This is a genomic window from Micromonospora inaquosa (assembly GCF_003857055.1).
GTDB lineage: Bacteria > Actinomycetota > Actinomycetes > Mycobacteriales > Micromonosporaceae > Micromonospora > Micromonospora inaquosa.
On record NZ_QGSZ01000394.1, the window covers coordinates 1 to 45,665 of the forward strand.

At 71.7% G+C, this 45,665-nt stretch carries 48 protein-coding genes; 24 read left to right on the top strand and 24 right to left on the bottom strand.

The window, feature by feature from the left end:
* The 5 genes from DLJ59_RS35175 to DLJ59_RS35195 all read right to left on the bottom strand — a co-directional run.
* The coding region (locus DLJ59_RS35175; protein WP_425271483.1) for a serine/threonine-protein kinase at positions 1–717 on the bottom strand (717 nt) is incomplete at its 3' end.
* A 110-nt stretch (positions 718–827) separates the two neighbouring features.
* Positions 828–1,031 carry a hypothetical protein gene (locus tag DLJ59_RS35180; protein WP_167493928.1) on the bottom strand — a complete coding sequence of 68 codons (204 nt, stop codon included), beginning with the start codon at positions 1,029–1,031 and terminating at the stop codon, positions 828–830.
* 2 nt (positions 1,032–1,033) lie between these two features.
* Positions 1,034–2,077, bottom strand: coding sequence for a LacI family DNA-binding transcriptional regulator (locus DLJ59_RS35185; protein ID WP_244236395.1), 1,044 nt, complete (start codon positions 2,075–2,077; stop codon positions 1,034–1,036).
* A 138-nt stretch (positions 2,078–2,215) separates the two neighbouring features.
* Entirely contained in the window at positions 2,216–3,097 is an 882-nt protein-coding gene (locus DLJ59_RS35190; protein WP_425271484.1) for a helix-turn-helix domain-containing protein, read from the bottom strand.
* 150 nt (positions 3,098–3,247) lie between these two features.
* Positions 3,248–3,487 (bottom strand): DUF397 domain-containing protein, encoded by a 240-nt coding sequence (locus DLJ59_RS35195; RefSeq protein WP_124778421.1) that lies wholly within the window; start codon positions 3,485–3,487, stop codon positions 3,248–3,250.
* Between the two features lie 264 nt (positions 3,488–3,751).
* Here DLJ59_RS35195 and DLJ59_RS35200 point away from each other — a divergent pair, with 264 nt between their 5' ends.
* Positions 3,752–4,402, top strand: coding sequence for a GGDEF domain-containing protein (locus DLJ59_RS35200; RefSeq protein ID WP_124778422.1), 651 nt, complete (start codon positions 3,752–3,754; stop codon positions 4,400–4,402).
* Between the two features lie 5 nt (positions 4,403–4,407).
* Here the strand turns inward: DLJ59_RS35200 and rox are convergent, their stop codons facing one another.
* Entirely contained in the window at positions 4,408–5,835 is a 1,428-nt protein-coding gene (gene rox / locus DLJ59_RS35205) for a rifampin monooxygenase (protein ID WP_124778423.1), read from the bottom strand.
* 164 nt (positions 5,836–5,999) lie between these two features.
* Positions 6,000–7,022: a phosphotransferase enzyme family protein gene (locus DLJ59_RS35210; protein ID WP_124778424.1), complete on the bottom strand. Its 1,023-nt coding sequence runs from the start codon at positions 7,020–7,022 to the stop codon at positions 6,000–6,002.
* Positions 7,023–7,031: 9 nt separating this feature from the next.
* Between DLJ59_RS35210 and DLJ59_RS36520 the strand changes: the two genes are divergently transcribed.
* Positions 7,032–7,172, top strand: coding sequence for a hypothetical protein (locus DLJ59_RS36520; protein WP_158630952.1), 141 nt, complete (start codon positions 7,032–7,034; stop codon positions 7,170–7,172).
* Positions 7,173–7,233: 61 nt separating this feature from the next.
* Here the strand turns inward: DLJ59_RS36520 and DLJ59_RS35215 are convergent, their stop codons facing one another.
* Positions 7,234–7,725 (bottom strand): type II toxin-antitoxin system PemK/MazF family toxin, encoded by a 492-nt coding sequence (locus tag DLJ59_RS35215; protein ID WP_124778425.1) that lies wholly within the window; start codon positions 7,723–7,725, stop codon positions 7,234–7,236.
* A 50-nt stretch (positions 7,726–7,775) separates the two neighbouring features.
* Between DLJ59_RS35215 and DLJ59_RS35220 the strand changes: the two genes are divergently transcribed.
* Positions 7,776–8,291: an NUDIX hydrolase gene (locus DLJ59_RS35220; RefSeq protein WP_124778426.1), complete on the top strand. Its 516-nt coding sequence runs from the start codon at positions 7,776–7,778 to the stop codon at positions 8,289–8,291.
* 26 nt (positions 8,292–8,317) lie between these two features.
* Positions 8,318–9,550 (top strand): serpin family protein, encoded by a 1,233-nt coding sequence (locus tag DLJ59_RS35225; protein WP_124778427.1) that lies wholly within the window; start codon positions 8,318–8,320, stop codon positions 9,548–9,550.
* A gap of 130 nt (positions 9,551–9,680) precedes the next feature.
* On the opposite strand, the gene DLJ59_RS35230 is transcribed toward DLJ59_RS35225, so the two are convergent.
* From DLJ59_RS35230 to DLJ59_RS35250, 5 genes are all read right to left on the bottom strand, one after another.
* Entirely contained in the window at positions 9,681–10,196 is a 516-nt protein-coding gene (locus DLJ59_RS35230) for a DUF2267 domain-containing protein (protein WP_124778428.1), read from the bottom strand.
* Between the two features lie 40 nt (positions 10,197–10,236).
* Positions 10,237–10,635, bottom strand: a complete 399-nt coding sequence (locus tag DLJ59_RS35235) for an NUDIX hydrolase (RefSeq protein WP_124778429.1) — start codon at positions 10,633–10,635, stop codon at positions 10,237–10,239.
* Positions 10,636–10,686: 51 nt separating this feature from the next.
* Entirely contained in the window at positions 10,687–11,973 is a 1,287-nt protein-coding gene (locus DLJ59_RS35240) for an MGH1-like glycoside hydrolase domain-containing protein (RefSeq protein ID WP_124778459.1), read from the bottom strand.
* A gap of 92 nt (positions 11,974–12,065) precedes the next feature.
* Entirely contained in the window at positions 12,066–12,887 is an 822-nt protein-coding gene (locus tag DLJ59_RS35245; RefSeq protein ID WP_124778430.1) for a sugar phosphate isomerase/epimerase family protein, read from the bottom strand.
* Positions 12,888–13,925 carry a zinc-dependent alcohol dehydrogenase gene (locus DLJ59_RS35250; RefSeq protein WP_124778431.1) on the bottom strand — a complete coding sequence of 346 codons (1,038 nt, stop codon included), beginning with the start codon at positions 13,923–13,925 and terminating at the stop codon, positions 12,888–12,890.
* 115 nt (positions 13,926–14,040) lie between these two features.
* Here DLJ59_RS35250 and DLJ59_RS35255 point away from each other — a divergent pair, with 115 nt between their 5' ends.
* The 4 genes from DLJ59_RS35255 to DLJ59_RS35270 are packed head-to-tail and all read left to right on the top strand — an operon-like array spanning position 14,041 to position 17,914.
* Positions 14,041–15,435 (top strand): ABC transporter substrate-binding protein, encoded by a 1,395-nt coding sequence (locus tag DLJ59_RS35255; protein WP_124778432.1) that lies wholly within the window; start codon positions 14,041–14,043, stop codon positions 15,433–15,435.
* Positions 15,432–16,388 carry a carbohydrate ABC transporter permease gene (locus DLJ59_RS35260; protein ID WP_124778433.1) on the top strand — a complete coding sequence of 319 codons (957 nt, stop codon included), beginning with the start codon at positions 15,432–15,434 and terminating at the stop codon, positions 16,386–16,388. Before DLJ59_RS35255 ends, DLJ59_RS35260 begins: the two co-directional genes overlap by 4 nt.
* Entirely contained in the window at positions 16,388–17,254 is an 867-nt protein-coding gene (locus tag DLJ59_RS35265) for a carbohydrate ABC transporter permease (protein ID WP_124778434.1), read from the top strand. The genes DLJ59_RS35260 and DLJ59_RS35265 overlap by 1 nt, the downstream gene beginning before the upstream one ends.
* A gap of 54 nt (positions 17,255–17,308) precedes the next feature.
* A complete protein-coding gene (locus tag DLJ59_RS35270) occupies positions 17,309–17,914 on the top strand; it encodes a class I SAM-dependent methyltransferase (RefSeq protein ID WP_124778435.1) in 606 nt (201 codons plus the stop codon).
* A 22-nt stretch (positions 17,915–17,936) separates the two neighbouring features.
* On the opposite strand, the gene eccB is transcribed toward DLJ59_RS35270, so the two are convergent.
* On the bottom strand, positions 17,937–19,322 hold the full coding sequence (gene eccB / locus DLJ59_RS35275) for a type VII secretion protein EccB (protein ID WP_124778436.1): 1,386 nt from the start codon (positions 19,320–19,322) through the stop codon (positions 17,937–17,939).
* 129 nt (positions 19,323–19,451) lie between these two features.
* Between eccB and DLJ59_RS35280 the strand changes: the two genes are divergently transcribed.
* A complete protein-coding gene (locus tag DLJ59_RS35280) occupies positions 19,452–20,171 on the top strand; it encodes a polyamine aminopropyltransferase (RefSeq protein ID WP_124778437.1) in 720 nt (239 codons plus the stop codon).
* 96 nt (positions 20,172–20,267) lie between these two features.
* Complete coding sequence (locus DLJ59_RS36765) at positions 20,268–20,444, top strand: hypothetical protein (protein ID WP_167493929.1); 177 nt, start codon at positions 20,268–20,270, stop codon at positions 20,442–20,444.
* Positions 20,445–20,460: 16 nt separating this feature from the next.
* On the opposite strand, the gene DLJ59_RS35285 is transcribed toward DLJ59_RS36765, so the two are convergent.
* A complete protein-coding gene (locus tag DLJ59_RS35285; RefSeq protein ID WP_124778438.1) occupies positions 20,461–22,263 on the bottom strand; it encodes an acyl-CoA dehydrogenase in 1,803 nt (600 codons plus the stop codon).
* A gap of 281 nt (positions 22,264–22,544) precedes the next feature.
* Between DLJ59_RS35285 and DLJ59_RS35290 the strand changes: the two genes are divergently transcribed.
* The 3 genes from DLJ59_RS35290 (at position 22,545) to DLJ59_RS35300 (ending at position 25,103) form a co-directional block, all read left to right on the top strand.
* The gene (locus DLJ59_RS35290; RefSeq protein ID WP_124778439.1) at positions 22,545–23,582 is read left to right on the top strand and encodes an SMP-30/gluconolactonase/LRE family protein; all 1,038 of its coding nucleotides are present in this window, start codon (positions 22,545–22,547) and stop codon (positions 23,580–23,582) included.
* Positions 23,583–23,682: 100 nt separating this feature from the next.
* Positions 23,683–24,282 carry a DUF4291 domain-containing protein gene (locus tag DLJ59_RS35295; protein WP_124778440.1) on the top strand — a complete coding sequence of 200 codons (600 nt, stop codon included), beginning with the start codon at positions 23,683–23,685 and terminating at the stop codon, positions 24,280–24,282.
* Positions 24,283–24,407: 125 nt separating this feature from the next.
* Positions 24,408–25,103 (top strand): alpha/beta fold hydrolase, encoded by a 696-nt coding sequence (locus DLJ59_RS35300; protein ID WP_124778441.1) that lies wholly within the window; start codon positions 24,408–24,410, stop codon positions 25,101–25,103.
* A 5-nt stretch (positions 25,104–25,108) separates the two neighbouring features.
* Here DLJ59_RS35300 and DLJ59_RS35305 read toward each other — a convergent pair whose 3' ends face one another.
* From DLJ59_RS35305 to DLJ59_RS35315, 3 genes are all read right to left on the bottom strand, one after another.
* Entirely contained in the window at positions 25,109–26,365 is a 1,257-nt protein-coding gene (locus tag DLJ59_RS35305) for an MFS transporter (protein WP_124778442.1), read from the bottom strand.
* Positions 26,362–26,958 carry an ArsR/SmtB family transcription factor gene (locus DLJ59_RS35310; protein ID WP_124778443.1) on the bottom strand — a complete coding sequence of 199 codons (597 nt, stop codon included), beginning with the start codon at positions 26,956–26,958 and terminating at the stop codon, positions 26,362–26,364. Before DLJ59_RS35310 ends, DLJ59_RS35305 begins: the two co-directional genes overlap by 4 nt.
* A gap of 64 nt (positions 26,959–27,022) precedes the next feature.
* On the bottom strand, positions 27,023–28,603 hold the full coding sequence (locus tag DLJ59_RS35315; RefSeq protein ID WP_124778444.1) for an LLM class flavin-dependent oxidoreductase: 1,581 nt from the start codon (positions 28,601–28,603) through the stop codon (positions 27,023–27,025).
* A gap of 113 nt (positions 28,604–28,716) precedes the next feature.
* On the opposite strand from DLJ59_RS35315, the gene DLJ59_RS35320 reads away from it, so the two are divergent.
* Positions 28,717–29,313: a MarR family winged helix-turn-helix transcriptional regulator gene (locus DLJ59_RS35320; protein ID WP_124778445.1), complete on the top strand. Its 597-nt coding sequence runs from the start codon at positions 28,717–28,719 to the stop codon at positions 29,311–29,313.
* An 89-nt stretch (positions 29,314–29,402) separates the two neighbouring features.
* Here the strand turns inward: DLJ59_RS35320 and DLJ59_RS35325 are convergent, their stop codons facing one another.
* Together DLJ59_RS35325 and DLJ59_RS37820 are read right to left on the bottom strand one after the other, a co-directional pair.
* A complete protein-coding gene (locus DLJ59_RS35325; RefSeq protein ID WP_124778446.1) occupies positions 29,403–30,914 on the bottom strand; it encodes a CehA/McbA family metallohydrolase domain-containing protein in 1,512 nt (503 codons plus the stop codon).
* A 131-nt stretch (positions 30,915–31,045) separates the two neighbouring features.
* On the bottom strand, positions 31,046–31,708 hold the full coding sequence (locus DLJ59_RS37820) for a hypothetical protein (protein ID WP_244236396.1): 663 nt from the start codon (positions 31,706–31,708) through the stop codon (positions 31,046–31,048).
* 424 nt (positions 31,709–32,132) lie between these two features.
* Between DLJ59_RS37820 and DLJ59_RS35335 the strand changes: the two genes are divergently transcribed.
* On the top strand, positions 32,133–33,095 hold the full coding sequence (locus DLJ59_RS35335) for a helix-turn-helix transcriptional regulator (protein WP_124778447.1): 963 nt from the start codon (positions 32,133–32,135) through the stop codon (positions 33,093–33,095).
* Between the two features lie 41 nt (positions 33,096–33,136).
* Here the strand turns inward: DLJ59_RS35335 and DLJ59_RS35340 are convergent, their stop codons facing one another.
* Positions 33,137–34,525 carry an aminotransferase-like domain-containing protein gene (locus tag DLJ59_RS35340; protein ID WP_124778448.1) on the bottom strand — a complete coding sequence of 463 codons (1,389 nt, stop codon included), beginning with the start codon at positions 34,523–34,525 and terminating at the stop codon, positions 33,137–33,139.
* On the opposite strand from DLJ59_RS35340, the gene DLJ59_RS35345 reads away from it, so the two are divergent.
* On the top strand, positions 34,524–35,480 hold the full coding sequence (locus DLJ59_RS35345; protein WP_124778449.1) for a DMT family transporter: 957 nt from the start codon (positions 34,524–34,526) through the stop codon (positions 35,478–35,480). The genes DLJ59_RS35340 and DLJ59_RS35345 overlap by 2 nt on opposite strands.
* On the opposite strand, the gene DLJ59_RS35350 is transcribed toward DLJ59_RS35345, so the two are convergent.
* Positions 35,477–35,872, bottom strand: a complete 396-nt coding sequence (locus DLJ59_RS35350; protein WP_124778461.1) for a winged helix-turn-helix transcriptional regulator — start codon at positions 35,870–35,872, stop codon at positions 35,477–35,479. The genes DLJ59_RS35345 and DLJ59_RS35350 overlap by 4 nt on opposite strands.
* A 96-nt stretch (positions 35,873–35,968) precedes the next feature.
* On the opposite strand from DLJ59_RS35350, the gene DLJ59_RS35355 reads away from it, so the two are divergent.
* The 7 genes from DLJ59_RS35355 (at position 35,969) to DLJ59_RS35385 (ending at position 42,310) form a co-directional block, all read left to right on the top strand.
* Positions 35,969–36,826 (top strand): SDR family oxidoreductase, encoded by an 858-nt coding sequence (locus DLJ59_RS35355; protein WP_124778450.1) that lies wholly within the window; start codon positions 35,969–35,971, stop codon positions 36,824–36,826.
* Positions 36,827–37,002: 176 nt separating this feature from the next.
* A complete protein-coding gene (locus DLJ59_RS35360) occupies positions 37,003–37,479 on the top strand; it encodes a GNAT family N-acetyltransferase (RefSeq protein ID WP_158630953.1) in 477 nt (158 codons plus the stop codon).
* A 206-nt stretch (positions 37,480–37,685) separates the two neighbouring features.
* Complete coding sequence (locus DLJ59_RS35365) at positions 37,686–38,633, top strand: ion transporter (protein WP_124778451.1); 948 nt, start codon at positions 37,686–37,688, stop codon at positions 38,631–38,633.
* A 77-nt stretch (positions 38,634–38,710) separates the two neighbouring features.
* The gene (locus DLJ59_RS35370) at positions 38,711–39,880 is read left to right on the top strand and encodes an acyl-CoA dehydrogenase family protein (RefSeq protein ID WP_124778452.1); all 1,170 of its coding nucleotides are present in this window, start codon (positions 38,711–38,713) and stop codon (positions 39,878–39,880) included.
* Positions 39,880–40,725, top strand: a complete 846-nt coding sequence (locus DLJ59_RS35375) for a phosphate/phosphite/phosphonate ABC transporter substrate-binding protein (protein ID WP_124778453.1) — start codon at positions 39,880–39,882, stop codon at positions 40,723–40,725. The genes DLJ59_RS35370 and DLJ59_RS35375 overlap by 1 nt, the downstream gene beginning before the upstream one ends.
* Positions 40,722–41,933 carry a ferritin-like domain-containing protein gene (locus DLJ59_RS35380; RefSeq protein ID WP_124778454.1) on the top strand — a complete coding sequence of 404 codons (1,212 nt, stop codon included), beginning with the start codon at positions 40,722–40,724 and terminating at the stop codon, positions 41,931–41,933. Before DLJ59_RS35375 ends, DLJ59_RS35380 begins: the two co-directional genes overlap by 4 nt.
* A gap of 23 nt (positions 41,934–41,956) precedes the next feature.
* Positions 41,957–42,310 (top strand): TraR/DksA family transcriptional regulator, encoded by a 354-nt coding sequence (locus DLJ59_RS35385; RefSeq protein ID WP_124778455.1) that lies wholly within the window; start codon positions 41,957–41,959, stop codon positions 42,308–42,310.
* A gap of 26 nt (positions 42,311–42,336) precedes the next feature.
* Here the strand turns inward: DLJ59_RS35385 and eno are convergent, their stop codons facing one another.
* Entirely contained in the window at positions 42,337–43,602 is a 1,266-nt protein-coding gene (gene eno, locus DLJ59_RS35390; RefSeq protein WP_124778456.1) for a phosphopyruvate hydratase, read from the bottom strand.
* Between the two features lie 118 nt (positions 43,603–43,720).
* Between eno and DLJ59_RS35395 the strand changes: the two genes are divergently transcribed.
* Positions 43,721–44,635, top strand: a complete 915-nt coding sequence (locus DLJ59_RS35395; protein ID WP_124778457.1) for a MerR family transcriptional regulator — start codon at positions 43,721–43,723, stop codon at positions 44,633–44,635.
* Here DLJ59_RS35395 and DLJ59_RS35400 read toward each other — a convergent pair.
* The gene (locus DLJ59_RS35400; protein WP_124778458.1) at positions 44,632–45,627 is read right to left on the bottom strand and encodes a ribonucleotide-diphosphate reductase subunit beta; all 996 of its coding nucleotides are present in this window, start codon (positions 45,625–45,627) and stop codon (positions 44,632–44,634) included. The genes DLJ59_RS35395 and DLJ59_RS35400 overlap by 4 nt on opposite strands.
* Between the last annotated feature and the right edge of the window lie 38 nt (positions 45,628–45,665).

The following is a 45,665-nucleotide window of genomic DNA, read 5'->3' on the forward strand; positions in this document are numbered from 1 at the left end:
GTGCAGAGCTGGGAGGACGCCCTGGAGGTGCACCGGGGTGCCCCGCCGGTGCACCTCCAGGGCGTCCTCCCAGCTCTGCACGGGCAGTGGCGCCTGCCCGGTGAGGGTGCGGTAGAGCAGTGCGCCGAGGGCGTACACGTCGCTCGCCGGGTCGGGCGGGCCGGCGGTCAGCCGTTCCGGGGCGAAGTAGGCGGGGGTGCCCATCAGTGGTTCACCGGACTGGCTGTCGAGGCCGCCGAGCGCGGCGATGCCGAAGTCGAGCACCTTGGCACCGGTGTCGGTGAGCATGACGTTGCCGGGTTTGACGTCGCGGTGCACGACGCCGATGCGGTGCGCGGCGGCCAGCGCGGCGGCGATCTGCCCGGCCACCCGGACCGCCTCCGGCCAGGGCAGCGGCCCGGTCCGCAGCCGGTCGGCCAGGTTGTGACCGTCGACGAGTTCCATCACCAGGTACGGGACCACGACGCCGTCGGCCAGGGTCGCCTCGGCGTAGTCGTACACCTGGGTCACGTGTGGGTGGGTCAGCCGGGCGGCCGCGCGGGCCTCGCGTTGGATGGTGGCCCGCAGCTGTGGGTCGGTGGCGAACTGCCCCGCGAGCACCTTGATCGCGACCGGCCGCCCCAGCACCTCGTCGTCGCCGCGCCACACCTCGGACATGCCGCCGAGACCGATCCGCTCGTGCAGTACGTAGCGGTCGTGGAGGCGGAGAGTGGGCATGAGCGGCGACATGGCTTCACCAGTCTGCCTGGCAACGCCGCCTTCGACCACTCTGCGTGCCCGACCCCACACTGTTCGTCCCGTGCGTACCGGAATGGGGTTGGGTTTGGTCAGGAGCAGCGGGGGGTGCCGGGCAGCGGTCGCGGTTGGATGCGGTCGGCGAGCCGGCGCAGGGCGAGGGCGGTGGCCCGGCGGGTCGGCGCGAGCAGGGCCGGGCGGGGGTGTTCGACCTGGACCGGAGCGTCCGGTCGGGCCGAGTTGACGTGCCGGTTCATGGCGTCGAGCGCGGTGATGTAGCCGGTGGGAAGTTCCATGGTCAACTCCTCGGGACAGGTCCGGTGGAGTCCCGGACGACGAGTGCGGTGGGCAGTAACACGTGACCGGCCGCGGCGTCCGCGGGCGGGTCGAGCAACAGTTCGGCGGCGATCCGGCCCTTCTCCTCGGCCGGCTGCCGGACGGTGGTGAGGCCAGCCGCGGCGGCCTCAGGAACGTCGTCGAAGCCGGTCACCGAGACGATTGGACGATCATGGGCCGGCCGCGCGGCCAGGGCGTCCAGCACACCGAGCGCGAGGACGTCGGAGCCGGCCAGCACGGCGGTCGGCGGTGCGGGTTGGTCGAACAGCCCGGCGATGGCCGCGGCTGCCGCCGGGCGGTTGTTGCCGGGCGCGTTGACCAGGGTCAGCTCGGCCCAGCCGACGCCGACCTCGGCGAAGGCGTCGGCGAACCCGGTGAGCCGACCCCGGGTGGTCGGATACGGCACCTGGTCGACCCCGGCCAGGGCGAGCGGGCCGGCCGGCGCGTCGGGCAGCACGGAGTCGGCGAGCAGCGCCACCCGACGGTGCCCGAGCCCAGCGACGTGCGCCGCGGCACTGCGCGCGGCGGCCCGCTCGTCGATGCCGACGAACCGCTCGTCGTCGCCGGCGTTGTCACGGGGGGCCGTGCTGACAAACGGCAGCCCGCGTTGACGGATCACGTCCAACGCCCATTGCTCGTCGGCGACGCAGTAGACGCAGAACCCGTCGACCGCGGCGTTCTCCACGGCCCGTCGGGCGTCGGTCACCCCCGGCGGCAGCGGCACCAGCAGCAGGCTCGTGCCGTGCCGCTCGGCCGCCGCGCCGACACCGGCGAGGAAGCGGACCGCGAACGGGTCGGTGAAGGCGTACGACAGTTGCGAGGTGAACAGCACCCCGATCGACCCGACGAAGCCTCGGCGCAGGGAGCGCGCGGTGGGGTTGGGGCCGGGGTACCCGAGTTGCCGGGCGGCGTCGAGGATCCGCTCGCGCAGGCTGGCGGAGAGTTGGTCGGGGCGGCTGTAGGCGTTGGACACGGTGCTGCGGGAGACGCCGACGGCATCGGCCACGGCTTGCAGTGTTGGCTTCACCGGCACCTCTCTGCATCGATCCAGTCTGAATCGATACAGAGGCTAACCCGACCAGTCAGCATCGGTCAAATACGTGAACTGAGAGCCCCCGCCGGCGGGGGCCTACGCGGGCGCGGGTCAGGCCGGGTAGGTGTCGTCCAGCAGTCGGCTGAGGATCTCCGCCGTACGCTCCGGCGGCTCGGCCTCGACACAGAGCCGCTCCATCGCCACCGCGTAGTAATCCAGGTCGTCGCGCTTGTCGAGGTAGATGGCGCTGGTGAGCTGTTCGATGTAGACGATGTCGGGCAACTCCTGGTCACCGAAGCGCAGGATGGTGAAGGCGCCCCCGGCGGCGGCGTGGCCGCCGGCGGCGAACGGAATCACCTGGAGCCGGATGTGGGGCGACTTGGTCGCCTCGATGAGCGCGGTGAGCTGGCCGCGCATGACGTCGGCGCCACCGATGGGCCGGCGCAGCGCCGCCTCGTCCACCACGGCCCAGAGCTGCGGCGGGCTCTCCCGGTGGAGCAGCTGCTGGCGCTGCATCCGCAGCGCGACGCGCCTGTCGATCTCGCCCGGATCAGCCGCGCCGTGCCCCAGCAGCACGACCGCCCGGGCGTACTCCCGGGTCTGCAACAGACCGGGCACGAACTGCACCTCGTAGCTGCGGATCAGCGCGGCGGCGGCCTCCAGGCCCAGGTACGACTGGAACCACTGCGGCAACACGTCGCCGTAGCGGTGCCACCAGCCGGGGCTGTTCGCGTCCCGTGCGAGTTTGAGCAGCGCGTCGCGCTCGTGTTCATCGGTGACGCCGTAGAGGGTCAGCAGGTCCGCGACGTCGCGCTCCTTGAAGCCGACCCGGCCCAGCTCCATCCGGCTGATTTTGGATTCGGAGGAGCGGATCTCCCAACCGGCGCCCTCCCGGGTCACCCCGCTGGACTCCCGGAGGCGACGCAACTGGGCGCCGAGCAGCATGCGCAGCACGGTCGGCCCGCTTGTCGGACCGCCGTCGGCGGGAACCATCGTCACGTGCGGACCTCCGGACACCGACCCACGACGGCCGGGCGCCCCGGCCCGACCGACGTGTAAGCATGCCATGGACCGACAGTGAGGTGAACTCCTCCGCATCGGTGAATAAGTCCCGTCCCCGGGACGACCTACCCCCCCGGACGGTCAGTTGATCAGATGGTCGAAATCCCCGTCCCGCGCACCGAGAACGAAGGCGGCGATCTCATCCACCGTGTAGATCAACGCTGGCCCCTCCGGGTGTCGTGAGTTGCGGACCGCGATGCCCGTTCCCCCGGGCAGTTCGGCGAGTTCGACGCAGTTGCCGCTGGGATTGCTACGGCGGCTCTTCTGCCAGCTCAGCGGGGGCAACTGATGGATCGGTACGCCATTGGGTGGCTGATGCATGGAGGCGTCTTTCTGTTACGAGCCCGCCGGTGGCCGTGGGAGGAGCGGTGACGGCGAGGGGGTGCGGTATCGACATTGGACGGTTCTGCACGTGCATCTGCTATTGCATCTGCATCCGACGGCGAGCATGATAACGCACATGATCGGTGCCCATCCGTTCACTTTGCGTTACCCCCACACGGGCAACGATCAGGCAAAACTGGGCCCGACGCGGCGCGCCGCGTCAACCGAAGACTGGAGGCGGTCGCGGCGATGGGAGGGTTCGTGCCGGATCCGATGAGTGTCGCCTCCGGCGTCTGCGCGGCCGGCGCACTGCTCTCCTCCTGGCAACTGCGCCGACGGGCGGTGCGCGCCGAAGCCGAGATCGGCCACCTGCAGGCCGAGTTGGCCGCCGAACGGCACGCCGCCAGTCACGACCCGCTCACCGGGCTGCCCAACCGACGTGCCTTCTACCGCCTGGCAGCCGCCCTGCTCACCGACGCCGCCAGCCAGCCGCTGATCGCCGTGGTGCTCGACCTGGACGACTTCAAGCAGATCAACGACCGGTACGGGCACGCCGCCGGAGACCAGGTGCTGATCAGTGTGGCCGAACGGCTCGCCGGCTTCGCCGGGGACAACCTCGTCGCCCGCCTCGGCGGTGACGAGTTCGCCGGCCTGCTCTCCAGCCCCACCGTCGACCGCCGCTGGATCGAGCACTCCACCCGCCGACTCAGCGAGACCGTCGCCGCGCCGATCCGGCTGAGCGGGTGCAGCGTCCGGGTCACCGCCTCCGTGGGGCTCGCCCCGGTGACCGGCCCGGCCCAGCTCACCGACGCGCTCAGCCGCGCCGACGCCGCGATGTACCAGGCGAAGAGCCTCGGCGGCGCCCGATCGCCCCGCCAACTGGTCGACAGCGCGTTCCTCGGCGAGCGCTGACCGTTTCAGCTGACCGGCGCGCCGAACCACCTGAGCAGCTGGCTGAGCAGGTCGGTCTGGTCGTCGCCCACCCACGCCACGTGACCGTCGGGCCGTAGCAGCACGGCGGGCACCTCCAACTCCTCGCTGACGTCGACGACGTGGTCGACCCGCTCCTCCCAGCCGGCGACCGAGAGCTGGCCGGTCTGATCGAGCAGCAGGCCGCGGCCGCCGTGCATCAGCTCGTAGAGGCGCCCCCGCGCCAGCCGTACGTCACGCATGTGGCGCCCGAGCATGTCGTGGCCCGCGCCGAAGTCGTAGCGGACCCCGATCGCGGTGATCTTCTCGATCAGGTACCTGTTGACGTCCTCGAAGTCCAACAGCTCGGACAACAGTTGGCGCACGGACCGCGGCCCCGGCTCGGGTGAGAGCAGCAGCATCTGCGCCCGGGTGTTGTTCAGCACGTCCGAGGCCACCGGATGCCGTTCGCTGTGGTAGCTGTCCAGCAGTCCCTCCGGCGCCCAGCCGTTGAGCTCGGCGGCCAGTTTCCAGCCGAGGTTGAAGGCGTCCTGGATACCGAGGTTGAGACCCTGCCCGCCGGTCGGCGGGTGGATGTGCGCCGCGTCGCCGGCCAGCAGCACCCGGCCGACCCGGTAACGCTCGGCCAGCCGGGTGGCGTCACCGAAGCGGGAGAGCCAGCGCGGTGAGTGGACACCGAAGTCGGTGCCCGCGTACACCCGCAGTTGGTGTTTGAAGTCGTCGATGGTCGGCGGGACCGTGCGGTCCTCCACCACCCCCTCGGCCGGAACGAGGACGCGGTACACCCCGCCTCCGAGGGGCCCAAGACCGAATCGGAGATGGGCCTTGCGGACCTCGGCGACCACGTCGGCCACTGTCTCTGGCGGCACGCCCACCTCCATCTCGCCCAGCAACGTCTCGACGCTGCTGGGCTCGCCGGGAAAGCCGACACCGAGCAGCCCGCGTACTGTGCTGCGACCGCCGTCGCAGCCGACGAGGTAGCGCGACCGCAAATGCGTCCCATCGGCCAGCCGCACCGTCACCCCGTTGTCGTCCTGCCTCAGCCCGACGAGTTCGCTGCCGCGCCGGATCTCGACGCCGACCTCGCCGGCGTGCTCGCTCAGGAGACGGTCGGTGGTGGTCTGCGGAATGCCGAGGACGTACGCGTGTGCGGTGTCCAGCCCGCCCGGCGACGGCTTGGGAATCGCGGCGAAGAAGCCCCCGACCGGGTGCTGCTGTCCGAGGGCGAGGAACCGCTCCAGCAAACCTCGCTGGTCCAGCACCTCGATGCTGCGTGCGTGCAGGCCGAGCGCGCGGACGTAGCTGGTCGGCTCGGCCTCCTTTTCGAGCACGAGCGCGTGCAACCCGTGCAGCCGCAACTCACTGGCCACCATCAAGCCAGTCGGTCCGCCGCCAGCAATGATGACATCGATCATGGAATCTCCCGATTTCCCCAAATTTGGGCGTCGGCTGGAGATTCTGGGGCACCACCCGGGTCTTGCCGCAAGGCCCCCGGTGCGATATATGTTGGAGGTGGCAGAGAGCGGATCCGCTCTTTGCCTTACTTTTTGTCCGGTGCAGACGACGAGCCGGTCGCCGCTCAGAGCCGCCGGTCACTGTCGCGCAACGCCGCGTGGGCCAGAGTGACCAGATCCACCTGTGACACCAGCCCTCGCACGATCCGCGCCGCCCGGCCCCGGTCGGCCGCCTCGGCGTCGAGGTCCAACGCCTGGCGGGTCCAGTCGCTGAGGTCGTCGAGCGCGCGGACCGCGAGGAACCAGGCCAGACGCACCGGGTCGACGTCGGTGGTGCCGTAGCCGGCGAGCACGGCCTGCTGCTGCTCGGCAGTGATCGGCGCGAAGGCGAGCACCCCGCCGAGGACGAACATGAGGTCGCACTCAGGCGGGGCGAGGACCGCGTCGTCCCAGTCGATCAGCCAGACCTGCCCGTCCGCGCCGAGCAGCAGGTTGCCCAGGTGCGGGTCGCCGTGGCAGACGACTGCCGCGCCGGGCCGGTCGTACTGGTCAACGGCGCGACGCTCGACCTCGCGGGTCAGCACCCCCAGCCGGTCGGCCACCGCGGACCACACCCCTGCCAGTTCCGCGACCAGCGGGTCCGCGAGATCGGCCGGGTCCGGGTCGCGCAGCCGCGCGGCCGTCGCGCGGGTCGCGGTCACGATCGACTGGTACGCGGCACCGCCCGCCGGTAGCAGCCGGCTCAGCTCGTCGGTCACCGGCACCTCGTGCACGGCGGCCAGCACCTCGCCGTACGCGCGCCAGTGCGCACTGGTCATCGGGCCGTCGAGCGCCCGCTGGCCGGAGACCCACGGCACCACAGAGAGGCGGCGGCCGTCGTGGTCGATCGACAGCCGTCCGTCGTCGGCCCGCAGCGGCGCGACGATGCCCGGCACACGCCGCTCGGCCAGGTACGCCGTCACGACCAGGCCGGCCGGGGTGCCGCCACCGCTCAGCTTGACCGCGTACCGACAGCCGTCGGCTGCCTGAGCCAGCCACAGTCGGGCATGCTGGTCAGCCCCGGAGGTGACCCGCTCCATCATGGACAGGCGCAGGCCGAAGCCCGTCCGTACCTGTTCGGCCACCTGCCGTGCGACGTCCTGCACCATGCGGACACCATGCCAGCGCTCCGGCCACCGACCCGGCGGTTTTGCTTTCTGGCCGGCAAACCCAGCCAGGTGCTGATCATCGTCACGCCGATCTGGCTCGGTCAGCCGCCGGACGCGAAGGGTGCCGCGGGCGACCCGAGCAGGGAGTGAACCTGACCGCCCGACGCGTCACGGTCGGGCTGCCCCACCGCTGGGGGCAGCCCGGCGGCGGTCAGCGCCAGCCGTAGCCGGCGCGCAACGCCTGCCCGACCCGGTCGAACCGGGGCCGATCCAACACGGCACCCTCCCGGCGGATGCTGTCCTCGCGCATGGTGAGCACCCGGTCCAGCCGGACCCAACTCGGCCGGTTGTCGCGGTCCCACTCCCCCGGCCCCAGCGCGAACCAGTGCCGCTGCCCGTCCCGATCGCTCTGGCTGGACAGCATCAACCCGAACAGCGTCCGGCTGTGCCGCCCGACGACCAGCACCGGCCGGTCCTTGCCCTGACGGGGGTCGTCCTCGTACGGCACCCACGTCCAGACGATTTCACCCGGGTCGGCCTGACCGTCCCGCTCCGGAGCGTAGGTCAGCTCCCGACGCTGCAGCGCGCTCACCTGACGGCGGCGGGCCACCTGCGCGGGCGCCGGCCCGGTGCGCCGGGGCGACGGGATGACCGCGCCGACCCGGGAGATACGAGCCGCGACATTCCTCAACAGACCAGCCACGGCGGGCAGCCTACCCGCCGCCATGGCGGGCGGTGCGACAGACTGGCCCGATGGACGAGCTCCCCCGCGACCTGCCGATCCTCAAACGACGCGCCGTGCGGGTGGTGGTCACCGACGGCACCGAGCGGGTGTTGCTGTTCCACACCCAGGACCCGGACCACCCCCGGCTGGGCACCTGGTGGGAGCTGCCGGGCGGTGGCATGGATCCCGGTGAGACCTATCGCGACACGGCGGTGCGGGAGCTACGGGAGGAGACCGGCATCGTGGTCACCGCCGACCAGGTGGGCGCGCCGACCTGGCGACGGCGGGCGAGCTTCCTGCACCGCCAGGTGCGGCACCTCCAGGACGAGGTGGTGGTCACCGTACGGCTGGCCGGCCCCGGCCCGGACGTGGACGAGGCGCACCGGCTCGACTACGAGCGGGAGGACTACTTCGGCTTCCGCTGGTGGCCGTTGCGGGAGGTGGTTGCCAGTCAGGAGCGGTTCTACCCCGGGCAGCTCCCCCGGCTGATCACCCCGTTTCTGGCCGGCACGGAGATCGACGAGCCGTTCGAGCTGTGGTCGTGAGCCAGGCCGGCGGGCAGAGTGGGGGCATGAGGACCGATCTGCACGGGCCGCTATCCGCGTACGCCGCTCGGCTGCACGCCACGGCCGGCGACCGACACCACGTCGCCTCCCCGCTCGGCGCCTGGCTGCTGCTCGCGGTCGCTGCCACGACGGCCGATCAGGCCACCGCGGAGGGAGCAGCCGCGGAGCTGGCGCAGGCGCTCGGCACCGACCTGCCGAGCGCGGCCGAGGTGGCCCGAACGCTGTTGGACGCGCCGCACCCGCTGGTCGGGTCCGCCACCGCGCTCTGGCACCGGCCGGGGCAGGGCGACGGCGGGCCGGCGGCGTGGCGGGCCGGGCTGCCCAGCACGACCGAGGTCGGCGTCCTGCCCGATCAGGCCGGGTTGGACGCCTGGGCGCGCGAGCACACCCTCGGCCTGATCGAGACGTTTCCCCTGCGGGTCGGGCCGGACGTGGTGCTGGCCCTGGCCAGCGCGTTGGCCACCCGGGTGTCCTGGGCGACCCCGTTCGACGTCGCCGACGCACGCGCTCTCGGCGCTGGCAGCCCGTGGGCCGGTCGACTGCGGCAAGCACTGCGCAGCCCGAGCCAGGGCCACCGCTGCGCCATCGTGTCCACCGCGCAAGCCGGTGACGTGATCGTGCACGCCGCACCAGCCCAGACGACCGACGGCGCGGGGCTGGTGGTCCTCTCGGTGGCCGCCGCGCCGCAGGTGCCGCCGGCCGAGGTGCTGGCCGTCGCGTACGACCTCAGCGCCGGCGCGGCCGACGGCGCGCAACCGGCGGGCAGCCGCTCGCTGTTCGACCTGCCGCTCGGCGAGGCTCCGCTGTGGACGCTGACCGAAGAGCGGGTACGCACCCGGGCCCGCGACGGCCGCGAAGAGCGACACAGCGCCGTCCTCCCCTGCTGGTCGGCCCGGAGCGACCACGACCTGACCGCCCCGGCGCTCGGCTTTCCGGCCGTGGCGGCCACGCTGGCGACGGCGATGGCGCTGCCGGTGGAGCGCTTCGAGGCACGGCAGACGGCGGTGGCCCGGTTCGACAGGTACGGCTTCGAGGCGGCGGCCGTGACCGCCATGTTCGGGCTGACCAGCCTGCCACCGGAGGGCGTGGCCCGCACCGCCGAGCTGCGCTTCGGCCACCCGTACGCGGTGGTGGCTGTCGCCACCGACGCCCGGGGCGGCGGTGCCACCGGGCCCTGGCACGGGGTGCCGGTCTTCTCCGCCTGGGTTGCCGAGCCTGAGGAGGTGTCCGAGGCGTGAGTCAACCCGCAAAGGACCAGGCGACGCCGGGTCGTGGGCACCGGGTGGCCCCGGATTTCAATGGACGCGAGTGGATCTCGCCGGGCCAAGCCGAGGCGAGCCCGATCCAGCCGGCAGTGGCTGGCCCAGGTCAGCCCCCGCCGTCGCGGGGCAGTCGCGCCACCATCTCCCGGAATTCCCGTACCGTCATCGCCTTTCGCAACGTCGCGAAGACGGCCCCGGTTCCGGCCCGGGCGGTGGCCGGATCCACCCCGGCGCGCTGTTCCACCCGACGAAGGAACTCCGTCGGGCCGGCCTCCATCGGGGTCGCGCCGGCACCGCCGACCTCCAGGCCCACCCCGCTGGTCAATCCATCGGCGCCGGCATCCGGGCCGAGGGCCGCGGCCGGGTCCGGGGCCGGGAAGGCCGTCCCGGCCGCATCCGAGGCAGGACCGGAGGCCGCGGCCGCATCCGGGGCCGGGCCGCTCAGGTAGCCGTCGACCTCGTTCGGAAGGTGCCCGACGAGATCGCCGGGCGCGTCGCCGGTCACCCGCTCGGCCAACGTCTGGAGCACGGCGCGGGCGAGCACGCCGGCCTCCTCGGCCGGCAGGCCGGACCGTTGGGACACCGCGTCGATGAAGTACGGGAACCCGTCGCCGTCGGTCACGCTCGGCCGGTTACCCCTGGCCGGCCGCGACAAACTGCCGCTAGGTCAGCAGCCCCTCGGCCAGCAGGTGGTCGAAGATGATCTGGTCGACCGGCGAGGTGCGGTGTCGGTCCGCGTACCCCAGCCAGGCCATCTCGGCGATCTCGCTGGCCGGCCGCAGTTGTCCCCGGTAGTCGGCCCGGTAGCAGGTCATCCGCACGGTGATGCCGGTCGTGTGGCCGTGTGCCTGAGCGGTGAAGGTGCCCAGGTGCACGGCACCGGGCACGTCGACCTCGACGCTCAACTCCTCGTCGATCTCCCGACGCAGGGTCTCCACGTCGGTCTCGCCGGGTTCACGCTTTCCGCCCGGCAGGTACCAGACGTCCTTGCCCACCGACCGGGTGCTCAGCACCCGACCGTCCTCGATGAGGATCCAGGCCACCTTGTCGATCTCGCCCACGATGTTCCTTCCGGCTGCCGGGACCGGGGACGCTACCAGCCGGCACCGCGCTCAGGCGGCGAGCAGGTCGAGCAGCAGCGCGGCGGTCCAGCTGAACGCCGGTGACCCCAGCCCGGCGCCGGTGTCCGGATGGAAGTACTCGTGGCAGCCGGCCCCGGCGACCAGACCGATCATCGAGCGGCGCAGCCCGGCGGCCAACTCCGGGTGCCCGTGCGTGAGCAGCCCACGCCGGATCAGCCAACCGGTGTTGAGCCAGCTCGGCCCACGCCAGTAGCGCAGCGGCTCGAAGTCGGGTGCGGTGCGGTCGTAGGTGGGCAGCGGACGGTCCATCCGCCGGGCCACCCCGAAACGCGCCGAGCCGGCCTCGACGACCAGCGCGTCGGCCTGTCGGGTTGGCAGGTCGGGCAGGATCAGCGGGGTCAGCCCGAGCACGGTACGGGCGCTCACCAGCCGATCGGTGCGCAGGTCACGGGGTTGGAACGTGCCGGTGTCCGGGTCGTACAGCCGGCGGAGCAGGGCTTCGGTGATGCGGGCCGCGCGGGCCCGGTGCGGCCCGGGGTCGTCGCCGACGAGCACGGCGATCTCGGCGAGGGCGTGTTCGGCGGCCCCGAACGCCGCGTTGAACAGCGGGCACTCCACCAGGAAGGGGTGCCCGGCGGCCAGGTCGCGGTCGGAGTAGCAGCGGTCGCGGTAGGCGGCGACAATCGCCAGGTAACGCGCGTAATCCAGGTCCGTGGGGCGGTGCGCGGCGTCGGCGTGCGTGGTGTCATGCCGACGGTACGCGGACATGACGGCCGCCTCGGCCGGCACCGCGGCCATCGGCTCGTCCCACGCCGGACTGTTGTCCAACCCGGACTCCCACGGGTGCACGATGCAGACCAGCCCGTCACCGGCCACGTCCCGCCGGTCGGCCAGGTAGCGCTGCTGGGCGACCAGCGCGGGATAGAGCCGGCGCAGCGCGGCCAGGCCGGTGGAATCGGGCGCCCGCCGGTACGCCAGCAACGCGGCGAGCGCGTGCACCGGCGGCTGGACCAGGCCGGAGGTGTCCGCCGTCGGCGCTCCCGGCACGTCGGCCGAGCGCCACATCTCCGGCCCCGGGAAGTACGCGCCGACCCGCAGCGCCGGGTTGAACACGATGTGCGGCACCCGTCCGTCGGCCCACTGCGCCCGGAACAGGCTCACCAGCTCCCGCCAGGCGCGCTCGGGGCGGACCTGGGCCAGCCCGATCGCGATGAACGCGGAGTCCCAGCTCCACTGGTGCGGGTAGAGGGTGCGCGACGGCACCGTGTGGTCGTGCTCCCAGTTGGCGTCGAGCGTGTCGACCGCGAGCCGACGCAGCCCGGCCGCGTCGGCCGGGCCACCCGTGCGGGCGGCGTCGGCGCGCGTCGCTTCGGCGGGCGTGCCGACGCTGGACGGGCCGGCGTCGGCGGTCACGCGGCGGCCCGCCGGGGCAGCGCGTGTCGCAGCACCGTGGCGGCCTGTTGCAGGGCCCGAACGGGGTCACCGCGCAGCCGGCACTCCAGCGCCAGCCAGCCCCGGTAGTCCAGCTCCAGCAGGGTGCGCACCAACGACGGCCAGTCCAGGTGCCCGGCCCCGGGCTGGTAGCGGTTGGAGTCGCTGACCTGCACGTGCCCGAGGTACGGCGCGGCGGCGCGCAGCGCGCGGTGCACGTCATCCTCCTCGATGTTCATGTGGAAGGTGTCGGCGACCACCCGGACCGACGGCAGCGCGAGCGCGGCGCAGAGCGCCACCGCCTCGTCGAGACGGTTGACCATGTGGTCCTCGTACCGGTTGAGGGGTTCCAGGAAGAGGGTGACCCCCTCGGCGCGGGCGTGTTCGCCCAGTTCGCCGAGGGCGTCGAGGAGCACCTGCCGGTCGCCGTCCGGCGGGCGGGGCGGCTCGAACGGCGGCAGTCGCCGGGAGAACATCCCCCAGGAGGCCGGGGTCATCACCCCGACGCCGCCCAGCTCGGCGATCACCGAGAGCTGGGAGCGCAGGTTGCGGACGGCGTCGGCGGACCGGGCGGCGTCGAAGTCGCCGATGAAGTGGTCCATCTCGACGCAGACGGTGGGCATCACCACCCCGGCGGCGCGGGCGCGGCGCAGCTCGGGCAGCCGGCGGGCGAACGCCAGGTCGCCGCGGCCGCGTAGCTCGATGCCCTGGTAGCCGAGTGCGGCGGCGAGGGCGAACTTCTGGATCAGGTTGGTGCCCGGCAGGAGTTGTTCCTGACAGGCAAGCGCGATGGTGGTCATCTAGAACCTCAGCACGACTTGGAGGACGTCACCGGCGCCGCGGTCGAGCAGCGCGAGGGCGTCGGCGACCGCGCTGGCGTCGACGATGTGGCTGACCAGCGGCAGCGGGTCGACGCTGCGGTCGGCCACCAGGTCCATGAAGGTCTGCGCTACCCGGTCTCCGGTCCACCGGCCGGCCATGCTCGGCGCGGGGGTGGGCCCGGAGACCTGGGCGGCGACCAACTGGATGCGGTTGTGGTGGAACTCCTCGCCGAGGCCGAGCGCGTCGGCCTGGCCCTGGTAGAAGCCGGCGGCCACGACCCGGCCGGCGTGGGTGGTGGATCGGATTGCCTCGTGCAGCGCCGGGTACGCACCGGACAGCTCCAGGCAGACGTCGGCCCCCCGGCCGTCGGTGGCCTGGTGCAGCACGGTGGCGGCGGATGTGGTCGTGGCGCCCACCGTGGAGTACGCGCCGTACCGTGCGGCGTGCTCCAGCCGGGTGGGCACCGGGTCGACGGCCACCACCCGGGCCCCGGAGAGCACGGCGAGCCGGGTGGCGAGCAGCCCGATGACGCCCTGCCCGAAGACGCCGACCCAGTCGCCGAGATGCAGGTCACCGGCGAGGACGGCGGTCAGCGCGATGGCGCCGGGGCGGGCGAAGACCGCAGCGAGTGGGTCCAGCCCGGTGGGGAGCGCACGGACCGCGTCGGCGGCGAGCACGGCCTCGGCGCGGTGCCCCCAGATGCCCCAGACCAGCTGCCCCGGATGCCGGTCGGTGACCTCCGGCGCGACCTCGATGATCTCGCCGACCTCTTCGTAGCCGAAGCCGATCAACGGGTAGGGCACCGGGGTCTGTCGGGGGACGAACATCCGGGCGGCGTCGTCCCAGTCCTTGCTGAGCCGGGGGTTGCTGCCCCGGTAGAGGGTCAGCTCGGTGCCGGCGGAGATGCCCGAGTAGCAGGTGCGGACTCGGACCTGGCCGGGGCCGAGCGGATCCGGTGGGCAGGGCTCAAGGCTGATGCGTCGAGGCCCGGCGAGAGAGACCACCCAGTTGCCCATGTGTCACATCCCGGTAGCACTGGGTTCCAGGATAGCAAAAAATGGCCATATGTCTTGCTATTGATCAATCGAAGGTGTTGGATCCGTCATGTACCCTTCGAGAGGAGTGCCACCGATGTCAGCACCTCCGAGGCGGATACTCGCCACCACCCTGATCCTGGCACTGACCACGTCCACCCTGCTGGCCTGCGGCGACGACGAACCAGACAGCAACAGCAAGAAGATCACCGTCTGGAGCCTGGAGGACGTGGCCGACCGGGTCACCGCCACCAAGGCGATCATCGCCGACTTCACCGCCAAGACCGGGATCCAGGTCGACCTCGTGACCGTCAACGAGGACCAGTTCCCCTCCCTGATCGCCGCCAACGCCGCCGCCGGCGACCTGCCCGACGTGGTCGGGTCCGTCTCCCTCGCCGGCATCCGCACCCTCGCCGGCAACGAGCTGCTGCACGCCTCGGCGAACGCGGAGGTCGTCGACAAGCTGGGCAGGCAGACGTTCTCCCCCCGGGCGCTGGAGCTCACCGACGACGACGGCAAACAGCTCTCCGTACCCAGCGACGGGTGGGGGCAACTGCTCGTCTACCGCAAGGACCTGTTCGCCGCGGCCGGCCTGCCCACCCCCGACACGTACGAGCGGATCACCGCCGCCGCGGCGCGGCTGAACACCGGCGGCGTCGCCGGGATCACCGCGGCGACCGCCCCCAGCGACGTGTTCACCCAACAGACCTTCGAGCACCTGGCGCTGGCCAACGGCTGCCAGCTCACCGACGACTCGGGGAACGTCGCCCTGGACTCGCCCCAGTGCGTCGAGGCGTTCCGCTTCTACGGCGACCTGATCCGCACCAGCTCGGTCAAGGGCGCGCAGGACGTGGACACCACCCGGGCCACCTACTTCGCGGGCAAGGCGGCCATGGTGATCTGGTCCCCGTTCATCCTCGACGAGCTGGCCGGGCTGCGCAACGACGCCAAGCCGACCTGCCCCCAGTGCCAGACCGACCCGGCGTTCCTCGCGAAGAACAGCGGGTTCGTCACCGCGATCAAGGGCCCGAACGGCTCCGAACCGGCCCAGTACGGCGAGATCAGCTCGTGGGCGGTGCTGGACGGCGCGGCGGCCGACCCGGCGAAGTCCTTCGTGGAGTACATGCTCAGTGACGGCTACCCACGCTGGTTCGGCATGTCCCCGGAGGGCCGCTTCCCGGTGCGCAAGGGCACCCCGGCCGACCCGGAGGCGTACCTGACCGCCTGGAACACCAGCCAGGCCGGCGTGGACGCCAAGAAACCCCTCGCCGACGTGTACGGCGACGAGGTGCTCGCCACGCTGCGCCGCAGCCCGGACACCTTCGGGCGCTGGGGCCTCAGCCAGGGGCAGGGCAAGCTGGTCGGCGCGATGCTCGGTGAGCTGCCGGTGCCCAAGGTGCTGGGCGACCTCATCGCCGGCAAGTCCGACGCGGCGGCAGCCGCCAACCGCGCCAAGAAGGATGTCGACGCCATCAAGGCGGGCGTCAATTGACCACCACCGCGCCCGACACCGGCCGCTCCCCCACCGGGGAGCGGCCGGCACCACCGAAGCGCCGACCGTTGACCCTGCGCCGCCGCGAATCCCGGGCCGGGCTCGCGCTGGTCGCACCGACCCTGCTCGTCACCATCGCGGTCATCGGCATCCCGATCGTGTGGACAGTGGTGCTCGCCTTCCAACGGGTCCGGCTCGCCACGCTGCGCAAGACCGGCCTGTTCGGTGAGTTCACCATGGACAACATCGACCGGGTGCTGCACACCCCCGGCTTCGCCGAGACGCTGTGGGTCACGCTTCTCTACAGCATCGGCGGCACCGTCGGGTCGATAGTGCTCGGCCTGGTGGCCGCGCTGGTCGTCCGCCGGCCGTTCCGGGGCCGCACCCTGGTCCGGGCGTCCATGCTGCTGCCGTACGTGGCACCGGTGGTCGCCGTGACGTTCGTCTGGCAGGTGATGCTCGACCCACAACTCGGCATCGTCAACGCGTGGGGGCAACGCCTGCTCGGCTGGGACGCCCCGGTGCCGTTCCTCAGCCAGGAGTCGACAGCGCTGGCCACGGTGATCGTCTTCGAGGCGTGGCGGTACTTCCCGTTCGCGTTCCTGTTCCTGCTGGCCCGGCTCCAGGCGGTGCCCGGCGAGTTGGAGGAGGCCGCCCGGGTCGACGGCGCCACTCCCACCCAGCGGTTCCGGCACATCCTGCTGCCGCAACTGCTGCCCGTGATCGCCCTGCTGGGCGTGCTGCGCTTCATCATGACGTTCAACAAGTTCGACGACGTCTACCTGCTCACCGGTGGTGCGGCCGGCACCGAGGTGGTCAGCGTGCGGGTGTACGAGTTCCTCACCGCCCGTACCGACATCGGGGCTGCGGCTGCGCAGGCCGTCGTGCTGGCCGTGGTGCTCATCGTGTTCGTGCTGATCTATCTGCGCTTCTTCGGACGGAGGGTGAGCTGATGGACCGGGACGTGGTCGAGACGGTGAGCCTGCGTTGGCTGCGCCGCCTGGTGATCGCCGTGTTCCTGCTGATCACCGTCTTCCCCTTCTACTACATGCTGGTGCTCTCGGTGCGCCCCATCGAGCGGCTGCTGCTCGACCCGGGTGCGCTGGTGGTCGGCTTCGGTGAGCTGACCGTGGCCACGTACGCCGAGGTCCTGAAGGCCACCGACGACGGCGGCCAGGGCTTCCTCACCTTCATCCGCAACAGTGGGCTGGTCGCCGTCGCGGCGACAGTGCTCACCCTGCTGGTCGCGATCCCCGGCGCGTACGCGGTGGCCCGGCTGCGGTTCTTCGGCCGGCGGCAGGTCGACTTCCTGTTCCTGGCGGTCTACCTGTTCCCGTCGATCGTCATCGCGATCCCGCTGTTCGTGGTCTTCACCCGGGCCGGGCTGCGCGGCTCACTGTTCGGTCTGGTGCTGGTCTACATCTCGCAGACGTTGCCGGTCTCGGTCTACATGCTGAAGAACTACTTCGAGACCATCCCGGTCAGTCTGGAGGAGTCCGCAGCCATCGACGGTGCCGGTCGACTCGGCATCATCCGGCGCGTCAGCCTGCCCCTGGCCATGCCGTCGATCATGGCGGTCGCGCTCTACGACTTCATGATCGCCTGGAACGAGTTCCTCTTCGCGCTGCTGTTCCTGGTCGACAAGCCCAACCGGTGGACGGTGTCGCTCGGGCTGTCCCTGCTCGCCGACGGGGTGGAGGTGCCCAAGACGGTGCTGATGGCCGGGTCGGTCGTGCTCACCCTGCCCATCGTGATCCTCTTCTTCGCCAGCGAACGGCTGCTCACCGAGGGGCTGACCAGCGGCGCGGAGAAGGGCTGATCGTCTCGTCCGGGTCGCCCGCCCGGCCCCCGCCGGCCCGGATACGGTGGCCTCATGGCCAACCCGACCCGCTGGGCGACCGACACCGGTCCCGAGCACTCACAGTGGTATATCGACCGGTTCCGCAAGCTCGCGGCCGAGGGCGCTGACCTGGCCGGCGAGGCCCGACTGGTGGACGCCCTCGTCGCGCCCGGCTCCCGCATTCTCGACGCCGGCAGCGGCACCGGCCGGGTCGGTGCCGCGCTGGCCGAGCGGGGGCACACGGTGGTCGGGGTGGACGCCGACCCGGCGCTGGTGGACGCCGCCCGCGCCGATTATCCGGGCCCGACATGGCTGGTCGGCGACCTCGCCGAGCTGGACCTACCGGCGCTGGGTGAGGCGGAACCGTTCGACGCGGCGGTGCTGGCCGGCAACGTGCTCGCCTTCGTCGCCGTCGGCACCGAACCAGCGGTGCTGCGCAGGGTCGCCGCGCACCTGCGACCCGACGGCGTGCTGACTGTGGGCTTCGGCACCGAACGCGGCTACCCGCTGACCGCGTTCGACGCCGACGCGGTTGCCGCCGGGCTGCGCGTGGAGCACCGCTTCGCCACCTGGGATCTGCGCCCGTGGCGCGACGACGCCCCGTTCGCGGTCAGCGTCCTGCGCCGGCCGGCGGACTGACACCGGCGGGGAGGCGTCACCCTCAGTCCGGGGCGGCGACGGCGCGGGCGGCGGCCGGGTCGAGGGTGGCGCCGGCGGGCACCAGGCTGACCAGCCCGGCGGGCAGCCGCACCGGTCGCACGTCGCGGTAGCCGAGCATCGGCAGCACCTCGCGGTCGGCCAGCACGTACCGCCGGCCCAGGTCGGTGACCACGGAGACCGCGCCGCCGGTCGCGCCGGGCGCCGCGGCGGCCTCGACCACCGCGCCGCGGCCCGGCTCCACCACCACATGGTCGGCCAGCACCACACCGCCGGTCGGCGCGGTGCGGGGCACGGCCGTCAGGTCCCGCAGCGGTACGCCCGAACGCAGCTGACCAACCCCGCCGTCGTCTCCGATGCGGGTGCAGAGCGCGCCACCGTCGGCGGTCGCGAGCCGGGGCGGGGCCGGCGGCGGGGCGTTCGGGCCGGTCGGGGCGAGATCAGGCACCTTGGGCAGCGCGGCGAACCGGCCCAACGTCATCGGTACCGGCTCGCCCTGCCCGGTGCGGGCCAGCAGCAGCCCCGCCTGCAACTCGGTGATGCCGGCCAGGCCGGCGTCGAGCGCCACCGCGTACTGCCGGCCGCCACCGGAGTTGCTCACCAGGTAGACCGTGCCGACAGTGGCACCCGGCACCCGAGGGGCGGGCCGGCCCAGCGCGGGCAGGTCGAGCGGGGCGAGGTCGGCGCCGGCGGGCAACGAATTGAGCAGTGCCGGCGCCACCGGAATTGCCTGGGCCCGGGTGGTGGCGAGCGCCGCCAGCACCCGGCTGGCATCACGGACGAGGTAGCGCCGCTGGTGCCAGACCAGGTGCAGCCCGCCGTCGGGGTGGCGCAGCAGCAGCGCGTCGTCGCCCAGCGGCCGGCCGCCGCCGGGCTCGGTGCCGATCAACAGGGCGGAGCGGGGCTGCTGGACGCCCGCGCCGGCCGGGATCGTCGAGCAGACCGTCCACGCGGTGGCGGCCAACCGCCCGGGGGCGGGCAACGAGTCGGGTGCGTCGGCGATGCCCAACGGCAGCCCGCGCGGCACTCCGTCGATCGTGCGCCGGGAAACCAGCACCGTCTTGGACCGGTCCGCGCCGACGATGAGCAGCGCCGAGGCGTAGTTGAGCACCGGGTGCAGCCTCTGCTCGCGATAGACGAACCGGGCGCCGGACTCCTTCTCCACGATCACCGCGCCCGCGTCACGCCACCCCTTGCCGCCGCCGGCGAACAGGCCGTAGAGGGCGAAACCACCGAGCCCGATCGCCGCCACCAGGACGCTGGCCAGGCCGGCGCCGGCCAGCCGCCGAAACGGTGACTGCGCGGGATCGGTCTCCCGCATGACCAGGGCGGCGACTGCCCGCTGGACGCTGAACTGGTAGGAGTGCAGCTGGTCCTGCCGCGACGGCATGAGTCCCCTCCGGTGGATCGACCGCGCACAGGATATGCGCTGCGTCGATGTCAGGTGGACCCTGCGTGGCCGCCCGTCGCGGGGCAACCGGTACCATCCATGGACGAATCCGGCGGCGAGAGGGCACCCGTGGGCGCGCGTTTCGAAGAGCTGGCCTGGCGGGAGACCCCGATCGGCGCGATCAGCCTGCGCCGACGCCGCGACCCGGCACTCCAGGTCGAGGTGTACGAGGTCAAGCTCGACGACGAGTACCTGATGTCCAGCCTCTTCCCCGTCGCGGAGATCGAGCTGGCGCGGCTGGGTCTCGCCGAGGTGGCCGGTGACTCCCTCGACGTGGTGGTGGGCGGTCTCGGCTTGGGCTACACCGCCTGCGCGGCGCTGGGCGACCCCCGGGTGCGCTCACTGCTCGTGGTGGAGGCGATCGAGGACGTGATCGACTGGCACCGACGCGGGCTGCTGCCGTTCGCGGCGGGGCTCGCCGAGGACCCCCGCACCCGCTTCGTGCAGGCCGACTTCTTCGCGGCGGTGGCCGGTGACACCGGTTTCGACACCGAGACGCCCGGTCGACGCTTCGATGCCGTGCTGCTCGACGTCGACCACTCCCCGCGCAACGTCCTGCACCCCAGCCACGCGGCGTTCTATCCGCCGGCCGGGTTGCGCCGCCTGGCCGCCCTGTTGCGCCCCGAGGGCGTTTTCGCGCTCTGGTCGGACGACCCGCCGGACGCCGAGTTCACCGGCGCGCTCACCGAGGTGTTCGCGAGCGTTCGGGCGCACGTCGTGCCGTTCGCCAACCCGCTGACGGGCGGTCAGTCGGCCAACACCGTCTACGTGGCGCGCACCGGCCCCTGATCGGCTCCGGTAAGCCGCTCGCGCATGGTGTCGGCCGGACGGGGAACCAGAAGCCGGGCCGGCCGCATTCGGCACGGCCGGTTACGGGAGGTCGACATGCGTGCACTGCTCTGGGTCGTCGGCGTGGTCGCCGGCGTGTTGATCCTGCTCGGGTTGCTCCTCGAAGCGGTCCGCTGGCTGATCATCATCGGTGTGATCGCGCTGGTTATCGTGATCATCTGGGGCGTCGTCAAGGGGCGGCAGGCCATGAGCCACCAGTCCCGCCGACGGTGACGCGCGGCGGCCCCGATCAGAACCAGTCCGGCCGCATGTCGAGGGTGGTCCGGTCCCGGCTCTCCAGCAGGTCGAACTGCGGGCCGGTCCGGGGCAACTCGACGGTGAAGAAGTAGCGGGCGGCCTGCCGCTTGCCGGCGTGGAACGCGTCGCCGGCCCCCTCCGGCGGCAGCGCCAGCACCTGCTCCAACCACATCCACGCGATCACCACGTGTCCGACGGCCTCCAGGTAGGCGCTGGCGTTGGCCAGCGCGAGCACCGGGTCGCCGTCGGCCCACAGTCGACGGGTGACAGCGGTGACCCGGTCCATCGCGGCGGCCAGCCGGCCCGCCAGCTCGGCCGCCTCGTCGCCGGCCTTGCGGGCCCGCTCGACCGTGTCGCCGATCGTCTCGCTCAGCAGGGTGAGACCAGCTCCGCCCTGCATGGTCACCTTCCGGCCCAGCAGATCCAGTGCCTGGATGCCGTGGGTGCCCTCGTGGATCGGGTTGAGCCGGTTGTCCCGGTAGTGCTGCTCCACATCGTGGTCGCGGGTGTAGCCGGCACCGCCGAGCACCTGGATCGCCAGGTCGTTGGCGGTGAGGCACCACTGCGACGGCCAACTCTTGGTGATCGGGGTGAGCACGTCCAGCAGCAGGTGCGCGCGCTCGCGGTCGGCCTCGGCCGGAGCGGTCTTCTGCTCGTCGAGCAGGCGCGCGCAGTAGAGCACCAGCGCCAGCGCCCCCTCCACGTAGCTCTTCTGGGCCAGCAGCATCCGTCGTACGTCGGGGTGGTCGATGATCGGCACCTGCCCGGCGGCCGGGTCCTTGGCGCCGACCGGCCGGCCCTGCGGCCGCTCCTTCGCGTACGCCAGGCTCTTGAGGTAGCCGGTGTAACCCAGCGCGGTGGCGCCGGCCCCGACCCCGATCCGGGCCTCGTTCATCATGTGGAACATCTGCGCCAGGCCCTGATGGGGCGCGCCGACCAGGTGCCCGACCGCTCCGGGGCGGCCGGCCGGGGTGTGTGCGCCGTCGCCGAAGCTGAGCAGGGTGTTGGTGGTGCCCCGGAACCCCATCTTGTGGTTGAGCCCGGCCAACACCACGTCGTTGCGGTCGCCGAGCGACCCGTCCGGGCCGACCAGCACCTTGGGCACGATGAACAGCGAGATGCCCTTGACCCCGGGCGGCGCACCAGGGACGCGGGCCAGCACCAGGTGGACGATGTTCTCGGCCAACTCGTGATCGCCACCGGAGATCCACATCTTGGTGCCGAAGAGCCGGTACGTGCCGTCCGTCTGGGGCTCGGCGCGGGTGGTGATGTCGGCCAACGAGCTGCCGGCGTGCGGCTCGGACAGGCACATGGTGCCGAAGAACCGACCGTCCAGCATGGGCCGGACGTAGGTGTCCACCTGCTCGGGGCTGCCGTGCGCCAGCAGCAGGTTGGCATTGCCCAGGGTGAGGAACGGGTACGCGGAGGTGGCCACGTTGGCGGCCTGGAACCAGGTGAAGCAGGCCGCCGCGACGGCGTGCGGCAGTTGCAGACCACCGACAGTGGCGTCCAGCCCGGCGGTGAGCAGGCCGGTCTCGGCGAAGCTGTCCAGGGCCGCGCGGACCTCCGGGATCAGCCGGACCCGCTGCCCGTCGAAGGTGGGCTCGGCGAGGTCGGCGGCGCGGTTGTGCGGGGCGAACTGTTCGGTGGCCACCCGCTCGGCAAGGTCCAGGGCGTCGTCGAAGGTCTCCCGGGAGTGTTCGGCGTAGCGGGGACGCTCGACAAGGTCGGCCACCCGCAGCCATTCGTGCAGCAGGAAGTCGAGGTCACGGCGGGAGAGCAGGGTGGACGGCACGGCACTCCTCTGCGGGCACGGGGGCGGGTCGGGCCGGAGCGACGGCCCACTGTCGCCCCGGCCCATCCTGGCCGATCGACAGGGCGCGCACCACCGGCCCCGGTGGGGTCCGACGAGCGGAATGTGTCACACCGAGGCCTACGAGCAGTCCGCCTGGGTGGGCACTCCGGCGGTGCTCGGCGTTTCGGCCGGCAGTCGCCGGGGATACCGCGCCGGATGGCCGGAGCCGTCGGCCACCCACCGGAGTCGAGGACGCCGCCGGGCGGGTGAGGAGCGGGTCGATGTCGTCGCTGCCCACCGAGGAGGATCCCCGGTTGACGCCGGTGCTTCAGGAGGACCGGGTGTGCACGGGCGTGACCACAGCGCGCGGGCGGGTGTTCCTGAGCTACCCGTCGGCGGACCGGGCCGGCGTGCAGGTCGTCGAGGCGTTGCCGGACGGGCAGCGTGACCCGTACCCCGATGCCGGGTGGAACCGCGTCGACCAGCCGCCGGACGGGGCGTTCGTGCACGTGAACGGCTTGCGCGCCGGCCCGGACGGCCGGTTGTGGATCGTCGACGCGGGTACGCCCCAGGTCGGCGGCGCACAGGTGCCGGGCGGCGCTCGGCTGATCGCGGTCAACCTGGACGGCGACCACGTGGAGCAGGTCTACCACCTCGACGAGGCGGTCCACCCGGACAGTTACGTCGACGACGTCCGGTTCAACGGCCGGATGGCGTACCTCAGTGACGCCGGGGCGGCCGGCCTCATCGTGCTCGACCTCGACTCGGGTCGGTCCCGACGCGTGCTGGACGGGCATCCGAGCACGGCGGGCGGCCCGGTCATCCCCGACGGGCGCACGCTGCGTGACCCGGACGGCGCCGAGGTACGCCTGCACGTCGACCAGTTGGAGGTGTCGCCGGACGGTCGCTGGCTCTACTACCAACCGGCCTCCGGCGGGATGTCCCGGATCGCCACCCGCTGGTTGGACGACCCGTCGATCTCCGCTGACGAGATGGCCCGGCGGGTCGAACGGTGGTGTGACACGCCGAGCACCGGCGGCACGGCCATCGACGCCACCGGCACCATCTACCTCAGCGACCTGGAACGGCGGCGCGTCCTCGTCCTCGCACCCGACCGCAGCGTGCGTACGCTCGTCGCCGACCCCCGGCTGGCCTGGGTGGACGCGATGTGGCTCGACGCCGAGGCCCGGCTCTGGATGCCGGCGGCCCAGCTGCACCTGACCGCCGGGCTCAACGGCGGGCACGCGGCCGTCGACTACCCGGTCCAGATCTACCGGATGCCGGTCGACGCCGGGCCTCCCCCACTGGACCACGCCTGAGTGGGCACTCCCGCGCCCGCGGCTTCGCGGCGGTGACCTCCGGCCCCAGGATCCGGAATTCCGGTGGAACGGGTGCGGTCCGATGGTTGAAGATCGCAGGGTGTCCGTTCCCGCCCGTCAGATCCGTGCTCGTTACTCGGCCGACACGATCACCGTGTACCAGGCGTACCCACCGGAGATCGCGCTTCCGGCGGTGGCCGCCGGTCGCTTCGTGGCCCCCTTCAAGCGTGAGCGGATGACCTGGATCAAGCCGTCCTTCCTGTGGATGATGTACCGCTGCGGCTGGGCCACCAAGCCCGGGCAGGAGCGCGTGCTCGCCATCGACATCACCCGGGAGGGCTTCGAGTGGGCGCTGGCGCGAGCCTGCCTGAGTCACTACGACCGGGGCCTGCACGGCGATCGTGCGACGTGGTCACGACACCTCAGGACCAGCCCGGTACGGGTGCAGTGGGATCCGGAACGGACACTGCACCTGAACGCGTTGCCGCACCGGTCGTTGCAGGTCGGGCTGGCCGGCGAAGCCGTCGCCAGGTACGTCGACGACTGGCTGGTCGGCATCACCGACATCACCCCCACCGTCCACCGGGTACGGGACCTGGTGCGGGCGGATGACGTACCGGCGGCGACAGCTCACCTGCCGGTCGAACGAAGCTATCCACTGCCGACTGAGATCGCGGCCCACCTCGACGCCAGCGGGTGACGCTTCGCCGTCAACGGCCCTCGGTCCCATCCCGGCGGAGCCGCAGTTCGTCGGTCTGCATGAGGCGCTGCCGGGCGTGGTCGTGACCCGCCGACCTGTCGCAGGGCTGCCTTAGGCTCCCGGCCATGGCTGAATTCGTGTTGGTGGCGGGGGCGTGGCTGGGGTCGTGGGCATGGGACGAGGTGGTGCCACCACTGCGGGCGGCCGGCCACGGCACGCACCCGCTGACTCTCTCCGGCCTCGCCGACAAGCGGGACGTGCCCGCCGGGCAGCAGACCCACGTGCAGGACATCGTCGACGAGATCGAGGGCCGCGACCTGCGCGACGTGGTGCTGGTCGGGCACAGCTACGCGGGCATCCCGGTGGGTCAGGCCGCCGAGCGGATCGGCGACCGGTTGAGCCGGGTGATCTTCGTCGACTCGGAGGTCCCGGTCGACGGCGGGTCGTTCGCCTCCGGCTGGTGGCAGGGTCAGGCGGCCTTCGAGGCGCAACTCGCCGGCAACGGCGGGCAGTGGGCTCCGCTCGGTGCGACCGATTTCGACGGTCAGGGTCTCACCGACGAGCAGGTCGCCCGCCTGGTTGACGGCTCCACCCCGCACCCGGGCGCCACGCTGACCGAGCCGGCGGTGCTCAGCCGACCGCTGGGTGAGCTGCCGGCGACGTACGTCAAGTGCCTGCTCGACGGGCCGGAGCCCAACGACACGGTGGCCAAACTGCTGACCAGCGACCACTGGCGACTGATCACGATGGACACCGGCCACTGGCCGATGTTCTCGCAGCCCACCGAACTGGCCCGGGTCCTGTTGGCGGAGGCCGCCTGACCGGGTCAGGTCGTCGGTTCGTCGAGGGTTCTGATGTGGCGCACGGGTGACGCGAGCAACCACAGCACGGCGAGCACGCCACCGAGGCCGGCGATGACCAGGGTGGGCCGCAGCCCGATGGTGGCCCCCAACGCACCACCGACCAGCGCGCCGAGCGGTCGGGTGCCGTAGTTGACGGCGCTGTAGGCACCCGCGCGGCGCCCTCGCGCGTCGTCGGGTGTCACGGCGGCGAGGAGGGCGTTGAGGTTCACGTCCATCAGCATCACCCCGATGCTGGAGACCAGCTCGATGGCCGCCAGCATGGCCACCTTCGTCCAGGTGGGTCCGGACACCAACGCGGTCAGCGCCAACGGTGCGGGGAAGAGCACCACGCCGATCATGGCGGTACGGCCCAGGCCGATGGCGCGCGAGATCCGTGGGGCGAGCGCCGCACCCGCGAAGCCGCCGAGCGCGCCGAGCCCGAAGGCGATGCCGATCGCGCCGGCCGACAGGTCGAGGTCACGGCTGGCGTAGAGCACCAGCAGCGCGCTGGCGATGAAGGTGAAGAAGTTGACAGTGCTGGTGCAGCCGAGGGCGGCCCGTAGCACCGGGTGCCGCAGCACCAGCACGAGCCCTTCGCGGACCATGCCGAGAGTGGACGTCCGACGCGGCGGGGGCGGCGGCTCGGTCACCGGGATGCGGCTGAGCAGCAACGCGGAGCCGAGGAAGGAGACCGCGTCGACGACGATCGCGACCGGCGCGCTGAGCGCCTGGACCAGCCCACCGCCGACGGCCGGGCCGGCGATGAAGGACAGCGATCGGCTCATGCTCAGCTTGCTGGTCGCGTCGACGTACGCCGAGCGTGGCACCAGGGCGACGAAGAACGCCTGACGCGCCATGGCGAAGAGCACCGCCCCGACGCCGGTGAGCAGCGCCACCAGGTAGAGCTGGGTGAGGGTGATCGCGTCGAACAGGTAGGCCACCGGCAGGCTGAGCAGCACTGCGGCGCGAATCAGGTCCGCGGCGATCAGGAGTCGCCGCTTGTGGGTGCGCTGGTCCACCCAGGCGCCCAGGAACAGGCCCAGCAGGTTGGGCAGCCAGATCAACGCGGTGAGGACGCTGACCTGTATGGGTGTCGCGGTGAGCAGGGTGACGGCGATCAGCGGTAGGGCCAGTTCGCTGACGCGATCGCCGAATTGCGAGATCGTCTCGCTGATCCAGAAGGTGCGGAACCTCCGGTCGCGGTGCAGGGCCGACGGGGGCGCGGTGGCGGTGGCGGTCACGACGTGGCCGGGTCGTCGCCGGGCTCGGGCAGCAGGTAGCGCAGCATCCGGACGATCCGCGCGTCGGGCGGCGACGCGTCGTCGTCCTTGCGCCGCACGTACGGAGCGAGTAGTTCCTCGATGGCGGCCTCCAGCTGTTGCAGCTCTTCGGGGGTGGCGACGAACCGGGTGTCGGACACCCCGGCCACCCCGCGCCACTGCGCGTCCAGCCGGGGTTCGTCGTGCAGCAGCCACTGCTGCGGCGCCTCGGCGGCGCGGGCGAACATCTCGCCGCGCAGTTGACGGCCGGCGGCCTGCCCCTCGGCGTCGTCGGGCAACTCGAAGCGGAAGCCCCGGGCTGCCGCCTGCCACCAGCGCTCACGCTTGCTGGCGGTGCCCTCGGCGTCGATGACCAGGCCGAACGTGGCGAGGTGTCGCAGGTGCCAGCTGACCACCGACGGGGTCGCGCCGACGTGCGGGGAGAGCCCGGTGGCGGTGGCCGGGCCGTGCCGCTGGAGGCGGTCGAGGATGGCCAACCGGACCGGGTGGGCCAGCGCCCGGAGCGCCTGCGGCTCGGTGATCTCGAAATCCCCGTACGGATTCTTGAGAGGCATGTTTCGAAAGTAGTCTCTCAGATCAGGTCGGGGCAACCCCCGAGCCGCGGCGGCGGACCGCCGATCAGGCGATGCCCAACCGCGCCAGCGGCTCCACCAACTCCCGCTCCTCGTAGCTGAGGTGCGACAGGAGGGCGTCGGTCAACAGGTCCACCGCGGCTCGCAGCTCGGCGAGGCCGTCCGGCGACCCGACGTACGCGACCAGGGCCCGATCGACACCCTCCAGCACGTCGTGGATGACGTGATGCTCCTGCTCCAACCGGTCGACCACCGGGCCGAGCCGAGGGTCCTGCGCCCGCAGCCGGGGGAAGAACGACTGGTCCTCGATGGTGTGGTGGGTGGTGACGATGCGGCAGTACGACTCGCAGTAGACGCCCAGCGTCCACCGGTTCTGCCGCATGGTCATCGTGTTGATGTGGGAGCGGGCCGCGCCGGCGTCGATCTCCCCGGCGGCCACCTGATCGATCAGATCGTGAATCTGGGCCAGCTCGGCGCGCAGACCGTCGTGGATCTGCACGAGGTGCGCACCGGTCGCCTGCTCCTGCGGGGTGTAGGTGCGCTCCGGGTCGGGTGTGGGCCCGCTCGGCCGGGTCGACTCGTCCCACACCTGCTGCTCGCTTCGCCGTACGCCGTCGTCGGGGGTCGGCACCACGGCGAAGGCACCGCCGGTCGCGGTGGCGCGGCTCGCCCGCACCGGCGCCGCAACGACCGCCGCCGGCTCCGGCTGTGCCGGCGTACGCGTCGGGGCCGCACCCTGGTCACGTTCGGCCGCGACCAGCTCGCGGACGGCGGGGGCCACCTCGCCGGCGAACCGGCGCAGGTCGTCGGGGTCGTCGCTGGCGAGGATGAAGGTGCCGACGCCGTCGCCCAGTGCCAGCTCGGCCAGTTCCTCGGCCCACTGCTCGGCGGGTCCGTTCAGGGGGCCGCGCCCGACGGTCGAGAACTGCCCGGCGATGTTGAGCAGCCGACGCACGTCCCGCGGGGACCGGCCGGCCTCCTGCGCGGCGTCGTCGATGATCGTGTTGCCCTTGGCCAGGTCACCGGGCTGGAGGTAGCCCAGCGTGGGCAGCCAGCCGTCGGCCCGACGGCCGGTGAGCTGGAGCATCCGGGGCTTGTACGCGCCCAGCCAGATCGGCACCGGGTGGGCCGGAGCGGGCCCCCGCTTGGCGCCCACCACCCGGTAGAACTCGCCGTCGACCCGCACGCCGCCGCGCGTCTCGACGTCCCAGAACTGACGGATGACCTCGATGGCCTCCTCCAGCGCCCGCACGCCCTGGCCGGGGGTCAACCGCCGGCCGCCCATCGCCTCGATGGCATCCCAGAAGGCCCCCGCCCCGAGGCCGAGGCTGACCCGGCCACCGGTGAGCAGGTCCAGGCTGGCCACACTGCGGGCGAGCACGGCCGGCGGGCGCAGTGGCAGGTTCGTCACGTTCGCCGCGACGTGCACCCGACTGGTGCGGGCCGCGACGAAGTTCAGCAGCGTCCAGGTGTCGAGGAACGCCGGCTGGTACGGGTGATCCTGGAAGGTGACCAGGTCCAGCCCGATCTGCTCGGCCAGGATGGCGACGCCGACCGTACGGTCCGGATTGCCAGCGCTGGGCGTTACGAAGGATCCGAAGACCAGGTCGTGGCCGTAGTCGCTCATCTGCGAGCCTCCCGATTCGCCGACGCCTCCAGTGATGCGTCGTGACCATAACCTTATGCCACACAGAACATCTGCTGTCGGCAAGGTCTGGGTCACTGGGGTATTGTCGGGGGATGACGGGTGCCACTCACCGGCCGGACCGGCCCGATCCGCTCGAGGACGACCTGGGCTGGATGCTCGGGATCGTCTTCCGCGGCTACGTCCGGGCGGCCGAGCACGCGCTCACCGATTTCCCCGGTGGCCCTCGCGGCTACCAGCTCCTCACCGCGGCGATCAACGGGCCGGCCCGAAACCAGGGCGCGATCGCCGAGGAGATCGGCATCGACCGCACCGTCCTCACGTACCTGATCGATGACCTGGAGCGGCCCGGCTTCGTTGCCCGTCGCGCGGACCCGGCCGACCGGCGCAACCGGCTGGTCGAGGTCACCGACGCCGGCCGGGCAGCCTGGGAGCAGCGGCGATCGGCGCTGCGGCAGGTCGAGTCGCATCTGCTGGGGGCGCTCACGCCGACCGAGTCGGCGACGCTGCGGTCACTGCTGCAGAAGGTCGCCTGCTCGGCCCAGGCGGCGGACCCGCTACGTGACCTCTGTGAGGTGGTGACCCAGGTGCACGCCGAGCCGGCGGCACCCGCTGCCCCCCGGACCGGTCCTGCGGCGGCGCGAGGCGGCCGAGCCGCCTCCCCCCGAGCCCGCCGCCGCAGCACCGACTGACCCACTGATACGGCCGGCCTGCCCGGCACCACCCGACGTCGTCCGTCGAGCAGTACCGGGCAGGCCCGCGATGTGGCTACCGCGCTCGGTCAGCGCACGTGCACGAACACCGGGTTCGAGTAGAACCACAGGTCGTCCCACGGGCTCTCCAGCCCGTCGGCGAGCGGCTCGGTCTCGTCCGTGCTGGTGCCACGCACCCGCGCGTAGGTGTCAGCCTCGACATTGCGCAGGGTGTGCCGGATGACGTAGTCCTCGCCCTGACGACGCCAGTCACGCGGGCCGAACCGGGCCACCACCTTGGTGGTGGGATTGGTGTCGGCGTCCAGGCTGGCGCTCGGGCCGGTGATCTGGCCGACGATCAGATCGACCCGGCGCACCTCGGGACGCTCGCCGTTTCCGTTCACACCGTTCAACGGACGGAACTTGATCTCGATCTCGACATCGGTACGGTTGCGGCGGCTGACCGTGATGGTCTCCCCCACCTCGGCGGTCTTTCCCTGAGAGGTGGCGGTGACGTCGAGGCTGCGGATCAGGTCACCGGTGGTGACCCAGATCCGGCCGTTACGCAGGCCGTCCATGATGTCGCCGTAGTCCTGGCGGGCGTGCACGTAGGTCTTGCTGTACTCGCCCGGCCAGAAGTCGGACCCACCGCGGCTCCAGTGCACGTGCGAGTCCGAGGTCGCGGTGATCCACCAGCGCCGGCCCTCGCCGAGCAGTGAGTCCCACAGGCCACCAACCCGGGCGGTCATCTGGTCGAAGCCACCGTAGGTGGGGTGGTTGCCGTACCCGCCCCGCGCACCGCCGTTGAGCGGGCCGGCCTGGTGACCGGGCGCGCCCTCGAAGCCGATGTAGACGTCCGGCGCGGCGTTGTTGCCGTTGCGGAACTCGCGCGGGGTGTCCTGGCCGTACACGCCGAGCCCGGGGGCCGAGCGGGACGCGTGGTGGGCGATCACCAGCGGCTTGTGCGGCATGCCCCGGGCGACCTTGAGGAACTCCACCATCCTGGCCTCGGTGTCGCGGGCCGGGTCGGTGGGGAACGCGTCGTACTTGGCGAACCGGCTCTCCAGCTCGAAGAGCTGCTTCGCCTCGTCGTCGTGGCGCGGGATCATCAGCGTGTGGTGGTCCAGCGAGGGCGCATCGAACTCCATACCCCAGAACTGGAGCACCTCGGGGACCAGCTTGCGGGATCGCAGCAGGTCGGGGTACGCCTGCTCGATGTTCACCTTCGAATGCGTCGGCCCACCATGGTCGGTGCACATCGCCCAGGTCAGGCCGAAGTTCTTCGCCATGATGGCGTTGGTGACGATCGGGTAGACCGCGTCGGCGCCCTTGTGGAAGACGATTGGGGACTTCGTCGTGTCGAACTCGCCGCTGTACTCGGAGTGGATGTGATGGTCGCCCGCGCGCCACACCCGGTTCTTGGAGTTACCCCGGTCGGGCTTGTCGTGCTCATCCGGCCGACGGTCCTCGTCGGCCCACGCCGCTCCCGCACCGACCAGTGGGCTGGCCGCGGCCAACGTCGCGCCGACGCCCGCGTACTTGACCAGCTTGCGCCGGGACAGCTGCGGGTGCTCGGTCTCTTCAGGATGCTTGTCTGACACGTGGAAGCCTCTCCTCGATCAAGCGAATGCTCGTTCGATCAAGGAGCCTCGAAGAGGCCGGTGAACGCCCGACGTACGCAGCGGGTGCACACGATGAACACCCTGGGGGTGCCGGGCGGGCAGCGGCCCGGTCAGAGCCGGGCTCGCGGCAGCCAGCCCAGGAATCGGAGCCGGGCCCGAGGCAACGGCAGTGTGGGCAGGTCCTCGGCGGCGGCGACGAGGCACGAGCCGAGATAGACCGCGAGGGAGGCACGCGCTCCACCGAACTCGGCGAGCAGTTGGCTCTGCTTGGTGGCGCAGGGCCACTCGCGGCCGCAACCGGTGCAGGTCCAGCTCGGCGGGTTGGGGAGGTGCTCCGGCAGCTTGGCGCGGCGGTACCGGCCGACGACGCTGTTGTCCGAGCGCACGTCGCGTCGCCGTGCCGCGGGGCTCTCGTTGCGGTGGGCCACCGGACGGGCACCGGGCAGGTAGCGCCCGACGGTGCCGAGGAGCACCCCGACGCGGATCAGGGCGTCCGGCCCGACGTGCTGGGTCAGCAACGCGGTCATCAGGTAGTGCCCGAGCAGGTCGAAGGCGTCACGGTGCAGACCCAGGTCGCGGCAGAGGTCGACGAACTCCGGCGTGGTCAGTGGCACCCGGTCGTCGAGTGCGCGGCGCAGCACCTCACGCAGCCCGCCCCCGAGCCTTTCCAGCGCGTCCCCCTCGCCCAGACCCAGGCTGTCCTCGTCCGCCACCCGGGCCAGCACCGCGCCGACGGCCAGCCGAACGATGCGGTCAGGATCAGTACTGTCCAACGCTTCCCCCTTCCGATGGCCGGTTTCCCGGCAGTGACCCGGTCGCCCCCCGGGAAACGAATCATGAACAAGATTTCGCTGTCCGCCATGAGGGTGGCTAGGACAGCAGACGTAGAACCATTCGGCGCGCTAGTCAGAAAACGAAGTCAAGCTGCCGACACACCACGGGGATTCGCAGGACGACACGTCACTCACTGTCGTATGGTGAGATTCCCATCTACAGATATTGCGCCCTCGGGCCACTGAATGATCAGACCAGATCCGACGCCGTCAACCGGTCGCTGCCGTCCCGCTCGCGACGTTCCACCTCACCGCACCGCCGGCCAACGACGTGCCGGGTCACCGCCGAGCACCCCGGCACGTCCCGATCCTGCCGTCGACACCCGTTCCACCCGGCGGCACCTCCACTGGACGGAGACAGCGGATGACGTCATCGCCAGTACAGATCCACCAGTTCGACAGCCGTGACCCGGCGGCCATCCAGGATTTCCTTTCCGCCACGTACGACCCGAAGCTGCGCATCCACAGCAGGAACGGATACCGGCTCACCCACCGCCGCGTCTCCACCGGTCCCTTCGCCATCGCGACCACCAGCCAGACCGGGCACCTGGAAATCGATACCAACACGCTCGGCGGGCTGGTCATCGGTCGCACCCGCAGCGCCCGCGTCGATCGCTCCAGCGCCGGATCGGCCCACCGGTTCGGCCCCGGCGAGGTCTTCCTCGTCACCAGGCCGGAGGAGCCGTGCACCGTCCGCTGGCACCCCGGTGAGGTGGAACTCTGCGTACTGGACCTGTCGGTGCTGGCGCAGGTGGCCACCACCGCACCGGCCCGCCGGCCCGGTCGGATCGAGTTCACCGAGCTGAGTGCCGCCAGTGCGGTCCTCGCCCGGCAGTGGCGCAGCACCACCAGCTTCGTCCGCGACGTCGTGTTGAACTGCCCGACCGCCGGGGCGCAGTCGCTGGTGATCGGCAACGCCGCCCGGATGCTGGCCGCGGCGGCGCTCGCGGTCTTTCCCAACACCGCGTTCACCGAACCGACCGCCGCGGACCGAAACGACGCCACCACCGCCACGCTGCGACGGGCGATCACGTTCCTGGAGGAGCACGCCGACCGGGACGTCAGCGCGGCCGACATCGCCAGCGCCGCCGGCGTGTCCCTCCGGGCGGTGCAACTCGCCTTCCGCCGTCATCTCGGCACCACCCCCATGGCCTACCTGCGTCGGGTCCGGCTCGCTCGGGCCCACCACGACCTGGTCCGCGCCGACCCACGCCAGGAGACGGTCTCGGCGATCGCCAGCCGGTGGGGGTTCGCCAGCCACAGCAGGTTCACCGCGCGATACCGGGCCAGCTACGGTGTGCCGCCACGCAAGACCCTGAACACCTGAGACCCCCCGCTCAGGATGCCAACCAGCCAGGCACCCGGTGTTCAACGGAGGACGCGGGCGAGACGTCGAGCGGCCTCGTCCATGAGTTCGGGTGCGGCTGCCGCGTAGGTGAGGCGGAGGTGCGGGGCCGGGGGTTCGGCCGCGTACCAGGGCCAACCCGGGAAGACGGCAACGCCCTCGGCCGCCGCGGCAGCGGCCAGTGCCGCGTCGTCGGTGCCGGCGGCGAGGCGCACCCAGAGGTGCATGCCGCCACGTGGGATCGACTGTGGGGCAAGGCTTGGCAGATGCCGGCGTAGCGCGGTCAGCAACGCGTCACGGCGTGTCCGCAGGGCGGCGCGCAGTGCCCGGCGATGCCGCGACCACGCCGGAGAGGTGAGGAAGTCGATCGCCGCCTGTTGCAGTGGTCCGGCGACGAAGAAGTCGTCGAGCAGCCGGGCGGCGCGCAGTCGCGCCCCGGCCGGGCCCCGGGCTCCGATGGCGGCGACGCGCAGCCCGGGGGCTGTCGACTTGGTCAGCGAGCGCAGGTAGATGACGTGGCCGTCGGGATCATCGCTGGCCAGTGGTGGCGGAGCCGGATCGTCGATGGTGAGGTCACGGGCGTAGTCGTCCTCGATCAGGAACGCCCCGGCGTCGCGTACCGCCTCGGCGACCTGCGCCCGGCGGCACTCCGCCAGTGTTGCGCCATGTGGGTTGGCGTACAGGGGCTGGCAGTAGAAGAGCCGGGCGCCGGTGCGGGCGAACGCGGCGGCGAGTTGGTCGGGCCGTACCCCGTCGGCGTCGGCCGGCACGGGCACCACCCGCAGCCCGGCCGCGCGGGCCGCGGCCAACGCACCCAGATAGGTCGGCGACTCGACGAGCAGGGCGTCGCCGGGCACGGTGAGCGCCCGCAACGCGGACGACAAAGCGGCCTGCCCACCGGGGCAGATCAGCATGTCCTCGGCGTGCAGCCCCGCCCCGGCCTCGCGGGCGAACCAGGCGCGCAGATCCGTACGACCCTCGACCGGCCCACGCTGCCAGCTCGCGGGCTGGCGGGCGGCTCGGGTGAGGGCGGAGCCGAGCGCGGCGGCAGGCTGGAGGGCCGCATCGAGGTAACCACCGGACAGCGGGATCGTTCCGGCAGGCGTCAGCGCCAACAGCGCCTGCATCTCGTCCGGACCGAACCGGCGGGGCCCGAGCGCGACGGTCTGCCAGGACAGGTCGGGCACCCCCGGCTCATCCGGTGAAGTGGCCACAAAGGTGCCTCGGCCGGGTCGCGCTTCGATCAGCCCTTCGGCCGCCAACTGACGGATCGCCTCGGCGACGGTGACTGGCGAGGCCTGATGTCGGGCGGTCAACTCGCGTACCGAGGGCAGCCGGGCACCGGGACCGGCGGCGGCCGCGAGACCCCGCAGATCTTGGATAACGCGTTGGGCTGCGTTACCGTTTTCCATGAGAGACGAGAGTAGCGCTACTGCCGAAAACACGGTAACAGCGGATCGGATCCTCGGGCTCGGCCTCGGTGCCCTGGGCGTGCTCGGCTTCAGCCTGTCCCTTCCGGCAACCCGCATCGTCGTGCAGCAACTCGACCCGTGGTTCGTCGCCTTCGGCCGGGCTGTCGGCGCGGGGCTGCTGGCATTGGCGTACCTGCGCCTCACCGGCGCACCGCGGCCTACCCGCGGTCAGTGGCAACGTCTGCCGGTCGTCGCCCTCGGCGTCATCGTCGGCTTTCCGTTGTTCACCTCGATGGCGCTCCTCACCCAGACCTCCGCGCACAGCGCCGTCGTCATCGCCGCGCTGCCCGCCATGACGGCCGTGTTCGCGGTGCTGCGGGCCGGCGAACGCCCACCGCCGCTGTTCTGGATCGTGAGCGCGGGCGGACTGCTGGCCGTCCTCGCCTTTCTCGGCGCCAGCGGCGCGGTACGCGGGGCACTCACAGTGCCCGACCTGTTCCTGCTCGCGGCGGTAGTGCTCTGCGGCCTTGGCTACGCCGAGGGCGGCGCGCTCGCCCGCGAGCTGGGCGGCGCTCGGACGATTTGCTGGGCATTGCTGCTCTCGCTTCCCGTCACCGTTCCCGTCACGGCAGTTGCCGCCGCTGCCAGTCCGCCGCGGGCCGACGCTCTTGCCTGGTCGGCGTTCGGCTATCTCACCGGGGTCTCGATGTTCCTGGGCTTCTTCGCCTGGTACGCGGGCCTGGCCCGGGGTGGCATAGCGCAGGTGGGCCAGGTCCAACTCGCCCAGCCGGTGCTGACCCTGCTGTGGTCGGCGCTGCTGCTCGGCGAGGTGGTCTCCCCCGCCTCGATCGCGGCGGCGCTGGTGGTGCTGGCATGCGTCGTGGCGACCCAGCGCATCCGCCAGAGCCCACCGACGGTAGTGGCGCGACGCGGGGCCGGCGCGGGATCGCCCTAGCCCCGATCGCGCTCGTGGCTGTCGCGGGCGGTCTGCACCTCGGGCACCGAGGCCTCCAGCAGATCGGCGAGGCCCCGCAGTTGCTCGGCGACCCGGGCGCCGAGCGGGGTCAGCGAGTATTCGACGCGGGGTGGGATGGCGGTGAGCACCTCACGGGTGAGCATCCCGTCGCGTTCGAGGGTCTGCAGGGTCTGGGAGAGCATCCGCTCGCTGACCCCGTCGATGCGGCGGCGCAGCGCGTTGAACCGGTAGCTGCCCTCGCCGAGCGCCAACAGGGCCAACGAGGCCCACTTCGAGGTGACGTCCTCGAAGGCCGCCCGGGAGGTGCAACCCCTGGCGAAGACATCGCTGACGAATTCCTGGGTAGGCCCCGCCGGGTCCTGGGCCGGCATGTCGCTCACCTCACCAGCCTATCTCATGCCTCCCATTGGTTAGTGCTGTAGATTCGTAAGTGCTTACTGATTTACTCCCATCCTCCGGAGGTTCCCATGCCCATCTATGCCGTCACCGGCGCCACCGGCCAGTTGGGCCGCCTGGTGATCCAGCAATTGCTCGACAGCGGCGTACCCGCCGCCGAGATCGCCGCCATCGTCCGCAACCCGGAGAAGGCCGCCGACCTGGCCGCACGCGGGGTCGAGATCCGCAAGGCCAACTACGACGACCCGTCGACGCTGCCCGGTGCCGTGGCCGGCGTACGCCGCCTGCTGCTCATCTCCGGCAACGCTCCCGGTCAGCGCGTCGCGCAGCACACCGCGGTCATCGACGCCGCCAAGCTCGCCGGAGTGGAGCGTCTCGTCTACACCAGCATCCTGAAGGCCGACACCACAGCGAACCCGCTCGCCCCGGAGCACAAGGCCACCGAGGAGGTCCTCGCCGCGTCCGGTCTGACCCACACCGTGCTGCGCAACAGCTGGTACACCGAGAACTACACCGACCAGCTGCCGCAGTACCTGGGGTCTGGCACGATCCTCGGCGCCACCGGCGGCAGCAAGATCTCCGCCGCGACCCGGGCCGACTACGCGGGGGCCGCGGTGGCGGCGCTGACCCACGAGCAGGACGGCAACGCCGTCTACGAACTGGGCGGCACCGCGTTCACCTTCGACGAGCTGGCCGAGGCCGTCACAGCCGTGACCGGCACCACCGTCGTCCACCAGGACATGTCCGCCGCCGAGCTGGCCTCAGCCCTGGAGAACGTCGGCCTGGACGCGGGCACCGCCGGTTTCGTCGCCGCGCTCGATCACTCGATCGCCAACGGCGAGCTGGCGACCGACAGCGACGACCTCAGCCGGCTGCTGGGCCGGTCGAGCACCCCGCTGCGCGATGCCATCCAGGCCGCGCGGGCCTGACCGGGGTCAGCGGCGAGGCGGGCGGTGAGGTCCCGGGTCGTCGTCGCCATCCGGGGCAGCTGCGCAGGTATCCTCGACGGCATGCTCAGGCACGTCGACGACCAGTTCCGCCGGCACACCGGGCGGTCACGTCGAAATCCCACGCGGTCCAACCTGGACCGTCGGGGGTCGGTCCGGTGAGCGGCGACTTCGCCGTCCGCGCCGCCGTCCCGCAGGACGACCCCGAGCAGGTCTTCGACGTGCTGTGGCAGCTCGCTCCCGGCGACGCGCGGCCGGACCCCGCCCGGCTCGCCGCCGCCCGGCTCGCCGCCGCCTGGCGCGACCTGCACGCGCAGGCCGGCCGCCGCCTCCTGCTGGCCGTCGCCGGGGACACCTTCGTGGGGACCCTGGACACCCTCGTCGTCCCCAACCTCACGCACGGCGCGCGACCGTACATGGTGGTGGAGAACGTGGTGGTCGCGCCCGGATGGCGCCGTCGTGGGGTCGCCCGGACCCTGGTGCTGGCGGCGTTCGACGACGCGACGGCAGCGGGTTGCTACAAGGTGCAGCTGGTGTCCAACGCCGCCCGCATCGAAGCCCACGAGTTCTACGCGTCCGTCGGGTTCGCGCAGTCCGCTCTTGGCTACCGCCGGTACCTCGCCGCCGCTTCGTGACACCGGTTCCAGGACCCGAACGCAGTTGTCGAACCGGGCCAGGGTCCGACGCCCAGCGGATGAGCCACGCTGCACCGATGGCGCCCTCGCCCAGCGCCATTGATCTTGGCTAGGCTGGCGGGCATGCCCGCACACCATCGGCACCGCCACCACGACGGCCGGCGGTGGGCCTCCGCCGCGACGCGCCTGATCGAGCCGGCCAACTGGTGAGTGACGCACCCGTGCCCACCCCGCGAGGTGGGCCGGCCACCCCACGGCGACACCGTCCGGATTGGAGTGACGGCTGCGACCGACTCGCCCGGTCACGCCCCTTCGAGATCGCCATCATCGTGGTCATCCTCGCCAACGGCATCGTTCTCGGCCTGGAGACGTACGAGGACCTGAGCCCCGCGGGCACCGTGCTGCACGGGCTGGAGCTGTTCTTCCGGGCCGTGTTCGTCGCCGAGATCGCCGTCCGGCTGGCGGCGTACGGCAAACGCCCGCAGGACTTCTTCCGACACGGCTGGAACGTCTTCGACTTCGTGGTGATCGCGGCAATCTTCATCCCGGGCCTGCACGGCGACCCGGCGCTGCTGCGGGTCATGCGGGTCGTTCGCATGGTCCGCCTGGTGCGGTTCTCACCGGGCCTGCGAACCATCGTCTCCGCGCTGTGGCGCAGCCTGCCGGGCGTCACCGGGTTCCTCGCTCTGGCCGTGGTGACGCTCTACGTGTACGGCATGGCCGGCTGGCTGATCTTCGGCAACAGGTATCCGGAGGAGTACGGCGACATCGGCCGATCGCTGTTGACGTTGTTCGTGCTGTTGTCGCTGGAGACGCTGCCGGACCTCATCGAGCAGGGCCTGGCGATCTCGCCGTGGACACTGCTCTACTACGTCACCTACGTGGTCATCACCGTCAACCTGCTGCTCAACATCCTCATCGCGGTCATCGTCAACTCGATGGAGGAGGCCCGCCGGTTGGAGATGACCGAGCGACTGGCGCCCGGGTACGACGAGGACGGCGACGGCGTACCGGACGAGCTGGACCGGATCGCGCTCACCCAACGGCTGGACGACCTGCGGGCGGTCATCACCGAGTTGGAGCGGGAGCTGCGCATCGACCGGGAGGACGGGCACGGCCGACCCCATCGGGACAACACCCACACCAGACGGTAATCCGACGCTCGCGCTGCGTCTTCGGGTTCGGATAGGGTCGACGGCGGTCCCATCGGCCCTTCTGAAGGGGTAGCGGCATGACGACCACTGTCGACAACGCCCAGACCGCCACCAATCCCACGGACACTCTCGGTCCGGTGATCGACGACGTGATCCGCCCGCAGGCGCCGATCATCGACCGGGACGGGGCCTTCCCCCGTCCCGGTGTCGACGCTCTCGCCGCAGCGGGCCTGCTCGGCCTGGCCTCCTCGACCGAGGTCGGTGGCGGCGGCCACGGCATGCGGGCGGTCGCCGAGGTCATCGAGGGGCTGGCCGCCGAATGCGGGTCCACCGCGATGGTGATGCTGATGCACTACGCGGCGACGGCCGTCATCGAGGCGCACGGCCCGCGCGACGTCCGCGCGGCCATCGCCGCCGGCGACCACCTCACCACGCTGGCCTTCTCCGAGTACGGCTCACGCAGCCACTTCTGGTCGCCGACCGGCACCGCGACCGCCGCCGACGACGACGTGGTCCGCCTCGATGCCCGTAAGAGCTGGGTCACCTCGGCCGGCGAGGTCAACAGTTACGTCTGGTCGAGCCTTCCGCTGACCCGCGACGCCGGCCCGATGACGCTGTGGCTGGTGCCGGCCGACAGTGCCGGCCTGAGCGTGACCGGCGACTTCGATGGGCTGGGCCTGCGCGGCAACGGCTCCCGGCCGATGACCGCCGACGGGCTCCGGGTTCCGTCGGCGGCGCGGATGGCGGCCGACGGCGCAGGGCTCGACGCCGCGCTCGGCGCGGTCCTGCCCTGGTTCCTGGTGCTCAACGCCGCGTTCTGCCTCGGTCTGGCGGACAGCGCGGTCGCCGAGGCCGGCCGTCACCTCACCCGCACCACGCTCACGCACACGGGCGCGGCCCTGCGCGACGCGCCCGTCACCCGGCGCGACCTCGCCCGCCTGATGATCCGCACCGACGCGCTGCGCGCCTTCCTGGGCGACACGCTCACCGCGCTGGAGACCGGCCGGGACGACGCGATGCTGCGGGTGCTCCAGGTCAAGGCGCTCGCTGGCGAGACCGTCGCCGACGTGACCGACGGTGCCATGCAACTCTGCGGCGGCAGCGCCTTCCGCAAGGAGTTGGGCCTTGAGCGCCGTTTCCGGGACGCCCGCGCGGCCCGGGTGATGGCACCCACCACCGACGCGTTGCACGACTTCGTCGGTCGGGTCGCCACCGGGCTGCCACTGCTCGACGAGGCCAATCGCTGATGCCCGCCCCTACCGTTCTGATGGGCGCTGTCGCGTACGACCCGAAGGTGGTGACCATCTGGGAGGGCTTCCGTGCCTGGCTGCGTGGGCGGGGCCTGGATTTCGACTTCGTCCTCTACTCGCACTACGAGCGACAGGTCGAGGACCTCGTCGCCGGCCGGATCGACGCGGCCTGGAACTCTCCCCTGGCCTGGCTGCGGGCCGAGCGGCTGGCGACCGCCAACGGCACGGCCGTACGGGCGCTCACCATGCGCGACACCGACCAGGACCTCACCTCGATCGTGGTGGTTCGCGCGGAGTCGCCGGTGCGCCAGCTCGCTGACCTCGCCGGACAGGCGGTCGCCGTCGGCGCGGTCGACAGCCCACAGGCGACCCTGATTCCGCTGGGCCACCTCGCGGCGGCCGGGGTCACTGTCGACGTACGCCGCTTCGACGTGGGTGTTGGCCTGCACGGCGACCACATCGGCGGCGAGCGCGACGCGGCCCGCGCCCTGATGGCCGGGGAGGTCGACGCCGCCTGCATGATCGACGCCAACCATCTGGCGTTCGTCCAGGAGGGCACGCTACCGCCCGAGGGCACCCGGATCGTGGCCCAGACCGCGCGCTACGACCACTGCAACATGACTGTCCGCGCGCCGGAGTCCGACGGGGTCCGGCTCTTCGGCACACTGCTGCTCGGCATGTCGTACGCCGATCCGCAGGTGCGTCCGCTGCTCGACCTGGAAGGGCTCACGGCCTGGCGGGACGGCCGCACCACAGGCTACGACGCACTGGCCGAGGCGGTCGACGCCAGCGGCTTCTACTCCCCCGACGGGCGGGTGACGGCCACGGACTACCGGCCGTGAGCGCGGCACCGGTCGCCGAGGTCGACCTGGGTGACCTGGGTTTCGGCCGGGGCGCGCACCTGCTCGTGCAACGCGCCCTGGCCGGGTTGCCGCCCGGCGGCCGGTTGGCGGTCTCCGGGCGCGATCCGGCGCTGCGCGTACACCTGCCCGCCTGGTGTCGTGGCCGGGGTCATCGGGTCGAGTGGCCGGATCGGGGCGAGGCGGGCGAGCTGGTGGCGGTGGTGGTCCGAGGGTCGGCGGACGACGACCGCTGGTTCGGCGCGGAGCGGGCCGGGCCGGCTCAACCGTCGGCGCTCAGCAGCCGTCCGCCGGCGCGGTGGGGGCTCGGGGCGCGGGGCGCGCTCCTCGAAGCCGGTGGCCCGGAGGCCCGGTTCGACCTGGACGACCGCGACCTGGTCTGGGCCGACATCGCTCCCCACCTGTACGCGCAGGCCGCCGCCCGACAGTGGGACCCGCAGACCGCGGTGCCGTGGGACGACCAGTTCGCGTTGCCAGCCGACGTCGAAGCCGCGGTGGTGCAGGTGATGACCTACCTGGTCGAGAACGAGCAGGCCGCCCTCGTCGTGCCGGCCCGGTTCGTGGGACGAATCCACCCACACTTTCGGGAGGTGGTGCAGCTTCTCGCCGTGCAGATGGCCGACGAGGCACGGCACATGGAGGTCTTCAGCCGGCGGGCACTGCTGCGGGGCACCGAGTTGGGCACGTCGTCGGCCGGCGGTCGGCAGTCGCTGTTCACGCTCGTCGCGGAGTCGGACTTCGCGTTGGCGTCGTTCCTGCTCTCCGTGCTCGGTGAGGGCAGCTTCGTGGATCTGCTCGCGTTCCTGCACGAGAACGCGCCGGACCCGGTGACGCGCCGGATCTGCTGGCTCGCCATGCAGGACGAACGTCGGCACGTGGTGTTCGGCATGGCACACCTGGAGCATCAGGCGCGACTGGATCCGCTGCTGCGGGACCGGTTGCGGGCGGCCATCCACCGTCGCCACGACGCGCTGGTCGACACCGCCGGGCTCAACGCGGACGTCTTCGACGCGCTGGTGGTGCTCGCGGCGGGTGGATGGCATCCGGACGACGTGTCGGCCGGCTTCGACCGGGTACAGGCCCTACAGCACGCCATGGATCAGGGCCGTCAACGCCGACTCGTCCGGCTGGGTTTCCGGCCCGACGAGGCGGCGGCGCTCTCCACCCTGCACACCCGAAACTTCATGTAGGCGAGCAGCCCGGTGGAGCGACCATGACCAGCAACTCCGACGCGGTCCGAGAGGCACTGCTGCGGCTACGCGAGCAGACCGAGGCTCAGGCCACCGCCCTGGAAGGCGATCTGCGGAGCCTCTTCGAGGCGTCCCGGTCGTCCAACGCCGACGACGAACACGACCCGGAGGGCAGCACGATCGCCTTCGAACGCGCGCAGCTCATCGCCGTCCTGGACGCCACCCGCCGACGCCTGACCGAGTTGGACGTCGCGCTGCGACGGGTCGACGACGGCAGCTACGGCGTGTGCGAACGGTGCCTGCGTCCCATTCCCGCCGAACGTCTCGTCGCCCGCCCGTCAGCGCGTACGTGTGTGGCCTGCGCCAGCCGACGGTAACGGTGGCAGCCGCACGGCCGGTGCCGTCAGCGGCCTCCGGCGTAGCGGGCGCGTCCGCCGAGCTCTTCCTCGATGCGGATGAGCTGGTTGTACTTGGCCGTGCGGTCCGAGCGGGACAGCGAGCCGGTCTTGATCTGCCCGCAGCCGACGCCCACGGCCAGGTCGGCGATGGTGGTGTCCTCGGTCTCCCCGGACCGGTGCGACATCACCACCCGGTACCCCGCCTTGTGGGCGGCGTCCACCGTCGCCAGGGTCTCGGTGAGCGTGCCGATCTGATTGACCTTGACCAGGATCGCGTTGGCGTAGCCGCCGTCGATCCCGTCGCGCAGCCGGTCGACGTCGGTGCAGAAGACGTCGTCGCCGACCAGCTGCACGCGCTCCCCCGCCGCCGCCGTCAGCCGCTTCCAGCCGGCGATGTCGTCCTCGGCCATCGGGTCCTCGATCGAGCTGATCGGGTACCGGGAGACCAGGCCCAGCAGGTAGTCGATGTGCTCGTCGACGGTGCGCTGGCGTCCCTCGCCGACGTAGTCGTAGACGCCCGCGTGGAAGAACTCCGAACTGGCCGGGTCGAGGCAGATCAGCACGTCGGCCCCGGGCTGGTAACCGGTGTCCTCGATGGCGCGCACCACGAACCGCAGTGCCTCGTCGGCGTCGGTGAAGTTGGGAGCGAAGCCACCCTCGTCACCGACGTTGGTGTTGTGCCCGGCCGCGGCCAGGGACGCCTTGAGGGTGTGGAAGACCTCCGAGCCCATCCGGACCGCCTCGGCGAAGGTCTGCGCGCCGACCGGGGCGATCATGAACTCCTGGAAGTCGAGCGGATTGTCGGCGTGCGCGCCACCGTTGATGATGTTCATCATCGGCACCGGCAGCAGGCGGGCGCCGACGCCACCGACGTAGCGGTAGAGCGGCTGCCGGTGGGCCAACGCCGCCGCCTTCGCGGTCGCCAGGGACACCGCCAGGATCGCGTTGGCCCCCAGTCGACCCTTGTCCTTGGAACCGTCGAGGTCGATCATCGTCTCGTCGATCAGGGCCTGGTCCTCCGCGTCGAACCCGAGCACCGCATCGGCGATCTCGCCGTTGACCGCGGCGACGGCCGCGCTGACGCCCTTGCCGTGAAAACGGGTCCGGTCCCCGTCGCGCAGCTCGACCGCCTCGTTGGCCCCCGTCGACGCGCCGGAAGGCACGGCCGCCCGGCCGGTCGACCCGTCGGTGAGGACCACGTCGGCCTCCACTGTCGGGTTGCCCCTGCTGTCGAGGATCTGCCGACCGCGCACCCGACTGATTGCCGTCATCACACACTCCCTGTTCAAGCTGCCGTTTCACCGCCAGAGTGGCAGGAAACGGCGGCCCCGACACCGCGACGATGGACACGTTGACCCGTACCCCGGGGTGCGGGTTTAGGGTCGCGGGATGCGGGTGGGTGAGTTGGCACGACGGACCGGGACCACGGTCCGGGCACTGCGGTACTACGAGTCGGCCGGGCTGGTCGTGCCCCGACGGTTGCGCAACGGCTACCGGGAGTACGACCCGATCGCGGTGCGGCTGGTCGCCCAGATCCGCGAGCTGATGGCGCTCGGCCTCACCGTCGAGGAGACCCGCCCGTTCGTCGAGTCGATCGCCGGTGGTGCCGACGACACCGACGTGTGCGCGGCGGCGGTGGCCACATACCGCAGCACCATCACCAACCTGCAGGAACGGATCGGCAAGTTGACAGCCCAGCGGGACGCGCTGGACGCGCGCCTCGACGCCGCCGCGACCCAGGTCGTCCCCGGCAGTCACGCGCAGGGTGCCGACCCCACCGCGCTGGTCGGCGTCGCACTGCCACAACTGTCCTTCTACGGCACCGACGGCCGCCCGGTCGACCTCGGCGCGCTCGGCGCCGGGCGCAGCGTCATCTTCGTCTACCCACTGACCGGACGACCGGGCGTCGACCTGCCCAACGGGCTGTTGGAGATCCACGGCGCCCGGGGCAGCACCGAGCAGGCCGCCTGGTTCCGCGACCACCACGCCGAACTCCGCGCGGCCGGCGCCGCCCGGGTGTACGGGCTGTCCGCGCAGTCGACCGGTTACCAACGTGAACTCGCGCACCGGCTGCGGCTGCCCTACCCACTGATCCCCGACCCGAGGCTGACCCTGGCCGACGCGCTGCGACTGCCGACCCGCACCGCGGGCGACATGACGCTCTACGAGCGGTTGACGTTGATCATCGCCGACGGCGAGGTCGAACACGTCTTCTACCCGATCCAGGACCCGGCGTCGCACCCCCTGCACGTGATGCGGTGGCTCACCAAACGACGCCAGGCCCCCGGATCGGTTGCCGCCTAGAAGTCGTCGTCGAAGGCGACGGTGCCGCTCACCCCGACCTGGTACGCCGACACCCGCCGCTCGAAGAAGTTGGACAGCTCCTGCACGTCCTGCAACTCCATGAAGCCGAACGGGTTGCTCGACCCGTAGTGCGACGGGATGCCGAGCTGGGCGAGGCGGCGGTCGGCGACGTGCTGGAGATACTCCCGCATGTCGGCCAAGGTCAGACCGGGTACGCCGTGGCCCAACAGGTCCTCGGCGAACTGCACCTCACACTCGACAGCCTCGGTGAGCATCCGCCGGACCTGGTCGGCGAGGTCGTCGTCGAAGAGGTCCGGCTCCTCCGCGCGGACGGTGTCGACGACGTCGAACGCGAACGCCATGTGCATGGACTCGTCGCGGAACACCCAGTTGGTGCCGGAGGCGAGGCCGTGCAACAGGCCGCGGGAGCGCAAAAAGTAGACGTAGGCGAACGCGCCGTAGAAGAACAACCCCTCGATGCAGGCGGCGAAGCAGATCAGGTTGAGCAGGAACGTCCGCCGGTCCTCCCGGGACCGCAGCTCCCGCAGGTCGTTCAGCGAGTCGATCCAGCGGAAGCAGAACTCAGCCTTACGCCGGATCGAGGGGATGTTCTCGATGGCCGCGAAGGCCTCGAAGCGCTCGGCCTCGTCCGGCACGTACGTGTCGAGCAGGTTCAGGTAGAACTGGACGTGCACGGCCTCCTCGAACAGCTGCCGGGACAGGTAGAGGCGACCCTCGGGGCTGTTGACGTGCTGGTAGAGGTTGAGCACCAGGTTGTTGGCGACGATCGTGTCGCCGGTGGCGAAGAACGCCACCAGGCGGCCGACCAGGTGCCGTTCGGCCGGCGACAACTTGTCCAGGTCGGCGAGGTCGGCGTGCAGGTCGACCTCCTCAACCGTCCAGGTGTTGCGGATCGCGTCGCGGAACCTGTCGAAGAAGTGCGGGTAGCGCATCGGGCGGAGAGTGAGGTCCATCCCGGGGTCGAGCAGCATGTGCGTGGTCCTCGTGTCGGTGGTGCTGGTGTCGGCGG

What these genes read in the sequence shown, in the direction of transcription:
- DLJ59_RS35180 (WP_167493928.1), bottom strand. Translation starts at nt 1,031, where the DNA reads ATGGAACTTCCCACCGGCTACATCACCGCGCTCGACGCCATGAACCGG.
- DLJ59_RS35190 (WP_425271484.1), bottom strand. Translation starts at nt 3,097, where the DNA reads ATGGTTCCCGCCGACGGCGGTCCGACAAGCGGGCCGACCGTGCTGCGC.
- DLJ59_RS35195 (WP_124778421.1), bottom strand. Translation starts at nt 3,487, where the DNA reads ATGCATCAGCCACCCAATGGCGTACCGATCCATCAGTTGCCCCCGCTG.
- rox (WP_124778423.1), bottom strand. Translation starts at nt 5,835, where the DNA reads ATGATCGATGTCATCATTGCTGGCGGCGGACCGACTGGCTTGATGGTG.
- DLJ59_RS35210 (WP_124778424.1), bottom strand. Translation starts at nt 7,022, where the DNA reads ATGGTGCAGGACGTCGCACGGCAGGTGGCCGAACAGGTACGGACGGGC.
- DLJ59_RS36520 (WP_158630952.1), top strand. Translation starts at nt 7,032, where the DNA reads ATGCCAGCGCTCCGGCCACCGACCCGGCGGTTTTGCTTTCTGGCCGGC.
- DLJ59_RS35220 (WP_124778426.1), top strand. Translation starts at nt 7,776, where the DNA reads ATGGACGAGCTCCCCCGCGACCTGCCGATCCTCAAACGACGCGCCGTG.
- DLJ59_RS35225 (WP_124778427.1), top strand. Translation starts at nt 8,318, where the DNA reads ATGAGGACCGATCTGCACGGGCCGCTATCCGCGTACGCCGCTCGGCTG.
- DLJ59_RS35245 (WP_124778430.1), bottom strand. Translation starts at nt 12,887, where the DNA reads ATGACCACCATCGCGCTTGCCTGTCAGGAACAACTCCTGCCGGGCACC.
- DLJ59_RS35250 (WP_124778431.1), bottom strand. Translation starts at nt 13,925, where the DNA reads ATGGGCAACTGGGTGGTCTCTCTCGCCGGGCCTCGACGCATCAGCCTT.
- DLJ59_RS35255 (WP_124778432.1), top strand. Translation starts at nt 14,041, where the DNA reads ATGTCAGCACCTCCGAGGCGGATACTCGCCACCACCCTGATCCTGGCA.
- DLJ59_RS35265 (WP_124778434.1), top strand. Translation starts at nt 16,388, where the DNA reads ATGGACCGGGACGTGGTCGAGACGGTGAGCCTGCGTTGGCTGCGCCGC.
- DLJ59_RS35270 (WP_124778435.1), top strand. Translation starts at nt 17,309, where the DNA reads ATGGCCAACCCGACCCGCTGGGCGACCGACACCGGTCCCGAGCACTCA.
- eccB (WP_124778436.1), bottom strand. Translation starts at nt 19,322, where the DNA reads ATGCCGTCGCGGCAGGACCAGCTGCACTCCTACCAGTTCAGCGTCCAG.
- DLJ59_RS36765 (WP_167493929.1), top strand. Translation starts at nt 20,268, where the DNA reads ATGCGTGCACTGCTCTGGGTCGTCGGCGTGGTCGCCGGCGTGTTGATC.
- DLJ59_RS35290 (WP_124778439.1), top strand. Translation starts at nt 22,545, where the DNA reads ATGTCGTCGCTGCCCACCGAGGAGGATCCCCGGTTGACGCCGGTGCTT.
- DLJ59_RS35300 (WP_124778441.1), top strand. Translation starts at nt 24,408, where the DNA reads ATGGCTGAATTCGTGTTGGTGGCGGGGGCGTGGCTGGGGTCGTGGGCA.
- DLJ59_RS35310 (WP_124778443.1), bottom strand. Translation starts at nt 26,958, where the DNA reads ATGCCTCTCAAGAATCCGTACGGGGATTTCGAGATCACCGAGCCGCAG.
- DLJ59_RS35315 (WP_124778444.1), bottom strand. Translation starts at nt 28,603, where the DNA reads ATGAGCGACTACGGCCACGACCTGGTCTTCGGATCCTTCGTAACGCCC.
- DLJ59_RS35320 (WP_124778445.1), top strand. Translation starts at nt 28,717, where the DNA reads ATGACGGGTGCCACTCACCGGCCGGACCGGCCCGATCCGCTCGAGGAC.
- DLJ59_RS35335 (WP_124778447.1), top strand. Translation starts at nt 32,133, where the DNA reads ATGACGTCATCGCCAGTACAGATCCACCAGTTCGACAGCCGTGACCCG.
- DLJ59_RS35345 (WP_124778449.1), top strand. Translation starts at nt 34,524, where the DNA reads ATGAGAGACGAGAGTAGCGCTACTGCCGAAAACACGGTAACAGCGGAT.
- DLJ59_RS35340 (WP_124778448.1), bottom strand. Translation starts at nt 34,525, where the DNA reads ATGGAAAACGGTAACGCAGCCCAACGCGTTATCCAAGATCTGCGGGGT.
- DLJ59_RS35350 (WP_124778461.1), bottom strand. Translation starts at nt 35,872, where the DNA reads ATGCCGGCCCAGGACCCGGCGGGGCCTACCCAGGAATTCGTCAGCGAT.
- DLJ59_RS35355 (WP_124778450.1), top strand. Translation starts at nt 35,969, where the DNA reads ATGCCCATCTATGCCGTCACCGGCGCCACCGGCCAGTTGGGCCGCCTG.
- DLJ59_RS35370 (WP_124778452.1), top strand. Translation starts at nt 38,711, where the DNA reads ATGACGACCACTGTCGACAACGCCCAGACCGCCACCAATCCCACGGAC.
- DLJ59_RS35375 (WP_124778453.1), top strand. Translation starts at nt 39,880, where the DNA reads ATGCCCGCCCCTACCGTTCTGATGGGCGCTGTCGCGTACGACCCGAAG.
- DLJ59_RS35385 (WP_124778455.1), top strand. Translation starts at nt 41,957, where the DNA reads ATGACCAGCAACTCCGACGCGGTCCGAGAGGCACTGCTGCGGCTACGC.
- eno (WP_124778456.1), bottom strand. Translation starts at nt 43,602, where the DNA reads ATGACGGCAATCAGTCGGGTGCGCGGTCGGCAGATCCTCGACAGCAGG.
- DLJ59_RS35395 (WP_124778457.1), top strand. Translation starts at nt 43,721, where the DNA reads ATGCGGGTGGGTGAGTTGGCACGACGGACCGGGACCACGGTCCGGGCA.
- DLJ59_RS35400 (WP_124778458.1), bottom strand. Translation starts at nt 45,627, where the DNA reads ATGCTGCTCGACCCCGGGATGGACCTCACTCTCCGCCCGATGCGCTAC.